Here is a 57,504-nt window from a genome sequence, read left to right on the forward strand (position 1 = left end):
TTTCTTCTTTCTAAGACGGGAAAGAGAGGGTGCGTGTTTGCGCTTAAGTAGTTTATCGCAATAACCCTAAATCCGCTAATTTTTCAGGCAGAGGGAGTGTCGCCGGGCATACGGTGAATTCGCCCTCCCCAGGGGCGAAGAGATTATCCCCTGGGAGGGGCGCCTGAGGTGAGAGAAACCGACACGGATGTCGGTTTCACAAGCAGGCAATCGGCGAACGCAGGGAGCCGCGGGACTCGCTTGGGCAGTTGTCACGAACGACAATCTGCACCCCCCGCCCAAGCGAGTTCCGGTGACACTCCCCGCTGAGGTGCGGATTTAGGATAACAAACGGACATTGACAAAACGAACCGGTCCTCGCAGACTTTCAACGATCAGTCTCTTGACCATCGGATCGGCTCGTCAGGACAATTTCACCTTTTCAAAAGGCAAAGCGGAGCTTCAGCGTGAAGAAATGCGCGAGCATCACGAACCCATGTGAAGGCGCACCCTTTGTAGGAGCAGATTTCGTAATGCCCCCTCCCCGGATTTCTATACTCCTTGAAGCTCTCCTCTATCGCCGCCATCGCCGTCCCCTGGTATGTCCCTGTTGCGCCACCACTATCGGTCTTTGTAGCCGAAGAGCACCGCGGAGGACGCACTCGTCCAGGTGGCATCGAACCATATATCTGATTCGGGGACCGAACATCCGACCACGAGGTAGCGGTATTTTTCGACAAGGCGGCTCCGGAGCCTGTCGCCGCATCCGGAATCGACGAGCACGACGCGGGGGCGGGGAACACCGAGCTTCGACAAGCAGATCCTCCCCCGAGATGTCCTCCTGCGGCATCGACGGCTCTTTCCTTCATCGGTCACGATCTATAGGCGGTACGAACACCTCGCCCCTCGGACTTATTACTGAATTTTACATCGAATGGATAAGAATGTTCAGCTTCTTCTATTTTTATGGTGCGCTGTAGAATTAACTGCCTGCGAGTAGAGATTCAAACTTTTCAGTCATAATGATCGCGCCTCCCAGGTGAAGGGCTGTGTGGTCGCAAACACTGCCTTGCCGCTGTTCTCCGAACAGCCCGGAGAGATTTTTCCGTCCACATCCGCGAAAAAGGCCGTGCCCTTTCGGTCAGTTCTCCCGGAGAGAGAGGAGAAATCTCCGTACAAGGTTTCCCGTCACCGTTTTTCTGAATTCTCCGGACGTCCTTGGGTTTATCTCCCGGGAGGCCCTGTCCGCAGCATCATCTGCCAGTTCGGCCGAAAGTCTTTTGCCGGAAAGAAGCTCCTCGGTCTCCTGAAGGCGGACAGGAAAGGCGGACATGCTTCCTGCTGCTATGCGCACATCCTTCAGAGTTCCTTTCTCCAGGACGGCGGAACAGGCAACAGATATCCTGGAAAGGGTCAGTGCCGCCCTTGAACCCCGCTTGTAAAACGCCTGCCGCAGAGAGGTCCGGGGAAGGGGGAGAGAGACGCCGCGCAGGATTTCATCTTTTTTCATGACCGTCTGCCTGTAGCCGGTAAAGAATTCCTCCATGGGAATCCGCCGTTCTCCCCTGACGCTCGCCAGGATGACCGACGCCCCGAGAACCAGCAGGGGAACAGGAAGGTCGGCGGCGCCCGAGGCGGAAGCCAGGTTTCCGCCCAGAGTGGCCCTGTTCTGCACCGCCCGGGCACCGCTCAGTTCCGCTGCCCGGGCAAGGGCGGGAAAGAGAGCAAGCACGTCGGGATGTTCCATGATCATGCTGTCGCCGGCGCAGGCCCCCGCGAAAAGATCATCGCTGCGGAGGACTATTGTTTTGAGCTCTTCCACTCTTGAGAGGTCGAGAACCTTCTTCACCTCAACTTTTCCGTTTTTCATGTCGGGATAGAAATCGGTCGTTCCCGCGAGAAAGGTTATTTCATCGCCGTATTCGGCCCGTATTTCAAGGGCTTCATCGAGGGACGAAGGCTGAAAAAAGGATTTTCTTTCCTCTTCGGTAAATTCCGGCGGATAACAGCACACCGGTCCGCCGAAAGGCGGGATTTCCTCTCCGTACCCCATGTCCGCCGCCTTCTCCACTGCCCTGATGATTTTCTCGTAGCCGGTGCACCGGCACAGGTTTCCGGCGAGGGCCGTTCTGATCGCGGGTCGGTCCGGATGAGGATTTCGGGCGAGAAGAGCCCTGGAGGCAATCACCATCCCCGGGATGCAGAAACCGCACTGCACGGCCCCTTCGTCAGCATACGCTTTCTGTAAGATATCCGGGGTGTCCGGCGAACCCAGCCCTTCCGTGGTGAGTACTGTCCGCCCATGGATCTGCATAGCAGGGATCATGCATGAATTGACAAGTTCTCCGTCGAGAAGGACGGCACAGGCGCCGCACTCCCCCTCCCCGCATCCTTCTTTCGTACCGGTGAGTCCAAGGCTCCGCAGCACGTCCAGAAGACGGTCCAAGGGACGGGTTTCCAACACCCGGAGCGTCCCGTTGATGACACAGGTTATTTTCATTGTTCTCCTGCCTTCCGTTCCTGCTTTTTTCCCCGAAGAAGGGAATGCAGATATTCTCCTGTCACAGGAATCCTCTCGGGAAAGATTCCCGTCGCCTGCCCGACAGCGGCGACAAGCGCCGGAGCGCCTGAGTCCATGGGAAGCTCACCCAGCCCCTTCGCTCCGTAGGGTCCCCCCGAGAAGGGTACTTCCTGAAGATCCACGGAAAAATCCGGCGTGTCGAGGGTCGTCGGGATCAGGTACTGGTTGAGGTGTGCCGCGGTGTAGCTTCCGTTTTTCATCTCCACGTCCTCGAGGTAAGCGTAGCCGAAAGCCTGGAGGGATCCTCCTTCAATCTGGCCTGCGGCAAGGACGGGAGAAACAGCCTTCCCTATCTCGGCTGAGACATGGGCTTTCCGGGGCGAAATTTCGAAGGTTTCCATGTCCACCTCGACCTCCACCACATTGGCGATCCAGGCGTAGGCCTTGTACGCGTCGCCGGTGTAGGATGCTTCATCCCAAGAAAATCCCGGATCCGGCCGATAACGCGCTGTCGCGGAGAGAACTCCGGGGAAAGAAGCAAGCCTCTTCGCCATGTCGAAGAAAGGAATCCGCTCATTTTCGCCTGCTGAGAAAGCTCCCTTTTCAAATGAGACAGGCGTACCGGCGAACTCTTCAAGTTCGGCTGCCTTTTCCGCCATCTGCTCTACAAGGGAAAGGCAGGCGTCCTGGACCGTTTTTCCCACGTACATGGTTGTCCTTGATGCGACCGTGGGGCCGCTGTTCGGGACCACTGACGTATCGGGAATATGGTGAACCACTTTCGTGAAGTCCAGTCCGAGGGTCTCCGCCGCAATCATGGGAAGGACGGTGGATGCACCCTGGCCCATTTCAACGCTGCTCACAAGCACCTCAACCTTCTCGCCCCCTGCAACCCGGACGGATGCGGAGCCGTTGATATTTTCTTCCCCGCTTCCGGTAAAACCGCCGCCGTGAAGCCCGAGGGAGAGACCTATGCCCTTCTTGAAAAAAGGATTCTTTCTGTTTTCTTCGTCGAACAGGCGCCGTTTCTCCCGGTAACCGGACATTTCCACCACTTTGTCCAGGACCAGCTCAGCCGACATGCCTTCTCCAAGGACCTGTCCGTAGGGAAAGGAAAACCCGTTTTTCAGGAGGTTTTTCTTCCGGAGGTCCAAGGGGTCCATTCCAAGAACCTCTGCAATCCTGTCCATGTGCCGCTCGACGGCGAAATTACTCTGGGGAACCCCGAATCCCCTGTAGGCGCCGTTTGGAGGTGTGTTCGTGGCCACCGCACGGGCCCTGACGGAGACGTCGGGAATGAAGTAGCACCCGGTGGCGTGGAGAATGGAGCGGGAGAGTACCACCTTGCTCATGGTGGTGAAGGCTCCTCCGTCAAGGATGATGTCGATTTCCGCAGCCACCAGGGTTCCGTCCTTTTTGACCCCGGTCCGGTGCCTGATGATCGAAGGGTGCCGTTTGGTTGTGCACAGAAGGTCTTCTTTTCTGTCGTAGACCATTTTCACCGGTCGTCCGCTCTTCAGGGCGAGAAGGGCCGCATGGAGTCCAAGAATGGACGGATAGTCCTCTTTCCCGCCGAAACCGCCCCCTGTCACGGTCTGGCGAACTCTGACCTTTTCGGGGAGAAAGCCCAGTCCCTTGACCAGGGCCGAGTGAACGTAATAGGGACACTGCATGGAACCGATGACCTCCATGGATCCGTCCTCTCCTGGAAGGGCTGCCATGCCCTGGGTTTCAAGATAGACGTGCTCCTGGTGTTTTGTCCTGTAGGTCCCTTCCACAATAAGGTCCGCCGAAGCAAATGCCCCGGCCGCGTTCCCCGAGGCAACTGTATATTCGTCCATGACGTTGTTGTCCCCCCAGATGACCTGGGTACAGGCTATGGAGTCCTCCACGGTGAGGACGGGGGGGAGCTCCTCCATGTCCACCGTAACTGCTGCAAGGGCCTCCATGAGGGTTTCCTGGTCCGGGGCAGCCACCAGGGCAACCGCCTGGGTCGGGAAGGAGATCAGGGAATCAGCCAGAGCAGGGTAATCGTCCCTGATCATGGAAACCGTGTTGACCCCGGGAATATCCCGCGCCGTCACCAGGACAGCCCGGCTCCAGTCAAAAGAGGGATCCTGCCGGATTCCCTTTATTCTTCCCCTGGGCACCTGGGCGCGCACCGTTCCGCCGACCCAGCATCCGTCGATGGTCAGGTCATCCAGAAATTTGGCACTTCCGCACGCTTTTGCCAGGCCGTCGGTTCTCGGAAGCCGAGAACCGACGAGGACCGTTTTCTCGTTCAAGCGCCGCTCCCCCTTCCTATTCCGCACCCGGTCGGGCGTTCCGGGCCATCACGTTTCTCATGTACAGGCCGCGGACGTCCTCAATGGAGGCATACCCCGACGAATCTAACCATTCTCCTATCTCCCGGGCCACTTTTCCGTATATTCCCGGCCCGTGCTGTATGGCTGCAGAACAGATCTGCACAAGGGACGCTCCGGCCATGAGGAACTGAAGGGCGTCCCTGCCGGTATAAACACCTCCCACGCCGATAACCGGCTTCGGCTGAACCGATGCTATCTGGTAGACAATGCGGAGGGCAATGGGGCGTATGGGAGGTCCGGAAAGCCATCCCTGGCCGTAGGTAGAGCCCAGCGGAGGCTTCGCCGTGTCAATGTCGAAATCCAGGGCCGGTCCGAAGGAGTTGATGGCGACAAAACCATCCACGATGTCCGCCGCCCGCACCGCCAGTTCCTCGATATCCGGGGTGTTGGGAGAAATTTTCATCCATACGGGAACGGATACGGCCTCCCGGAGCGCCCTGGCCACGTCGAGGAGAGGATCGATGGACTTTCCGGTATAGTGGGTGGAAAACTCTATGATGTCGGGCCCGACTTCTTTTTCCAGCAATCTGCCCAAGGTCCTTACATCGTCCGGCGTGTAGCCTACGGAGACGATGAGGGGAACCCCGGCACGCTTGATATCCCGGTAGGCTTCCAGGTACTCCTCCACCGGCGTCTCGGCCCAGGTTTCGCAGTTGAGAAGACCGCCGCACGAGGCCTTCCGTATGGTGGGTCTCGGGTCCTTGGCAGGAACCACGGAGACCGTTTTTGTCACGATTCCTCCGGCTCCGCCTGCCACGGCATCGTGCATCCTCGCCGCCGTTCCCACATTCGGCCCTGCGGCTGTCAGTACCGGATTTGAAAAAAAGACATCATGTACCCGTAAGGAAAGATCTGCCATGATTTTGCCTCCCTGAACTCACAAATTTCGAAAGCGGAGCGATAGGGCCGATGCCGCCCTTTTGGCCCGAAACCGGAGAGAGTCCATGTCGTGACCGGGGAATTCTCCCTTCCGCCAGAGGATTTTCCCGTTGACCACCGTGAGATGGGCTTTCCCTCCCTTTGCTCCGAACAGGAGGTGCCCGAGTAGGTTTGTCTCCGAAACGGGAGAAAGGGGGATGTAATCGAGAACCGCAATATCAGCCGCTGCTCCCGGCCGGAAACCGGTCCGGACCGGAAGGCGTCTCTGAAGAACTTTTTCCGGGAAACGGAACATCATGTCCGCCATTCTGGAATAGGGTTCCCCGCCCCCGGCCCCGAGGAGCATGTAAGAGCGAAGAGCGGCCACCATGTCTCCCGACATCCCGTCCGTCCCCAAGAGATGCCCGGGAAGCCTGTCCCTGTCCGGTTTTCCGACCCGGTTGTTGGCGTTGGATTCAGGATTCAGGACGACCACTGGCCTGATCTCCCCGAGAAGGGAATAGTCCGTCTCCGAGAGATGGACACAATGAATCAGGAAGCTGTCCCCGTCCAGGAGGCCGAAGGAGTTCAGTCGGTCCACCGGGCCCTGGTACCCCAGCTCCCGGCAGAATGCGAGATCCTCCGGAGCTTCCCCGCAATGAACATGAACGGCCATTTCCGCCGGCTTTTCCGTCGAGATGAAAGCCAGCGTCTCCTCCGAAAGGGTCAGGTTGGCGTGAAGCCCGAACATTCCTCCAAGGAAGGGATCGCCGCGGTGCTTCTCCCAGAAGGAAACATTCTCCGCCACCTGGCGTTTCATCGCCTCTTTCCCCTGCCTGTCGGATGTCTCCAGGCAGAGCACCGCCCTTATCCCCGCGAGAGAGACGGCTTCCGCAGCCACGTCGAGGCTCTCGCGGTCGAAATTCATGGAGGCATGATGGTCGAAAATCGAGGTCACCCCGAAGGAAAGGGAATCCAGGGCTCCCATGAGCACTGAAAAATAGAGCGACTCCTCGTCGATCATCCTGTCCAGCCGCCACCAGAGATTTTCGAGAATCTCGGGAAAGGTCTCCGTCGGACCTGCCGGGGAGATTCCCGGGGCAAAGAAGGAGTACAGGTGGTGGTGGAAATTCACGAGTCCCGGAAGAATCAGCCGTCCTTCCACGTCGTAGAAGGGGATGTCATCTCTCCGGACGGTCTCCCAAGGACCGATCTCCACGATCCGGCCCCCGGAGACGAACAGCGCCCCGTCTTCGAGAAAAAGCCCCGCCCCGTCTGCCACGACACCCCGTCCAATGACAAAGTCCTGGCTGTCGCCGTATTTTCCGGTCATTTGACACCCTTGATCGCCGCGAGCACCTTCTCGGGAGTCAGGGGAAGATCAAAGATCCTCCTGCCCGTGGCGTCGAAAATGGCATTGGCAATGGCGGGGGCCGGTCCGTTGATCCCTATCTCCGAAATGGATTTCGCACCGTAGGGGCCCGTGGGCTCGTTCGATTCCGCCAGGATGGTCTTCATTTCCGGCATGTCCAGGGTACCGAAAATCTTGTAGTCCCAGAAGGAGTTGTTCGTCATCTTCCCCCTCGGGTCGAAGAGATACTGTTCCGTGAGGGCGTAGCTTATGCCGTTCATGGTGGCCCCCTCGATCTGTCCCTCGGTAAGAACGGGGTTGATCGGCCTCCCGCAGTCTCCGGCAGAGACGAACTTCACCAGGCGGACCTTTCCCGTTTCCAGGTCCACGTCCACTTCGGCAAAGTGAGCCATAAAGGGTGCAGGAGATTCATCACCCGTGAAAGAGGCGCCTGCCTGGATCTGGAACTGGTCGTGGCTGTACAGGGCGAAGCAGGCGATTTTTGAAAAGGACGCTTCCTCTCCGGTCTGCCTGTTCACTACAATCCCTCCGTCGCCGAGGAAGAGCGATTCAGCAGGGGCGCCCATGAGGACAGCTGCCGCGGACAGGATTTGGTCCCTGATCTTCCCGGCGCAGCGGAGTACCGCCTGGCCCGAGACATAGGTGGTGGAGGAAGCGTAGGCCCCGGTGTCGAAAGGGGTAAGATCAGTGTCGGAAGAAAGGATGAGAATCATTTCCACGGGCACCTTCAGCGTTTCCGCGGCTATCTGGCTGAGGATGGTGTCCGACCCCGTGCCGATATCCGTGGCACCCACGTACAGGTTGAAGGAACCGTCGTCGTTCATCTTCATGGACGCGCTTCCCATGTCCACTTTCGGGATGCCCGAACCCTGCATGGAGACAGCGGCACCCACACCCTTGACCCACGAGCCGGAGGTGATCCTCTTTCCCCGGAGCCTGCTCCAGCCGATTTCTTCCGCTCCGCGGTCCAGGCACTCGGAGAGTTTGCACGACTTGATGATCTGGCTTACCCCCTCGGTTCCTTCCCCGATCGCCTTGAAAACTTCGGAGGTTTCCCCCTCACGAATATGCCATTTCTTTATGTAATCGACAAAATCCATTCCAATTTTTCTGCTTATGCCGTCCACATGCTGGTTGAAGGCGAAGTACCCCTGGGTGGCACCGTATCCCCGGTAGGCGCCCCCCACCGGAAGGGTGGTGTAGACTGCTCTACCGGTGAAGGAGACATTGGGTATCTTGTTGAACATGGGCAGAACCTTCGACCCCGCGTTGGAGAGCACCGTGAGCGCATGAGCCCCGTAGGCGCCTGTATTCATGATATTGTTCATTTCCAGGGCGGTTATGGTGCCGTCCCTTTTTACGCCGGTCTTTATGCGGACCCTCATGGGGTGCCTCGTCCTGGCGGTGGTGAAGACTTCACGGCGCGTAAGCTCTGCTTTTACGCTCCTCTTGTATTTCCACGCCGCCAAGGCCACGTAAGGCTCGAGAATGATCTCCTGCTTGCTGCCGAAGCCTCCGCCGATCCTCGGCTTCACGACCCTGATCTTGTGGGCGGGAATACCCGTCACCCTGCTGACTGTCCGACGGGCATGGAAGGGGACCTGGGTCGAGGAATAAATAACCAGCCTGCCCTTTTCGTCGAAGGTGGCAGTGGCCGCATGGGGTTCCATGGCACAGTGGTTCGTGTAGTGGGTCCTGTAGGTTTCCTCCTCGATGAAATCGGCTTCGGCGAAGCCCTTTTCCACGTCGCCGAAGGAAAAAAGCACTTCCCCCGCCACATTCTCTTCCGGGCGGTACGGCACGGGAAGGGGAGCGAAAGCTCCGTCATCGTGGAGACAGGGGGCACCCGGATCCATGGATTTTTCCGGGTCAAAGAGGGGTTCGAGCTGACGGTACTCCACCCGAACGGCCCCCGCCGCCGCCCGGGCTGCCGCAGTGGATTCCGCCAGAACTGCACCGACGATATCGCCCACGTACCTCACCTTCTTGTTGAAGAGGGCGGTGTCGTAGGGCGAGGGTTCGGGATATCCCTGCCCGGCCGTGGTGTACAGTTCCGAAGGGGTGTTGCCCGAATGGAAGACATCCACCACCCCCTCCATGCTCCGGGCAGGATTGTCGTCGATGGACAGTATCTCCGCATGGGCGTGGGGGGAATAAAAGAAGACCAGATGAAGAGGATCCTTTACCTCGAAGTCTGCTGTATACCTGGCAGTGCCGCAGGCGAGGGAAAGGGAATCCACCTTCAGGATCGGCTTTCCGACCACGGAAAGATCACTCATAACTGCTCATCCTCCTTGCGGCGAGACGGACCGCCTCAATGATCTTGACGTACCCGGTACAGCGGCACAAATTTCCGTCAAGAGCCCTGCGGATCTCGTCATCCGTCGGGTTCGGCGTCTTTTTCAGAAGGCAGTAAGCGGCCAGAATCATGGCCGGAGTGCAAAAACCGCATTGGACGGCCCCTGTCTCGACAAAGGCGGTCTGCAGCGGATGGGGAGCATGAATAGAACCTATCCCGGCCACCGTGAGAATCTCCTTCTCCCGGGCAGAGGCGGCGAAGACCTGGCAGGAATTTACCAAGGAACCATCGAGAACCACTGCACAGGTACCGCAGACTCCTTCCCCGCAGCCCCTGTGGACCTCGGTGCAGCCGTGCTCCCGGAGAACGTCCAGAAGGACGGCGTCAGGAGCGAAGGACCACTCCTCTTTCCGCCCGTTGATGAAAAATGTTCCATTCATCGGGTTCCCTCCTCCCTGAAAAGGGCTGACTTCACGCAGCGTTCCACTTGGACGGCGGCTATTTCCGAGAGATATTCTGGGGAGCCCGCAGGCTTTCTTCCGAACCGGACAGCGGCCATCTTCCGTATGTCAAGGGATGAAACTTTCGCGAGGTCCGCGCCCTTCAGCGCCTCCTCAAGTTCCGCCAGCCTGACGACCCTGTCTGTCCCTCCCGAAAGGGCGACCCGTATCCTTTCCACCCTTGACCCGTTCGTGCGGGCAAGAACGGAAACCGTAAAGGCCGGATAATCAAATCCTACCCTGACCTCCCGGTGATAGACCGATATCCAGTCGGACGGGTCGGGAAAAAGGAGTGAGGTGATCAGGGTTCCTTTCTGGAGTGAGCGGTCAGCCAGCCACGGAGCGAGATCATGGGTGCCTGCGTTCTGTCCTTCCGTACGGATTTTTCCCTCGAGGACAGCCATGGGCCCTATGAGGTCGGACCAGAGCGGAAAAAGGGACGCGCTGCCTCCCATGGTGATCCTGTTCCGCAGAGGCGTGGAGGCAGCCGCACCAAGGGCTGCGGCAAGAATGCAGCCAGGGTAAAGGTTCGAGAGATTATCGGCTGCGGACGCAAATGTCTGGTTCGCTCCGATTTCCAGAACGCCCCTGTCCGTTTTCAGGTAATTCAGCGGAACCCTGGAAAGATCCACCACTCCGGCGAAAGAACCGATACCGCTTTTCACAAGGTTCGTTCCGCCTCCGTGGGGAACGAACCTTTCCCTTCCGAGAAGCGCTGCCGCTTCGTCGATCGTCTCCGGGAAATACCATTGCACCATATCCCTATGTCTCCCCCTTTATCGAAACGCTCCAAGGTATATTCATTCATGCCGGCGGCCTGCAGGCCGGCCCTTTACACCCTTAACTTTACCTTATTCAATGTGAGCCGTCCAGAGTATGGTTCTCTTCTCCAAGAATATCTGCGATCTTTTTCCCTGCTTCCCTTTCGATCCAGCGGACAATTCGCCTCGCCCGGGCAAACCGTTTCCCGATGTTTGAGCGTGCATCGCGGTCGTCTCCGAATTTCTCCATGGCGAGCCTTTTTCTTTCGGCAAGGGGCACGACAAAACTTCCCCGGACCAGCTTGTCTGCCAGATAGAGAAGCTTCGCCTCCGGAGCTGCCCGGGGAGGAAGGTTCATGTGGCAGGAAGCAACGGCCGCCACGGCAGGAAAACCACAGACTTCGAGGAAAACCTTTCCTGCGGCGTCATGCTCGGGCAGTGCCTTGCAGATGTCGTGCAAAAGGCAGGCGCACTCAAGCAGATCCCTATCTGCCCCGGCTCGGCCCTTTAGAGCCCGGGCGAGCTTCAGGGCAACGGAGGCAACCTTTTCCGAGTGGGCCAGAACCTCTTCAGGAGTGCCGGCAATGGTGAAAAGAGACTGTCGCTCAGCCGGAGAAGGGATGTGAATTCTTTTCGCCCTCAGGCGCATCCTTTCGAAATCCTCCGGCTCGTCCATGTCGAGCAGAACTCCCTCGTCGGCTACGGCCAGGTCGATGGCGCTTTTTTCTCTCATCTCGAGGAAACGCCTGAACCCTCCTTCACCGGAGTAATTCAGGATATGGGGTATGAAGGAGGCTCCGATAAGGGGGGGATGCCCCCGTTCCCCACGAAAGAGAGGGTAGGTGATTCCCCGGAAAGACGCATATCTTGCGAGGAGCCGAACGGTTGCCGGCCGCACGGTGGGAATATCGGCAGGAAGAAGAAAAAAAGCTCTGGAAGAAGACGAAAGGGAAGCCGCTCCCGTCTGCACGGAAGAGAACATCCCTTCAGAAAATCTCGGATTGAAAACGGGACGGGCTCCCGCTCGCGCTGCACAGTTTTCCGTTTCCTCCCTCCGGAATCCCGTCACCACCACGACGTCTCCTATGCCGGCCTCGGACATGGAGCGGACCGCCCATTCAAGGGCAGTTAGTCCGTCCAGTGCGGAAAGCGGCTTGAAGAAGCCCATTCTGCTGGAATAACCTGCGGCGAGAATAACGGCGGAAATTTCTGAGGGCTTCATAAGAACTGCTTACGTCGTCGGCTGGAGCCGCCTGAATATCTGTGAGATGGCGATATAATGGCTGTGGATTGAGTTTCTGTAGGAAGCGAGGGATCTCCCCCTGTACCGGTCCAGCCCCAAGTCCACGTCTCCTTTGCATTTCTTTATGTTCTCGGCGAGGATGTGGGTTCCTATGCGCACATTGTTGGAGGGAATTATCAGATCGGCCTTCGAACGGACCGGGAAGGTCCTTATGATCCATGGCCTGTTGGCGTTCCAGTTGATCTGCATGAGACCGTAATTTCCTTTGCTGACCGCCTTTTCCTTTATGGTGGATTCCTTGACCATAACGGAAGCCACAAGGAAGGGATCAAGATTATACTGGGCCGAATAATCCTCGATGAGCCGGGCGTAATAAGAAACATTCTTCGGGGGAACCTTGGGATTTTTCCTCATGAAGTAGGTCTCGATGGCCTTTATCCTGTTGCGCTGGTCCTTTTTGGAGCGAAAGCGCTGCATTGTATGGAATTCCTGGCTTGTGGAAAATGGAGCCGAGAAAGCGTACCTCACGTCCACGGTAAAAAACAGGAGAGCGGTCAGCAATAAAATACAAGGTGCAAGACGTATTCTCATAATGATGCTCCTTTCTGCAGGCAGTTGCTCCTGCCGAAGAGGGTAAAAATTTTAGCCCATTATAGCAATTCTTCGATTTTTGGGCTATTGTTATCTGTGTCCCCATGGGACTCAAAACACAAAAGGAGGCGACTCGCCAAATGAACCCGGTGATGGAAACAATCAGGAACAGAAGGAGTGTCAGGAGGTTCCGGCAGGACCAGCTTCGACGGGAAGACCTCGATGTCATCCTTGAGGCTGCGATCTGGGCCCCCAGCGGCCACAACGCCCAGCCATGGCATTTCCTCGTGATCCAGGACAGGGAAAAAATCGACAAGATGAGCGAAAAGACCATCAGCCTCATGGCTGACTCCCCCATCGAATGGGTCAGGAAACTGGCGGGGAAAGAGGGGTACCATGTTTTCCACAGGGCCCCCACGGTAATCGTCGTCTCGGGGAAAGAGCCGGGCGAGAACCTTCTTTTCCCCCACGCCGACTGTTCCGCAGCCATACAAAACATGCTCCTCGCCGCAGAGTCCCTTGGCATCGGGAGCTGCTGGATCGGTCTTACCGTCTTTCTTTTCGGTATCCCCGAGGAAGTGAAATCCCTGGGGATTCCGGAAGACTACCGGCCTCTTTATTCCGTATGTTTCGGTTATAAGGACGATTCCTTCGTTCCGCCGGCTCCCCCCAGGAAAGAGGGGAAGGTTTCCTTCTACCAGGCGCAAAAATCATAATGGTGCGAGAGGGGGGACTCGAACCCCCACGCCCTGAGGCATCAGATCCTAAGTCTGACGTGTCTGCCGTTCCACCACTCTCGCTCCGGTGTTCCAATGCCGTGGCATAATAACATTATTGACCGTTTTTGGGAAGGCGTTTTCTTCCTCTCCCGAAAAGAGAAAGGCCCCGCATTTTTTCTTCCTGCTGCGGAACGAAAGAAGGGTGCGCTGCTCTGAAAAGATCAAAAGGAACAGGATTTCTTCTTTTATTTCTCTTCGGCTTCGCCACCGCATATTTTCTCTTTTCCAGGTGGGACGAGCTGACGGCGACGGGAAGGCTCTTCTTCAGCGACGGAGAATCCTTCGGCAGTGCATTCGGGTATTTTTTAAACAGACTTCCGGACCTGATCCGTGAATATTCTTCCGCCTTTCTGTGGGCCTACGCACTGTTTATAGCGGGAGTCATTTTCCTCGAGGAAAAAAACCCCGACAGGACCATAGCCTGGATTCTTGTGCTCATTCTTCTTCCCGTGCTCGGATTCGTACTCTATCTCTTTTTCGGCCCCGATATCCGGGGCCGGGGATATTTTCGCCGGCTGAAAAGAAAGAAGAGGCGCATCCGGCAGGAAGGAACGCCCCCTCCCGGCGGAAACAGAGGGAACGTCATCGGTACCCCGGAACGGAAAACGGCCCTGCTTCTTTCAAAGAGCGCCGGAGCCCTTCTTACAACGGGGAATTCCGTCAGAATGCTCCTCAACGGAGAGGAAACCTTCTCCGCCATAACGGACGCCCTCTCGCTGGCCGAAAAATACATCCACGTGGAGTATTACTCCATAGCCAACGACACTATCGGGAACACCATAAAGGACATCCTCATCAGGAAAGCCCGTGAGGGCGTCCGGGTCAACGTCATTTTCGACAGCGTTGGAAGCTGGGACCTCGGCGCCCGGTACATCGTTTCCCTGAAAAACGCGGGAGTCAGGGTCCACTCCTTTCTCCCCGTATCATTCCCAAGGCTCCGGAGAGAGCTCAACTTCAGAAACCACAGGAAAATCGTCGTGGTGGACGGCACCGTCGGATTCATGGGAGGTCTGAATATAGGAGACATGTACATTTCCGGCGATCCCGCCATCGGCTTCTGGAGAGACACCCACATCCGGCTGACCGGGCCGGCCGTTTCGTCCCTTGACGACATTTTTCGGGCAGACTGGGCTTTCTGTGACAAAAAACCCCTGGCGGAACTCACTCCCGCCGATTTTCCCCCTGCGGGAGAGGCCCCGGTACAGATTGTCGCAAGCGGCCCCGACAACAACTGGAAATCCATCCTGCAGGGCTATTTTTCCCTCATCACCAACGCCGGGAAATCCATATGGCTGTGCACTCCCTATTTCGTCCCCGGCGACTCTCTGGCGACAGCCCTCACCGTTGCCGCCATGAGCGGAGTCGACGTTCGGGTCATGATACCCCACAAAACGGACCATGCTCTCGTCTACTGGGCATCCCTCTCCCACGTAGAGGAACTCCTCAAGGCAGGAGTAAAAGTCTACCGGTACGAAAAGGGGTTCATTCACTCAAAAATCCTCATTGCTGATGGTTCCGCCGTCTCCGTGGGCACAGCGAACTTCGACGCCAGGAGTCTCGAGATCAATTTCGAAGTGCAGGCCTTCATTTATGACGCCTCCGTGGCCGGAGATTTTATCCGCGCCTATGAAAACGACCTGGAGGGAAGCTCCCAGTTCCGGCTCCATGAATGGCTCCGGCGCCCATTCAGGCAGAAAGTCCTGGAATCCGCAGGCCGCCTCTGGTCATCCCAGATCTGAAAGGAAACAGACAAAAAGGACCCGGAAAAAATCCGGGCCCTTCTCTCTATGGAAATCGTACTGCATATTTTCAATGGTGGACTGTGAGGGACACTCAACTGGATTGCATCTTGAGATAGAATATCACTGAATTATGGCTTTGACAAGAAAAATCCTTTGTACCAGTTTTGTACCAGTTTGTTCCATGAGAGGGAACGACACCAGTTAGAAGGAGACCATTAATCTAATCACATAGCCAAAAGAAAAGCCCCCTTCCAGGGGCCAAAGAAAAAATAAGGTCTAAGAAACAAATGTGCGGAAAAATATTGACACTACCTGAAAAAATGGAGATCCGCATTTTTTTGTGTTCTGTAAAAAAGAAAATGGGGCCTTTCGGCCCCAAATTACTATCCTCTTACGAGGAATGCCCAACACTCATGTCCGTAATCATGAGCATCCAGATAGCGCTGGGAGTTTTTTACCCTTCTGTAGCGGCAGAAAACCCATTTGAAACCACGTGGTGCTTTTTTACTAGAAGGCATGTGCAAGCCCCCTCTCTGGAGGGAGAGTGCTGCCTATCCGAAATTGGGGGGATGAGACGAAAACTGTGCAACTACGTAACATTACCGAGAACCAAAGGCCTGATTAATGTTATAATTCTTTTTCACGTAAGGTCCTTTGATTTTCAGTTCCCGCTTTTCGAACAGGACGGTAGCCCTTCCACTACCATCGCAGAGGCCTAAACAAGTTGCAGCTTGTTTAGACCTCTGCGCATTTTTTACTCAACGCTTTCAGTTGCGCTCTTGCGGCCGCAAAAGAAACGCCGAACTCTTCTTCAACCTCAAAGATTGTTTTTCTAGAAATCAAACGAATCGGTGCTAGTAATTCACCACCAAAAACATCGCTTTGCCATTCGGAATTCTCGTAGGTTTTTACAGATGTAGATTCAAATTGCTTTGCGAAAGAAACCGCAGGATGCATAAAGAGATGCCCCAGTTCGTGAGCTAACGTTGTTCGATCCATGCCGCATCCGGCAAGTGCACCTAAATATACGGATTCTTCTACCATGATGATGTGTTCGTTGGGAAAAGTTAGGGCACGAGCTTTCCCTTCCAGGCTACCATCCGGCTCTATATGGAGCTCGAAATCAGGTATCAATTCTTGAATGCGTTTTTCCAAAACATCCATGATAGGGAAGAACGGTTCAGTTTCGCTACAGAAGTATTTTCGTACCAAAGAGGCGATATACTCAATATCCCTTCGGCTCTTAGGTCGCACTCGATATCCCTTGTCCTTTGTCACTTCCGAGTTTCTCCTGATGCAAGCACGGAAATCAATCGTTTCTGTTCTTCACTGTTCATACTTGGAAAACGTTTTGCAAATGCTTCTACTAAATGGCGTTCTTGACTATTTTTCACACGTATACTTATTTCCCCGATTGAGTCGTGAGCCGCTTTTTCCAAATTTTTACTTTCCTCATTGTTGAGCTGATAGGCCTCACAGATTCGAACCACTAAGTTAGCCGGTGCCTTCTTTGACCCTGTTTCTACAGCAGACAAGAAGGCAGAACTCACCCCAATTTCTTCAGCCATATCTCTTAAATACAGATTCCGCTCAATCCGCAACATCCGGAGAGCTTTTCCCAGCGCCGTGAGCATGCTATCCCCTCCTTAACACAGGTTAAATGAAGGATAACAGAATGAATCTGTTTTGTCAACCTCCAATTAACCTGCGTGTTGCGAGGCTGTGGTAATGTCACCCTTGGAACGGGGCAGGGATCGCGCCCCCGGAGGGGGAATATCATTCGTAATTCTATACGGATGATGAGGCGCGATGTTTTCTTGAGCCTGAAAGAAGCGTCGAGGTCAGCGGTGTAGCAGCTGTAGAATCCCCTCCGATCGTTATTTTAAAAAAATAGGCTCCGACTTCATTTGTACTTAATGAACATCATCGTCGGAGTCCGCCACAGTCTCTGCTTCTTTCTGAGACACATTGCTGTCTACAGCTGAAGGAACAGGAGTTAGCTTGCTATTCATCCGAACGTCATCCGACGCGATCCCGAAGTGCAGCAGTCGCTCGTGGTGAAGGATCGAGAGCGCCTGGTCGAGGTCTTGTCTCAGGACTGCGTTTTCGCGGCGGATCGCTGTCATCTCGTTTTCATAGGACAGATCGGAAGCCGCGGCGAAGGAGTAGTAAATTAGGATGGCGGCCGTCACTCCGGCCAGGATGCTTTCGACAAGGAAAAGCCAAGCCCAGTATCGGACGAGGTACCTATGTGAAAAGAGGATAGCCTCCCCGATCCTTGTGTTTCTTGCCTGTTCGTCGTGCGTCATGAGCCATATAATCAAGAATGATTCCAGCAGGAGTATCGAGAAAAACAGAGTCACAGATAACAATAAAAAACCGGCCGCTCTGAAAAATGAGGCCTCGGGCATCTTCCCATAGATCCAGACGAGCCCGGAGAAGAGGAAACCGTATCCAAGGGTCAGGGAGAGGGTGTTTTGCCACGAGTACCTCTCGTTCTAATCCATTTTCTCACCTCCGGCGTCTGTCAACCGACTTGTCGCTTTTCCGGGGTTAAAGTTTCCCGTGCTCTTTCATCCTTCTCAGGATTGAGCCACACCACTTTCTCCTCCTCCAGGTTTCTCACCGGACGGGTATTCCATCGTTCCGGGAATTTTCGCTTCGCTTCTTCAAACACCTGCTTCCTCGCCGCCAGAATCGCCGCAGAATTTCCCTGTACTGCGTTGTCGTTGGATAACCTCCCTGATTCGAATTCGCACGCAATAATCCAGCATGCGTTCGAATTGTAGGGATAACGGCTCTCAGGGGGGAGAAGGGCCAGCTCTCTCCAGGGGGATTCGCCGGCTCTATTTCAGGACACAAGTGGCTCTGCTTTTGGAGACAGGCGGCCCTTTCACAGTGCAATAATCAGCTGTCTCTCTTCTTCTCCCGCCACCCCGACGCCCTGGACCACCCCAGGGAGCGGACCATGGAATTCCTGTCGGGATACGAGAATCCGTCATCCTACAATATCCGCTTCCAGAATCTCAAGGTGTTTTGGGACTGGACCGCGAGGGAAGGATATTTCCGGGGTGACCGCCATCCCCTGGACGGACTGAAGAAGCGCAGGCCGCGCGGAAGGATCGTCCAGCTAGAGGAAAAAGAAGTCCATGCCCTGCTCCAACAGCCGGACAAAAACACCTACGCCGGATTCCGTGATTACTGCCTCCTGCTTCTTCAGATTGGATATTACGGTCTCTGAGAGCCACTGTTCCGATTCTGACGGAGCCATCTCTCCGGCGGAATTGAGCCGGTATTCCGGAGAGGGGGCCACCCTCCCCGGAAAGAGAAGATTCGTTTCTACCCGGCAGCCGCCAGGCCCTTCTTCTTTCTCATCGACTCTTTGCCCTGGATCCGGATCATGTGCGCGTTGTGGACTATCCTGTCCAGGATGGCATCGGCGACGACTCCTTCACCGATCTTCGAGTGCCATCCTTCAGGAGTGAACTGGGAGCTGAAGATGGTGGACGATACCCCGAGCCTCCGCTCCACTATTTCCAGCAGGTCTCTCGCCTCCGTGGGGTTCAGGGGAAACAGAAGCCATTCGTCCAGGATCAGCAGGCGAATCCTTCTGTACCCTTCGAGGACGTCTTCAAACACTCCCATGCCGCGGGCTACGGCGAGTTCGTTCAGCAGCTCGGGGAGGCGGATGTACCGGACGGAGTAGAATCGTCTGCAGGCGGCCACTCCAAGGGCACAGGAGAGGAAGGACTTCCCGCACCCCGAGGCTCCGATGAGTATTACATTCTGGCCGCTGTCGATATAGGAGCACGACGCCAGCCGCGTTATCTGTCCCCTGTCCAGCCTGCGGTCGTCGTGGTATTCGATGTTCTCCACGCAGGCGCCGCTGTCGTGAAAATCCGCCTTGCGTATCAGGTTCTCGACACGGGTGCTCCGCCGCCGCGCCCACTCGGAATCCACCATCATACCGAACCGTTCCTCGAATCCGAGGGAGCCGAAGGAGGGGTCCTCCATCTGCCTTCTGTAGTTTTCCGCCATGGCGTGAAGGCGAAGTTCATGGAGCTTGTTCAGCGTCGTCATGTCCAGCATTATTTCTTTCCCCCGTAGTACTCGGCACCTCTGACCAGTCCGTAGCTTTCACTGTCTTTGTCCTGCCGTGCCGTTTCCGGGACGGCAGGGGATGTCTTCACTCTGTCCTGTCCGGTGGTCAGGATGGTCTTGACGTTCCTGTACCCCGGCCGGGGGGTGTAGAGCAGCGCCTTTTCACAGGCGGCTTCCAGTCTTTCGAAGGAGCAGGTGTCCCCGAGCCTGACGAGGCCGTAGCAGCTTCTGTAGCTTTGCTGCTCGACTGCGTGGGCGGAGAGGATTCCCCGCATGACGACCGCTGTGTGGGGTCCCACGTCTTCGGCCCACGAGACGAAGCGGCTGCCGTCCCAGAGACTGTACTTCCTGTGCTCCGGCGGCATGTGGGACGGTACGGTGGAGCACTGGCCGGGACGGCCCCTCAGCCGGGTGTGGGAGCATACCCTCTGGCCGTCGAAGAAGATTTCCACGACGTTCCGGGTCAGCCGGATCTCCATTTCGTGGCCGATGTATTCGTACGGGACGCTGTAGAGCATCTTTTCGACAGAGACATGGTACGACTTGTCCGCTACGGCCTTCTTCCACGAAGAGAGCTCGTAGGGGATTTCCGGCAGGGGCAGAAGAGCTACCTTCTCCTCTGCGAGAAAGGCGTCGAGCCTGCTGCCTTCCTTTTTCTGGAAGGGTTTGGCGTTGAACCGCTCGAGCTTCTCGGCTATTCCTTCGTTCAGTTCACGGATACTGAAGAACACCCGGTCCCGGAGCGCCGCCAGGATCCACGTGGTGACGATTCCGACCGTTCCTTCGGCATTCGGCTTGTCCCGGGGTTTCCTGACCCTTGCCGGAATGACCGCCGTGCCGTAGTGTTCCGCCAGTTCTCGGTAGACCCGGTTGATGACGGGGTCGTACCTGTCCGCCCTGGTGATTCCGGTCTTGAGGTTGTCGGGAACCAGGATGCGGGGCACGCCGCCGAAGTACCGGAACATGTTCACGTGCGCGGTCAGCCAGCTCTCCTGGTCCTGGTCGGAGAAGGCCTCCACGTACGCATACCGGCTGCTGGAGAGTACACTGACGAATACCGGCGCTTCCATTCGCTCTCCCGTATCCGGGTCAAGCCAGAGGGCCTTCTGCCCCGCCCAGTCCACTTCGGCGCTTTCTCCCGGTCTGCGGACCAGTCTCATGGTGGCTTCCGCGCTCTGCGCGTATTTCTGGTAGCACAGGCAGAACTGGGAGTACATGAGGGGAATGTCGCCGTTTGTTCGGCACTTCTCGCAGTACTCCTGCCACAGGAGCGTGAGCGTCACACCGCTTTTGCCCATTTCCCTGTGGATGTACTCGCAGTCAGGCCTGGTGCGGGAAAACGGCGCCGGAACACCGGGGAAAAAGAGGTCCCGGAGGTCTCCGTTGGTCTTTTCCTCGGCACTCTGCCACGTCATCCCGTGTTCCCGAGCCTTGCCGAGCACTCTCGCCACGGTGTTGCGCGAGCAGCCGCAGCTTTTCGCGGTGTCTCTGCCGCTTATTCCCTGATGGTTCAGCCGAAGTATCTCCCGATAGTCTGTCATGACTACCTCCTGTAGATGGATTCACGTCCAAGATGCAACGTGTTCATCCATCTTATGAGAAGGTTCTGAATATGGCTCTCCCGTCGGAACGCCGGCTCAGTTTGGTCGGAACACCGGCTCCACTTCATCGGAACGGTGGCTCAATTTACTCCGGTGTACCCATTCAGATTGATACAGGCATTCGTCCGGGGGAAGCCCTGCAGCTCGTGTCCGATGATTTCCACCGCGAGAAGGGGGAAGTGGTTGTGCGCGCCGAAGTCGCCAAGACCCGGACGCCGAGGATTCTTCCCCTTGCGGCTCCCACCGTGGCGGCAATAGGGAAACTGCTGACCCACCGGCCCGACTCCTGGACCGATGCCCCGATCTTCGCCACGGAGACAGGGACCAGGCTTCAAGTAATGTCCTGGACGCGGCGAGTATCGAAATACGGCAAGCGGTGCGGTCTGGACATAACCGCCTATTCCCTGCGCCACGCAGCCGCCCTGCTCCTTCTCCGCAAGGGAGCGGATGCCTTCACCGTACAGAACATCCTAGGGCACAGCACCATGACCATGACGCAGCGCGGGTGGCTCAATTTAGGCGCGTTTTGCATGTTAATTAATAATTTGTTTTCTGCTCCACTCCGCAGGTAAATTAAAGGCAGGTTCTAAAAATTTAGGGGAGGTGTGGTGCGTCAGAGATTAAGCGGTCATTTTTTTGCGCAAATATCTAAATCTTCGAAGACAGGGAGATTCCGCAATATGCAGTATCACTGCATAAATCATATGAAACAGACAAAAGGAGAAAATAATGAAGAAAATATATGATTATTTTAAAAGAGTGGCAGAAGATTATGATACTGAAAACGACGATTATGCTTATCCAGTATGTATGGAATGCGCTGGCGATGAGTCCGAATTGGTCCAGCTAATGGTTGTGCTCTTTCGTGAAGTATTAACCTATGAACGAGATTTTTCCGAGTGGTCAACAAAAGAGTTTTTTTTACCTCCGGACGTTGTTATTGCAAATGAGATCCAGTTTCGACTTGACCATGGTTTTTCAGGAGACGTCGACTATTCCGCATCGGGGGTATGGGAATCGCCTCTCATGGAATGGCGCAAGAATACAGACGACTTATTCACGGAACCATTTGGTGTTGAGGCCTACCTGAGAGACCACGGTCCGGATGGTCCGGTACTCACTGTAACGTTCTTCGTTTATAACAACTATCGCCCATGGGTTGAGTATATAGCAGAGGCGTTCCCTTCCCTTCGTATCGATTATTATGACTTTCTATATTTATCCAATTTATTCGCTCCAAAGGGTGAGCAAATGATGCTAAAAGAGTCGTATAGGCATGGTAAATTAGCAGAAAAGAAACTAATAGAAGAAGAATCCGAACTTGAAGAAATTAAAAAATGCATTCCCGCATTTAATGTTATCGAATATACGCCAGAGGAACGCAAAATATTTTTTGCCCAATTTATTGATTCCCTATCTTTGTAAAACATGCCGGGAGATTTGTCTCCCGGCATGTTTCTATTCCATTTTTCCACCAGACCGTATATATCGCCCTCTTTCCTTGCTTTCCCTGTCATCGCACAGCCTCCTGCAGTTTTCTATAGAATCTCTATATCCATAAGACCAGAAGATCTATTTTCCCTGTAGTTATCCCGTATTGACTGGATGTATTGTTTATACGTATCCGGATACTCCAGCTGAAAAAAAATTTCTGCCGCGTGGATCTTTTCATCGTCATACTCGTTCAGGAGCAGCCATACTATGGCCACCGATTCGTCCTCAGGGAATTTATCTGCCTCTGCGAAAGTGACCCTCAAAGGTTTTGTTTCCCCCTGTACCTCCAGGACAATTTCATTTCCGTCAGCATCCCTTGCCCCCATCAGCTCAACAGTCAGCAGATTCATAGGGAATCCCCTGATGTAACCAGGGTCATTTTCCAGAAAGGCCTGCAGTACCGGACAAGGGGGCTTATTGGGATCAAACTTCGCCACATAAGTAAGTATGTCAGTATCATATTTGTATGCATCAGGGAGGACCCTCTGCAAAAAAGCGGCGGAAATCAGGATGAAATTCGATTCTTCATCCTGATACGAATGCATCAGCCGCTCTTTCGTGAGCACTTCATCGAAAAAAACTTTCCCCAGGTGTTTGTTGCAATAAATGAGATAGCGCAGTATATTCGGATCTAAATCAATTAATTCACCTGCCTCCGGAGGAAATACCCCTGCCTCAGCCATCAGCAGTGCGACTGATTTTCCCCTACTTTCTTTCGCAAGCAGGATATCCCGAGAGAACAGATGGAAAGGAATTTCTTTTCTCTCATCTTCTTCCAAATAATTAGATTTACTTACCAGAAAATGCGCAAAGGTATCTCCGTAATCATCTTTGTCATCTGCTGATGCCTTTCTGTTCCAGGAGAGCATTTCCGGCGATATCTGCACGGATGTTTTGTTGGTGATGAATTCCGTTAAACTGCCATCCGCCCGCTCAAGACGAAAGCTGTTCACATCATCAGGCAGACAAAGGAATATACACTCCTCATCATCATAGTCGTCCACGACTGTCTGATTTAAAACAGTATTGCGGTCTCCTGTAAATACAGGAGAAGCATAGAAGGAATGCCCGTAATTATGACGAACCACCAGGCCATAGATTTTTTTCTCTCTCATTCTGTAGTCTCCTGCCTCCTAAAGTATGGAAGGTCCTGTAAAACCTGCCTGACCTGAGCATTTTTCTCTGTAGGCATCCCGTATTGACTGGATAATTCCCTCATACTGATCCGGATATTCCAGCTGGTAAAAAAGTTCCGCCGCGCGGACCTTTTCGTCGTCTTCACTGACGAAGGTGAGCCATAGTATCGCCTCCGGCTCATTCTCGGGAAATCTCCCCGCATCCACGAGAGCGTCTCTCAGGGATATAGTCCCGTATTCCCGCCTCGATTTTATGTACATATTGATTTCTGTCTTCAGCAGTTTGGGAATCATCGAGCAGGCCGGGAATCTCTTTGTATAATCCGGAATGTCGGACATAAGGATTCCCAATATTGATAATCCCTTCGTTACCATTAGAATATCCGGATCATACCGTAATCGCTCCGGGAGCCTTTTGTTTAGAGCCGCTATGACGGCAAGGTTGGCTCCCTGCAATACATCGTCAACATTGCAATTTATAAGTCGCTCCTTCGTCAGGATTCTATCCTCGAGATCACTGTAATCCCTGTAATAACTTTCATCATCACAATCATCAGTAATTCTGTCGTAAAAAAGAAGGTAATAAGGCACCATCGGATCGGTATCTATATTCTCGTCATTCAGCATCTCCGGCGGAAAGGTTTTGTTGGCTGCCATCACTACAGCAACCGAGCATCCGGCACTGCCCTTAAGTGCGAGAATCTCCGGGGAAAAAAGATGGAAAGGAATTTTTTTACGTTTTTTCTCACAGACGAAAAGAGCTGTTTCAGCGATGAAGTGGGCGAAGGTCTCCCCGTCTTTTGGACGGCAATCAAATTCACGGTGGGTAAAAAAGAACCCTTTACCCCCCTTCTGTCTCCAAAGAAGGTTCTCCCGGTTTATTTTTACCGATGTATCGTTGGTGATCAGCTTTTTCCAGTCACCTTCCACAGGTTCGAGCCGGAAGCCTTTTTTATCGTCCGGCAGACAAAGAAAGATTTCAGCTTCATCGTTTTTCTTGGCTTGCTCAATAACAGCGTCGTGGTTTCCGTCAAAAGAGGAAGAAGTATAAAAATGGCAGTGGCTCGGCCAGATTTTAACCACCAGGCCGTATATCTGACCGACGGCAGCCGCACCTTCTGCGGGATGGACAGATAGCACAACCGATGCTTTCCCGGTTGTTGTCAGTCGCCCGGAATCCTCATCAACCGATGAAGATTCTGTTTCCGCTGTCTTTCCCATCATCCCCAAACCTCCGGTTGGAACTTACAGTATGTCCCCAGGCTCCAGAAATAAACATTCGTTTTTAAAGTAATTCAAGTGAACTTCCCGTATTGCCTGAACATCCTCCCTGGACAGCTTAGGAAACTCGATTTCGTAATAAAGCTCCGCTACCCGTCGTTTTTGATCATCTTTTTTTTAAGCCAGAAGATCGCTGTTATCTCGTCTTTGGGATACTTGTCACTCGCTACGAGAACACCCTTGAGGGGTTCCTTGTTTCCGTTCCAGTTTATTTTCGTGTTCATCAGATCTTCCAGTTGTTCTTCCGTCATGGATTCCACCGGGAAGTTCCTTACAAAGTCGGGCTTGTTTGCTATAATAGCGTTCAGTAGCGTATCACCATGACTGCTGTATTTTCCCAGTATTTCCGGCTCATACGTATATTCTTCCGGAAGAGTCCCATCCGCGACGGTCCAATAAGCAAGATCGTCCCCCCATCCGTTGACGGAATTTATCAGCCGTTCCCTCGTGAGAAAATTTCTGACAATATATTCTTTATGATCCTCGTCACCATAGGTATAGGACAGTATCCGTCCGTCAGGGTCGATATCAATAGCTTTCTCATTTATCATCTCCAGAGAGAAGACGCCTTCCACTTTTCATCCCCATTGTTTTAATTCACTATTTTTGTTCGAGCTACCTTTCCCCTGGTGTTCATGAATGCCCGCATAGGAGACAGGGGATGAGGATTTTATTGCTTCCGATAAAACCTCCCGGCAATCCAATGGTGCCAAATACCATGTTGCCGACGATCGCTTTTTCCTGGGACATACTCTTTTGTGTTTGAAGTGAGTATGAGGTGTTTTCCCTTCCGCTCAGTTTTATAAGGGAAATTCAAGTTTAAGTCGGTAGAGAGCGATTTCATTCCAACCTATACGTTTTTCTTTGGCAAGTCGTCCCCAAACGATACCTGGATGAATTTGAATTTCCTCAGAAAAAGCTTCTACGGCTTGATAGGAAAAGTTGTTTTTCCGAAGGAAGGAATCGAAAGGAGCCGGAGGAATCAGGGCATCCCTAGCGTACTCGTCTGCTTCGTCTTCTAGCCTGCATTGACCAGGGGATTGAGAGTACGAAATAAAGGGTTCGCTTTTTTGATGTCCTTTGATGATATGCCCCAATTCGTGGAAGAAAGAGAACCAAAAAATATCCGCGTACGCATTTCGTAAAGATAACGAAACGAGAGCTTTCTTTGGAGAGAGCCACCTCACTGCTCCATTGATGGGGGCACCTTTTATGTGCGGGATGAAGGAGACCGCTATTCCGCATTTGGCACATATGGTAGTTATTTTTTCCCAAAATCCCTTGTGGCATAGGGAGAGCGCCCGAAGATCGGGGATGGCGGCGCGAAGTCTGTCAAGGGAGAAGGGTGCGGTTTTAATATCAACCGCCATCCGTTCACCCTGTCGCAGCCATGCCATGATCGCAAAGAAAGATGTTTTGGAGTATTCTTTGAGTCTAAAGTTTGCGGCATAAGGGAGGGACTGTATGTTCTCCAGGGATGCGACCCCAAAGAAGCTGCGCAGGGCTTCGACCTTTTTCCCCTTTTCGCGTGTCGGGACTACCCATCCGTGTCTGCTCATGTCGGCATAACAAAGGAATTCACTCGCGATACTGTGTTCAAGAGCTATCCTTTTCTGATTTTCCAGCCGGGCTAAATCCGTGCGATAATTCGCTTCCATGGTTGTCCAAAAGTTAGCGCTTATTCCAAGCACAGTGTCCAGTTTGATTGCCGTTTCTGCAGTGATGGGTGCTTTCCCCTTGATTATTTCATTGATGGTTTTAGGAGCCATGCCCATACGATCAGCAAATTCCTTTTGGGTCATGTCAAGATACTCTAGAGTTTCTTGCAATGTACTTCCCGGAGGGACAGCATAATCACTTTTCCCAGCGGGTACTTTTCTAATCGCCATGGTAATCTGTCACCTCCATAATGATGATTTTCGTTACGGCACTCCAGTCGAGTCCTCCTGTTGGAAGAAGTGAGATAGGTGTGTGATCCGGCACGAAAACAAGACGCATATTATCAGTCAGGTCCACAGCTAAACTTCCTTTCCTGTTACCTTTCAGTTCATGGCAACGTGCCGGCGGAAGTTTGCTAATGACTTGCAGAGAAGAAGCGGCTTCGAATTCTTTCAATCGCTGACGGATTTTCCCCGCCAATTTCGAGCCAAACGCCTTATTCCCCAACGATTCTTTATTACACTGCTTTTCTAGCTTCTTCGTTGAGTAGTATATAATCAACAGTCATCCTCCGTCAACGTTTGATTTACGTATTACGTTAATCAAATTTACTGTTATTCGCCGGGATTGATGTAAGGCGGAAAAATTCTTATCGAATCAACAAAACACCGGCAGAAAAAAATTTTTCATGCAGTTTTCTTCCATTGTCATTCATTCGGTGTCGACAAAAAGTCCCTCAGTTTTTTCGGCGGGGAATATTATCGATTGATTATTCGCCAATTTAACCGGGGGCAAAAAATGTTCTGAACGTTCGTTGTACCAAAATGATTTTGGCGCTTACTAATTACCTGTTGGTACACCTGGATCAAACAAGAAAAAACAGAACGCTGAGTTTTTTTGACCGTGGCTTCTTCTCTCGGAAAGGTCGGGGAACGGGACCTCGTTTACTGTTGCCGGTTCTCGAAATTAGGTGGGAGACTCTCTGCTCTCTTCGAAAAGTATAACTCAATATCAGAAAATTAGGAGGGTTAGCCTTAACAGGGTTAGTCTTTGGAATGTCCCATAAATCTGCATTTCCATTTGCACGTATCCCAAAAGAAATTTGGATTTTTTATGATTAGGGGCTTTTCTAGCTGTAAAACTAACGACTGATGTGCCAGCCTGTTTCGGTTTCATACTCTCCTTCTCCAGCCGATTTTTGAAGAACACACGCCTTTCGGTGTCTGTCAACCCACTTGTCGCTTTTCCGGGGTTAAAGTTTCCCGCGCTCTTTCATCCTTCTCAGGATTGAGCCAGACCACTTTCTCCTCCTCCAGGTTCCTCACCGGACCGGGGCTTTCGCCATTTTAAGCTCCCTGATTTTATTCCCGTGTTTTTGTTTTCATACCATGCACACCGCTATGGTAATTGCGTATACCAAAATTTCTCTTTGGAGGCGGTCAGCGTGGGCAGCAAAAAAGTCCGTATAGTAATCACCGGAGACAGCAAGATGAAGGCCCTGGAAGAAGCAAGGAAATGGGTTCTGCAGCTTGAAAAGGAAGTACTGGAGCAACGGCGCAACTGCAGGACACGGGGTCTGATCCTTCTCGGAACCGTTCTTCTCGGCGCTATTTCCGACGAGGATGTGAAGTTCCAGATTTACGAACAGTTCATTGAAATCGACGCCCTGCAGAAAAGCAAAAATTCAACGGTGGAGTCGAAAAAGGCGGCAAAGGAAAAGGCAGGAAAAACTGTCATTGGTCTGGCGAAAGCGCTTTCGGAAAAACTGAAAAAAGAGGCGGCGCCTGCCGGCCAGGATGCCTCTCAGGGCGGCACGGTTCCCCCGTCAGAGACAAATCAATCATAATCATGTGGAAACCCTACGTGAGGTTTTCGTCCTTCTGCTCCGGGATGCGGGCGGTACAGTCGGCACCCGCTCATGCTTCATACCTCACGAGGGAAAAGGAGTGCCTTCTCTGGAGTATGGAAAGCAGAAATAGAGAAATATCCGACCGCAGGGAAGCCGCCAGTCGATGGAAAGAAATAGCAAAAATGGAAACCGGGCTCTCCCCTCTCGACACTCCTGCGGGGAGAGCCCGGTCGGATGCGTGCGTCCAGGTGCGCCTGTTTCTGCCCCTGCCAAATCTGGTCTTCGACGGAATGACGAAAGCCGAAACTAGGGATGCACTCACTGCCCTCGTCCGGAAACTGGAGCTGGATTCCACGGATGTGATGTGGTCTCTCCACAAAGGAGTGCCGGGTGGTTCCGAAAAATATCAACGGGACCAGAATCTCCACCTTCATATTTCCTACCGTCCAAGAAACGATGAAGGACACAAACACAGGATTTCCATCCGCAGAGAGGTGATTTCCCTGCGGGAGGCCCTGGGAGGGTGGCTCCAGGAGAGAGGGTTCCCAATCGACTGGAAGTCCGTCACACAACCCGGAAAACGGCGGCATATTTCCCCGGAGAAAATCGCCATGGCCGAACGGGGGGAACTCCTCCACTCTCCGAAAGAGCAACTCCAGGCGGACCTGACCCTGGCAAAACGGTTTGTGGCGAAGCTGACCCGGGAAGAAGCGCGGCGAATTCTTCTTGAACTCCTTCGCTCGGAAGAAGCCGCCTTTTCCCGGCTTGAAGAAGAAATGGCGTCGCAGGGCTGGTCGATTTCAAGAACCCGGAGGGGAAAACGGGATACCTGGATTCTGAAGGACGAGTCCGGAAAAGAGCTCGCTCTTCGCAGAATCCTGAACTGCAAGGAAGATGAAGTTCATCGTCTTTTTATGGCCCTTCAAGCAAGAGACGCAGAGAAAGCCCCTTCAAAAGAGCCCTCCGGAATGCTTCAGCAGCAGTCAGAAGAAAGGGCTGAACCGGATAAGAACGGATCGGAAGAGACCACTCCAGAAATCTCACGAAATTAAACCGGCGGCCGTTTCCGTGGCAATTGCCGGCAAATAGAGAATGCCCGTTTCCCACCCCTGAAACAACCCCGCAAGCATTTCCGTTGTCTCTAAAATTCTCCCCCGCTCTTCCCCGAACCGCAAAGCGAAATGAAAGGCCTTGCAGGGAGTCCTGCCTGCGTTCCGATCACCTTTTTCGCCGCGCAGCTCGTGTGTTCCTTGAAGTCCACTGATCTTTTCCCGTGATTCGCTTTTCGTTGTTTGCCCCTGCAAGGCTCAAGGGTGCGTTGGCTGGCGCCAACACTCCCTTTCGGCAGGGGGCCTTCGCCCCCTTGCATCCCCCAAAAGCAAAGGCGGAAAGGTGGGTCAGTCTTTCTCTTCCGGGGTCGCTCCGTTGTCCAGAGCCCATTCAAGAAGCCAGCGGATCGCCTGCGCCCGGGATTGGAACCGATGTTCGAAACGGAAATCGTCGGGTCTTTCCAGAAATTCTTGGTCATAAACAAAATTTTCCAATGGCTTGTTCCCTGGCCCATTCAAAATTGCAAAACCTACCTTGTACAAGACAGGTTTTGCGGTTAGTGCGGTTGGTTTTATGGATGTTTATTTTGTGGTGAGGGTAAAAAGATAAAACCAGACTCTTTCATCATATTTTCAATTCGTTTCCTATGGGCATTTCGTATCAATAGGCACACTAAATATATAGAACGCCAAAATCAATCCGCTAAGGCAGTATTTCTCCGTAAATATTGGTGGTGATAATTTGTCCATAGTGATGCGAGTTTTTTATTCAGGATGGCACTGTTCTTTTTTTTCAGTTCGCACTCCCAAATACGCAACACCGTCCATCTCCTGGCTTTAAACATCTCGGTGACAGCTTTATCACGGGCAATATTTCGCTCTCGCTTCGCCATCCAAAATTCTTCGTTTTGTTTCGGACGTGTATTCCGGCAATCGTGCCCGTGCCAGAAACATCCGTCTACGAAGACAACTATTCGCTCTTTTAAGAATACAAAATCGGGATGTCCCTTCGCTGGGTAGTTGCGTCTCCAACCCTTTATGCCTTTCGAACGGAAGACTTCAATCAATTTCAGTTCCGTGGACTTATTGTATTTGGAGCGCACCTTGCTCATAATTGCCGACCGCGTACCCTTATCAAAAACGTCGGGCATACAAAACACCTCAATCGAATTAATCTATATCTTTATAATCATCCCCAAATCTGGGTTATAACGGTAATGCTCAATCTCTTTCTTTACAATAAGGCTAATCGCCTCCTCTAAAGCGGGCAGCGGTACGACAAACCACTCTCTCGGATAGTGCATTTTTCCCTGATCATCTATTATTTCGAAAAAAATATTACACTGTTCGAAAAATCGGTGGATGTTCGCCTCAAGGTAAGAAACATCCAAATTGAAACAACGAACGGAAAGGATTACTTCCACTCCACTCATTAGATACGTTGGATTATTTTCGGCATTTTTTATTCGGCTGGTAATATCCCCAGTACAGTAGCCTATTTTGTAGAGGTTGCGAATACCGCGGACTTCCTGTGAATGACTTAAGCTCCGCAACACATAAATGTATCCATTTTGGACATCATTCGGTTCGATTTTTGGAGTCCCGTCATCAATCATTTGAAGGTCACTGATACCAAAGCCATCGATACGCATCGCGTTAACGAGAGAACGGAACAGCATGGTGGACTCTGTGCCGTTGTCAAATATACAGCGCGTTCTTCCGTCTCTCCTGCGGTAGACTTCTCCTTGATAGGTTTTCTCGGTCAGCTCCGTTTTATCTGTTTCCAAGTAGAATGTCACTCCGCGCAACACGAAATATCGTCCCTCAATCAAGTCTTCTTGACCGTTGAATACAAGTAATTTTCGACGTCCGCTTGAAAGGTCTTTTTGTATACGCTTGAACGCGTCTTCGTACATATCGAAGTCTTTACAGACCTTACGCCTCGCGATATAGTCGGGGCGCAGTCTGTCGGATGGTTTGACGTGAGATAAATTGAAGATGCTGTTTCCTTCCTCTTCGGACGCAAGTAAATCGAGCGGGTCTTCCTTAATAAGGTCTTCCAGCGATATCGTCTTGGTTTCCTCTGACTGAAGCAGATTATACATATCGTACGACAATAAAACCTTGACCTTTTTGGGGTCGGATTTTATTGCTGATAGCCTTGAGGCAAGCATGAACTCTCTGATATCACTACCATCAGAATTAGGCAGACGCTGGTTATCCTCATAGAATTGGGATATTTCTTGAAACTGATCTATGAGTCGCCAATCTTCTTCTCGACGGTACTGTTTCGGAATCTCAGGGACGTTTAGCAGTCCAAGAGTATCGCTTTCTATTATCTCGTCCAGCTTCGATTGGCGTGCCTTTTCATCCATTTTGTTGAACTCGATTCAGTTGTCTGATATAGGCTAAAGCCTCAGCCAGGCGGCGCTCGAGTGGATCAAACGCATCCAGCGATGGTTCACGCCTCATTGACTTTACAAACTCGTTTATCTTCGGCCACAGGAAGAAGGCTTCATCGTCCGTCATACTCACCTTGAATGCGGTTATGCAATCCTGAATCGATTTCAACACCTTCGGAGTAATCGACTTGGAGAGCACTTCGAAAGCCTGTTGGAACGGATTTATCGAATCGATAAGATCAATGTTCAATTCTTCGATGTTGATAAACTTGCCACTCATATTGATGAAGCGGCGGTCTCCAACTTGGCTTAAGGACGTGTGGCGTATGACCATATCCGTTACCAAATGCTGACGGACTTCTTCGACCTCGTCACCCGAAAGATCTGGATATTTGGTCATAATGATTTTAGGTATCATAACTTTATTTACAACGCCCGGATCAATTTCTCCGCTGACAGATTTTATTACGTCTGGATCTTGGAGTATATTTGCCTTTAATTCAGTCAAGTCCGACTCGATGATATTCTTAACCTGTGGGGTAGACGGCTCGCGCAAACCGCCGACGCTTATAGTACGAGCGTCGTTACCACTTTTATCCTCATCCGGTTTCTTGGGTTTGAAATTAAAGTTAGGCGCAAGAACCTGCTCCATAAGCAATGACGCCGTTATCGCTTTCAGCATATTGTTGACCGATTCCACAACTTCCTCGTTGTCGGCGTCAGGCTCCGCTATAAGGTTGGTAAACTGCGAGTGGGTCTTGTTCGCGCTGTCCCTCGTGCAACGCCCGATTATTTGAATAATTTCTGTTAAAGAACCACGGTATCCGACAGTCAATGCATGTTCGCAAAAAGGCCAGTCGAAACCCTCCTTCGCCATACCAAGAGCGATAATTAAATCCACATCATCCAAGTTCTTAATACCGCGAAGGTACTCGACCACCTTTTCCCGCTCGGAACCGTCGTTAACCAAGTCCGCGACTTTAATTTTCTTTCCGTCTGACCGTCTCTTGACGTGGACAATGTTCGTTTTGGGGTCAACAAATTCTACATCACCAACGGCATCGATAATTGTATCGACTTCAATGTATTTATCCTTTGTCGATTCGCCGGAAGTTACACTCGGTATATGAAGAATAGTTTTCTGGTTTGTATCCAAAACTTCCATTATCGCCGAGGTGTATTTCCCTGCATAGAAGTGAAAACCAATGCCCAAAGATTTTAGAAACGTATATCCGTTAAGCTGTTCGTAGTAGTTATAGGTCACCTTGAAAAACTTCGCCTCGTCCACACCCGTAAGGACTGGTATGCCGTCACCGCGAAAATAAGAGCCGGTCATCGCCAGGATATGGACGTTCCCTTGAACCATGAAAGCTCGCACCAGTTCGCCCAACTTGCTTTCATAGTCTGCGGAGACGTGATGGAACTCGTCGACCGCTACCAAGCAATTCTTGAACTTTTCCTCACCCGCTCTATCAAAGGCAAACCGAAGCGTGGCATGGGTGCAGAGCAAGATGGTATCTTCCTCTGAATCGAGAAAACTTAAAAAGGTGTTCACCTTGCTATCGTTTGTTTCAGCACCGGGAACACAGAGGTTGTATTTGTCCGAAAGCGTCCAATCACTGTGGAAGCCATTTGTAGTCAAGTTTGTCGACAAAAACGACTTGCCGATCGCTCTTTCTGGTACGGCTACAATCACCTTTTTAACCTGACCAGTATTCAGCTTATCCAAAGCGATGAACATCAACGCCCTTGACTTTCCCGACGCCGGCGGGGCTTTTATAAGAAGATATTGGGCGTTACGAGCGGTGTATGCACGAGCTTGCATTTCACGCATGCCCAAAGCATCGACTTGTGTGCTTTTTCCCGTGGCCTCATAGTTGATTTTTACAATGTTCTCCATATCTATTAACCTCTCAGTTGAGTGTATAAATCAAACAAAACTTCTAATCGCTCCTTATCGGAAACAAAAGGTGCGTCACGATAACAGCTGTCTATGACCAAATCCAAGAGGTGATGCGCGAAACGCAGATCGGGGGGCATATCTCCAGGGTCATACAATTGAGCGAATGTAAGTCCGGGAAACTTCTCCCTCGCCTCAATCACGTCGAAAACTCTCCGCGTTATTTCGGTTTTCCGCGCTTCGCTAACGTCAGGGAAGGGGAAAGTGTTGTACCCTAACTCCGAGGAATATCTGATCCGCGTCTCTAAAGCTCCACATACAGTCCTAATCCAGACGTTATGCATCTTCGAAGCGATGACGCCAAATATCCACGGCTCGCAGTCATAAATCAAAAAAGCAAGGTTTGTGACCACGACGTTCTTATCGACGAAGCCAATGGGAATGTACTCTCGATTCTCCGAGGAAACCGACGGAATGACGAGAGAATTTTTTGTAGTTTCACGATTTTCACGGAACCTATGCGGATGAGCAGCGTGAGCGCGGGCAGAGTTGTCGGAACTGGCAAGCCGTCTCCGCCGCACACATTCTATTCGTTCCGTAATATACGGTATGTCCTTAGCCTCCTCTAAGTCTTCATCGTGTATCCAGAAACACCAACGCTCGATTCCGTTTATGAATTCGTCAGCCCCTACTATTTTCTTAAGAAACTTCCGTACTCCCGGTTCACGGGACACAAGATCTACCTTTTCTTCATGGTTTAGAAAATAATCGCTCCAATAGAGGGGCATATTACCCTTTACCATCTTCGGTATTTGACTTATCGGCAAACGTTTTCTTTCCACGATGGTCTCCCCTGCAGTCAGGTATGGGCTGATGTTATTTGGCGAGTATACGGTAGTCGGTGTATATAACTCGCAAGGTTTGTGAGTTGTTATAGGAGTGACGCCAATAATCACCACTGTTACCGCCGTTCGGTTTCGAGCGTCGTTCTTCCATTTGAAAGACGTATGGGCAAAACTAATGCGAACGCCTTTCTCAAAAAGCTTCGGCCATAGTAATTGCACCTGCTGGCCTTGCGTGAGGGAATTTGTGGTCACAAAAGCGAATCCCCCCCCGTGAGCGCAGATGTACTTTGTTGCGAGCATAAACCAACAGGCGACATAATCAAGGTCCGATATTTTGGTGTATCCTGCGAAAACGTGACGAAGGTCGCCTTTCTGCGCTTGGTTTTGTTTCCGCGCACCTATATAAGGTGGATTGCCGATCAGATATGTTTCGTCTTTTCCCCCGCATACCGTTTCCCAATCAATCCGAGTGGCGTTACCCGTCACTATGTTGTTCGAGAAAAGTGAATTTACAGCCTCGCCAAAAACGGATTTGATATCTGGACTCTTTCTTGCTTCCTGACATACAACAAACACGAATCCCAAACGAGCGATGGCGCAGGAAAAAGGGTCATCATCGATCCCGTAAAAGTTGCCTAATGGAATAAGCGAGAACGTACCTTGGGAGTGAAAATTATGGTCTGAAGGCAATGAGGATGACTGACACCCCAAAACTGCCGCCTTGTCGGTAGTTTTTATCGTATCGATAATTTTGCCCGCTAGTTTATTCAACTCCTTATATGCCGTGAGCAGAAAATTTCCGGCGCCACATGACGGGTCGAATACGGAAATGAGTCGAACGCGTTTTAGCAATGTGGCACACTCTTCGCGGCTCGCCTTCACACGGTCGAATGCACGGTACAAATCTTCCATAAACAAGGGGCCAATTACCTTTTGAATATTGGCGGTGGAAGTATAGTTGCCGCCTGAGCTTCTAGAATCGGGACGGATTATGGATTGGATTAGAGCACCAAGAATCTCGGCGGTAATTTCAGACCAGTCCAGACCCAATAAATCAAGCATAAGGTTTCTTGCTGCTTGGTTAAAATCCAATAGGGGGGAAGCATTACTGAACAAGCGGGCATCAATATATCTCACATTGGAGAAGTATCCGGGCAGACCAATAGGCGATTTTGATTTCATCGCCTCAAATAAATAACAAAAGAAAGTACTGGTGTCCGAACCCGACACATCCGTATAGTTCGCTAACAAAGGTCGCAGACCTCCGTTCGTCAGGACGCCAATGCTGTCTGCAAAGCAACAAAACAAAAAGCGACAAAGAAACTCGGCGATTTCATCACTGTGATTGTGATTTTCCAAACTCAGTGCGTTATATAGTTCAGCGAACTTCACGGCGGTTTTTATGTCCGCCGACCTCATCTCGTCATTCGCCGTTTCAGGCATAATACCCAATAACGGAAAAAAGAACTCGATGTATCTAAAGAGTTCGACCTTGCTTGTCTCCAGTACATCGCCGGAATCTCGTTCATAAGCAAGCAGATCGGTCTCGTTTACAATAATGATAAAAGCTTCCCTAATCTTTGATAGGTCGTTCTTTTTCAAGATATTGAATTCCGAGTTCAAATTTTCTGCAATCGAAGCCAGAAAAAAAATATTGCCGTTTCCTTGAATACGTACCCCTTGATTGACACTGTTTTTCGTTTCGACTTCCAGGCGGGCAAACGTAGCCTTCGGGAAATTAAACGCGGAAAGGAACCCCTCCAAGAAGGCGTTGTTGTCGGCAATATATCCTAATTCCTTAACATCGCTTTGGACTTTATCGTAATCTATCGTCATTCGCCCTTCTCGCTTTTCCGCTGCGAATACTCGACGATCTGCCGTGCCACAAACTCTGCCAACTTTACGGGCACGGCATTCCCGATAGCCTGCTCAACATCGGTTTTCTTTCCCTTAAGAATGAATTTCTCCGGAAAGGTCTGAATATAGCTGCGCTCCTTCGTAGTTAATTCACGAACTCCTCCATCGCCTACATCGGCTTTGTCACCATGATGTTTTTTGTAGTTTTGAGGGATCGGTCTATTTACGCCTCTAATTGTCGCGCTAGGTTCGTTGACGCTAAATACGGCTCTTCGATTGTAGCTACGTGGATGCATATAGTAAAAATCTGTTTGGAGCATGTCTCCCAAATAGTCTCGCACCGTCATCGGGTTCTTAGATTGTGCCGTGTCCAACATCACTCCAAGAAAATCATCTTTCGCACCCAACAAACCGATCATAAAGAACCGTCTGCGAGCTTGCGGCACTCCGCAGTGGCTTGCGTTCAATACTCGAATTGTGAGGCCGTACCCCGCCTCCTTAAAAATGATTTGTGCTTTCGGCAGTATTGGCATACGTTCTATATTGTACACGTTTTCCATAACAAACCATGTCGGTCTGATTTCTTTTACGATCTTCGCAAATCGGATGGTAAGATTGGCCCGTTCGCCCATATTCCTACTTGCAGCTATGGAAAAGTCCTGGCAAGGCGGACCGCCAATTATCAAATCCGGGTTGAACATTTTGATACGGTCAATCACGCTTTCTGAGTTTAAGTCATAATCATAAACAGGGTGTTTAAAGTTATCACTGTAGATATTGATTGCCGGTTTCCAATTATCAAACGCAGCGATAATGTCAAATCCCGCATTCATAAACCCCAGAGACATGCCTCCACAACCGCAAAACAAATCCACAGTCTTCATTAGACCTTCCTCATTCCCCCCGCGTCTTATCGTATGCGATGATGGCGAGGCCAATGTGTTCCGCCAGTTTCACGGGAACCGCGTTTCCAATCATCTGGTTTAAATTTGATTTTGTTCCTTCAAATACAAAGGTCTTTGGGAAAGTCTGGACGTAGCTTCTCTCAAGTATCGTTAATGCTCTAACCTTGGGGCCTATCTCGACGGGGTCTGATGGATGCCCCTTATATCCGCTCGGAATGGGTCTATCAACTCCTCTTATTGTCTGACAAGGTTCGTAAATACTGAAAACCCCTCGTCGGTTATAGCTTCTCGGAACGCGGAAGTAACACTCTACCCCAAGGCTGTCTCCCAAATAGTCAAACATCGTCATGGGTTTCTCGGCCAAATTTGCTTCCAGGTATTTCTGGAGGAATCCATCAGCGGCTCCAAGACAACCAACCAGTACATAGCGCTTACGAGATTGCGGAACTCCGCACAGGCTAGCGTCCAATATCATTGACGTCAATCCATACCCAGTTTTAGAAAACCTTTCGAGAATTTTGCCGAGGATTTCGCTTTTCGTGATTTCCGGCACATTCTCCATTACGAAATATTCCGGCATAACTCTTGTGATAATATCGCAGTAGGTAGCGGTCAAAACCGCTCGCCCCAAGTTCACATTGCGGTGACCAGCCGATGAGAAGTCTTGACAAGGGGGACCGCCAATGATGATATTTGGTGACAACCCTTTAATTTTGGCTTGTGTGGTTTCGTCAGTTAAGTCTTCCTGGTAGATTGGATGATTAAAGTTTTTTCGATACACATCCACGGCCGGTTTCCAATTATCAAACGCAGCGATAACGTCAAATCCCGCATTCATAAAACCCAGAGACATGCCTCCACAACCACTGAATAAGTCAACCGTCTTGAATCTCTTTATTGGTAGTTCGCTTTTCTTTCCATCGTACTCTCGATTATACGATTCTGATAGTGAGTTATTTCTTTGTTTCATTTTCCATCTCCATAATGTCACAAACATCACAATGCAAAGCTGAGCATATTTTTTGAAGCATCTTGGTATTTACGTTTTCATTGCGTCCCAACTTGGCTACCGAAGACGAACTTATTCCGGAAATCTTCTGAAGGTCCTTCTTTCTCATCTTCTTATCAATTAGTAACTTCCACAGCTTGTTGTAGTTAATGGTCATTTTGCTACCTCCAGTAACCTATATCTTCATGTAGAAGAGCAAGTATTGAGAGTTTATCAAATAAATAATTTGAGTTCAAATAATTAAATGCTTGAACTCCCGTTTTGTCCTTGAGCTTCGAATTTGCTAGATGCAAAACCAATTTATAACCGGATTATTCACGGCCTCAAATAGAGTATGACCTTCCCCGGAATTGGCGGACACTAATGAAAGCGCGTCAATTTCGGGGAAGACCAGTTCATCTTTTAAAAGAAGGTCACTTTTTTCAATACCGGAAGCATCATATCGGGGGGATAATCATCCGTAATGTAATGCCTCGCCATTACAGCAAGCGTTGATGATGGAATTCCCTGTACCTCAACTCTTCGCCCGCTGATGCGCGCCGCAATTCTTTTCTCGTGGTCGGATAGCGGGAGTAAGCTGACTTTAGTTTCCCAGGTGTGGCGTAAATCCGATAGAGCAAGTCCGCTAACCTTGATTTCCGGGAAACACGATTCGCGGAACCAGCGAGATACACTCTGTGCACAGCCGTTAACGGGATGCCAGCCAACATCAAAGAGCCGGTGAGGATGGTTGCAGCATTGTCCGGCAGACAAGCGTGATTTCCTGTCCATGCAATATTCCAGGAAACCCTGTTCTAACACAAATGGGTGGACAGGAATCAAACGTTTGGATTCCCGGTTTTTGACGCTTTTCTCGAACCCCTCCGTGATCGATATGCAGGGGATTTTTTCGTAAATAAGTATATCGTCATGATGCAGCTGTGCGGCTTCTCCGACACGGCAACCCTGGAAAAGGCACATCAGAAACATCCAGTATCGCCACCTCAGGTCACTGCCCTTCCAGCTATCATTGAATGCCTTAAACTGACTTATATGTTTTGTTACTGATCTGATTTGGTCAACAGAAAAGGATTTGCCCTGCTTTTTCGCCGAGGCTTTCTTTCCGGGGAAAATCGAAAATATCTTTTCCAGGTGCTGTGTATTGTATTCAAATGTATCCAGCCAGGAGAAAAACTGAGATACCCACATGATCTTGTTTCTCTTGGTCTTATCAGCGAGTTGCGATTGCTTCAGCCAATCGGCATAAACAGCAACATCAGTACGAGTTATTTCCTTCACCGGTCGTGAACCATGATTTCCCATGACGTTCAGAAACTCTCTGAGTATTCCTGCCATGTTTTTGAGCGCGCTCGGCCCCTTGTTCCCAGGAGGAGACTGAAGATACTCCTCGACGGTTTCCCCGAGTGTCTTCTGCCTTTCATTTTCTTTATTAAAAACTTTTGCAATGGCTTCCATTACGGCTTTTCTGGCAGGATTAATATTTTCCGGGGGGTCGCGATAAAGTGTACCGGCAAGGGTATCCCAAGATTCGGTGACCATGTGGACCAAAACTTCTTCATTTCTCTTTTGCCTGTCATTTCGGGTCTTCAAGGCAAAAGCCTCCTCCAAGGACATGATAGCCACGCGTTGAAGCTTCGGCAGCATTTGAGAAAATAAGTCTGCAGAGCAGAGCGAGAATTTAATCTCACGGCATTTGTAGCGATGGCGAAGCGACTGGGGAACCCCCCGGCGATAGTAGATTTTATTGTTGCGTCGGACGATATGAGGTAGAGAAATAAGCAAAAGGAACACTCCCTGGTGTACCAATTTTGTACCAGTAAGTGTCCCTTTATATTTTGAAGCAATCTCGTAAAGGCTTGCAATCACTAATCCTATACGGTTGCTAAAATTTCTGGTGGACTGTGAGGGACTCGAACCCACGACCCGCTGATTAAGAGTCAGCTGCTCTACCAACTGAGCTAACAGTCCATATTTTGTGTGCTGTCTATAGTGGCGCGCCCGGCAGGATTCGAACCCGCGACCAACAGATCCGAAGTCTGTGACTCTATCCACTGAGCTACGGGCGCTCATTATTAAATGGGGTGAGCGAGGGGACTCGAACCCCCAACATCTGGAGCCACAGTCCAGTGCTCTAACCGATTGAACTACGCTCACCATGCTATCACTGGCGCGCCCGGCAGGATTCGAACCCGCGACCCACGGCTTAGAAGGCCGTTGCTCTGTCCGGCTGAGCTACAGGCGCTTGAATAGTGGAGCGGGAAACGGGATTCGAACCCGCGACCTACGGCTTGGAAGGCCATCGCTCTAGCCAACTGAGCTATTCCCGCACCTTTGCGTCTTGGTCGGGGCGAAAGGATTCGAACCTTCGACCCCCTGCTCCCAAAGCAGGTGCGCTAACCAGACTGCGCTACGCCCCGATATTCTAACCAACTTTTACCGAAACCGCAACAGCAAAATCTGGTGGAGCTGGGGGGATTCGAACCCCCGGCCTCTTCCGTGCGAAGGAAGCGCGCTCCCTCTGCGCTACAGCCCCGGCAGACCAACGGCGATTATTGTAATGAGCGGAAGCCGACTTGTCAAGCGCCGTAAGGTGAGATAATCTAAGATTTTCAAATCAAAACAGTCGGGATAGGTGATGCACAGTGTCCTTCGGACCGGAACTTTTTACGGCCATGACGCGCTCCTTTGAAGAAACGGTCCTTCCGTGCCGGATCGGAAAAATAGAAACAGGGGATACATGGGCCGCGTTCCGGCTCTCCTCCGGAAAGGACCGGTGGCTTCTCTTCTCGTGGAATTCCGGGAGCTACGGCTGTGGGCTCGTTGGAGATGAAGGCGTCGCCTCCCTGAAAAAAACGAGGGGATCCCGGTCTTCCTTCGGCGAGGCCCTGAGAAGAAACTTCCAGAACGCCACGATTTTGTCGGTACACCAGTTGAACGGTGACCGTGTCCTCATATTCCGCGCAGAACGCATTGTGGGGGCAGGATTTCCAGTCCGGCTGTCCCTTGTCTTCGAAGGAACGGAGCGAAACAGCAACCTGATCATCCTGGACGAAAAGGATACCATCCTTGAACCGGCAAAGCATATTCACGGAGACATGAACCGGTACAGGATGATTCTTCCCGGCATTGTCTACACTCCCCCTCCGCCCCTGAAAGGAAAAAGCCTTGAGGAAAACGGGGAACTTAAGGGACCTGAAGATCTGAGGGGACTCAGGGGCATAGGGAAAGGACTTTCCGGACTCCTGGCCCGTTGCTGGGACAGCCGACCGGCGATCTGCTGGAACGGAATGCTGGCACGGCTTCTCAGCGGGGAGGAACGGGGTCTCCTTCTTCAGCGGCATGGAACTCTTCTTACCGTTTTTCCCGAACCGCTCCCTTCCTGCGAGGTGCTTTCAGGGCCTCTTCTGGAACGGTGCGGGGAGGAAGTGCTCTTTTCCTATTTTCTCGGACAGAGGGAACGGATTCTCTCGCAAGTGAAAAAGGCCCTTGAAAAGGAAATCAGGAGCCGAAAACGGCACAAGGAAGGGTTGGAGAACCAGATTCGCCTTTCCGAACGGGGAAGCGAATTCCTGAAGATGGGCAATCTACTTCTTGCAGCAGGCGACCTGGTGCCTCCTCGGGCTGCGGAAATTGAACTGCAGGACTGGGAAACGGGAGAACCCATCCTGGTTCCCCTCGATGAAAAGCTCACGGCCTCCCAGAACGCCGAGAGGTATTTCAGGAAATACAAGAAGGGGAAAGTTGACAGGGAAGCCGTGAAGAAGGCCATCGTGGCCATCGACGAGGGTATCCGCGAGCTTGAAGAACAGCTGGAGGCACTGGAATCCATCGATGATCCGGACCTTCTTTCGGTATCGGCCCGGGACATCCTCGAGTGGCTCGCCCCGAAAAGATCAACGGGAGGCAGGAAGCAAAAGACGCCCCCCCCGCCCCATATCCGGCTGGAAAACGGGGAAGATCTCATTTATATCGGCCTGAACGCACGGGGGAACCGGCACGTCACCTTCAAAATTGCCGCTCCGGCCGATCTCTGGTTCCACGTCCACGAAATACCGGGGGCCCACGTCATTCTCAAGACGGCTGGGAAGGAGACAGTACCGGCAGATTCCTCGGTGGAAATAGCCGCTTCCCTCGCAGCGTGGTTCAGCAGGGCGAAGAATTCGGGAAAAGTCCAGGTGGACTATACGGAAAAGAAAAACGTCCGGTCCATCCCTGGAAGCGCCATCGCCCACGTGACGTATGTCCACCCGAGGACGATCATGGTCAGTCCTGACAGGTGGAAAGAATTTCCCGAAGCTGCCCGGTCAAGGCAGCTGGAAGACAGGATCTGAAGTAGAGCCGATTCCCTGTCTTCGGATGAAGAAAAGAGAGCTTCCAGGAGTGAAGGAAAACCCTGCCTGCGGAAGCTGCCTGTTTTTTGTCGGCACCGTAAAGCGCATCACCTACGATGGGGTGCCCCATGGAACTCAGGTGGACCCGGATCTGGTGCGTTCTGCCCGTGGCGATGATACACTCCAGAAAGGAAAACCCGTTGTGGACCCACAGCCTTCGAAATTCGGTGAGTGCAGGCTTTCCGTCCTCTACCACAGCCATGCGGAGCCTGTTTGACGGGCTTCGTCCTATGGGGGCCTCAATTCGCCCCGACGGGGTTTTTACCCTGCCGTGCACGAGGGTAAGGTACTGTTTCCGGACTTCCCTCAGGCGAAACTGTGTTTGCAGGTTCTCGAGAATTTCCTGCTCCCTGGCGACCACCAGCAGTCCTGACGTGGATGCGTCAAGCCGGTGCACTATCCCCGGGCGGAGGACATTGTTGAAGGAACCGAAATGGCGGAAACGGTGAAGCAGCCCATGCACAAGGGTTCCGTGACGGTTTCCCGGGGCGGGATGGACCACCACCCCGCTCGGCTTGTCGATCACGATCAGCCATTGATCCTCGTAGACCACATCGAAAGGTACCTCCTCCGGCTCCAGATCGAGAGACTCCGGAGGCGGAAGCGTTACTTCCGCCGTTATCCCCGGGACCAATTTCATCCCCGGCTTGGCTTTCTTTTCCGGAAGAAGCCGGACATTTCCGTCTTCCACGAGCTTTCTGGCGAAATTCCTGGTAATCCCCAGTCTGGAGGAAAGAAAGACATCAAGACGAATACCCCGGTATTCCTCTCCGGCAGTAATGGTTTCCGTTACGTTTCCGGCACTTTCGGAAAATTCCCCGCCGTCTTCCGGTAAAGAAGAAGCGGCGGGAAAAAGATCCTCCATCATAAAGAACGACCGGCAGCCTCAGGCGGAAAGGACTGCCGCACACCTCGGACAAAGCCCGTTTTCGTCGCCTTCATCGGTATACTGCCAGCACCTGGGGCATTTTTCTCCTGCGGCTTTATCCACGCCGACACGGATACCTGTTTCTTCATCTTCACGGACCACCGCCATGTCACCGATCGTATCAACCCAGCGAAAGCCTGAGACTATGGAAAAGACCCGGAGATCTTCGTCGGAGAAAAGGGCGGCGGCATCGGGAGCTCCTTTCCGCTCAACCTCCACTCGTGCGTCCAGCGAATGGCCGATGATGCCCGCGCTTCTCGCCTGTTCCAGAATACGGCTCACGGCCGCCCGTACGGAGAGAACTTTCCTCCATTTTTCCTCGAGCTGTTTCCCTTCGGCCACGGCAAAAGTCGCCGGCCAATCGGAGAGGAAAATACTTTCAGGAAGCCCGGGGGCTATTTTCCGCATTTCCTGCCAGACTTCCTCGGCGGTAAAACTGAGGACCGGGGCCAGCATACGGATAACTGCGGAAAGGACAAGCCACATGGCCGTCTGGCCGCTTCTCCTCGATAGGGAATCGGTTCCGTCGGCATACATCCTGTCCTTGCTTGAATCCAGGTAAAAGGCGCTGAGCTCGTTTACGCAGAACTGGTGGATGGCGAAGGTCGGTACGTGGAATTCGTAGTCGTCGTAGGCCAGGCTTGCCTTCTCGATGATGCCGTTGAGCTTCTGCAAGATCCATCGGTCCATCTCCGTCATCTTTTCAAGGGGAACAGAGTGCCGCTCCGGGTCAAACCCCTTCAGGTTGGCGAGGAGGTACCGGGCAGTGTTCCGGATTCTCCGGTAGGATTCGCTCAAATTCTTGATGATTCCCTTGGAGATGCGGATATCGTTCCGGTAGTCCGTGGAGGCCACCCACAGCCTCAGGATGTCCGCCCCGTACTCGTTGATAACCTCCTGGGGGCTGACCACGTTCCCCACGGATTTCGACATTTTCTTTCCGTCTCCGTCCACAATGAATCCGTGGGTGAGCACCTGCTCGTAGGGCGGCCTGCCATACATCCCCACGGAAGTGAGAAGTGATGTCTGGAACCAGCCGCGGTGCTGGTCGCTTCCCTCAAGGTACATGTCGGCGGGCCATTTGAGTTCCGGCCTGACCTTGAGCACGGCAGCGTGGCTCGAGCCTGAATCGAACCACACGTCCATGATGTCCTTCTCCTTGGTAAGGTCCTTGCCGCCGCAATGAGGACAGAAGCAGAGGTCGCCGAGGAGCTCTTCCGGAGTCTTGCTCCACCAGGCGGAGCAGCCTTCCTTCTCCACGTGCTTCTGTACCGCAAGAATCCGGTCCTCAGTGAGGACGGGCTTCCCACAGCCGTTGCAGTAAAATGCAGGTATGGGAACGCCCCAGATCCTCTGTCGGCTGATGCACCAGTCCGACCGGTCGCGAACCATATTGTAGATTCTCTCCTTGCCCCATTCAGGAATCCAGCGCACGTCTTCCTCTATGCACCGGAGGGCTTCGGCGCGAAAATCCGACACGGACACGAACCACTGGTCGGTAGAACGGAAGATGACGGGCTTCTTGCACCTCCAGCAGTGCGGGTAGGAGTGGGAAATGGAGCCCCGGCCGAGAAGTCTTCCGCTCTCCGTCAGGATCTCAAAGATCTTTTCCGATCCCTCCTCGATCGAGAGGCCGTCCACCAGCCCTGTTCCCTGCTTGAAATACCCCTTGTCGTCCACGGGATTGTAGATTTCAATGCCGTATTTCACGCCGGATTCGTAGTCCTCCACGCCGTGGCCGGGAGCGGTGTGGACGCATCCCGTTCCCATGTCGAGAAGGACGTAATCAGCGAGAAGAATGAGTATTTCTCTTTCGGGATAGAAAGGGTGGACCGCTTTCTTCCCTTCGAGCTCCCGTCCCCTGAGCGTCAGGATTTCCTCCCCGAAGGAAAGCCCCGTCTCTTTTTCCACGCTCTCCCGAAGAGCTTTTGCGAAGAGGTATACTTTATCTCCTGAGCGAAAGAAGGAGTACTCATGTTCTCCGCCGACGGCCACCGCCATGCTTGCAGGAAGCGTCCAGGGCGTGGTGGTCCAGACAATGACATTCACGTCCAGCCCCGAGAGGGAGGGGTGAATCTCACCGGCCCCGGGGAGAGAATAGGCGACAAAGATGGACGGAGAGGTCTCGTCCCAGTATTCGATTTCCGCTGCGGCGAGGGCCGTCTGGCAGTCGATGCACCAGTATACGGGCTTCTGCCCCTTGTAGACGAACCCTTTCTTTACCAGTTCCGCGAAGGCCCCGAGCTGGGCCGCCTCGTACTGGGGCTTGAGGGTCATGTAGGGGTTTTCCCAGTCTCCAAGGACACCGAGGCGGATGAACTCCTCCCTTTGCACGTCCCGGAACTTGAGGGCGTATTCAGTGCACTTCTCCCTCAGGAAAACGGGGTCCACGGTATCCTTGTTCACATTCAGCGTCTTGAGAACGTGAAGCTCGATGGGAAGGCCGTGGGTATCCCAGCCGGGAACGTAGGGAGCATAATACCCCTTCATGGCCTTGAACTTGGGGATAAAATCCTTCAGTATCTTGTTGAAGGCGGTGCCGATATGAATATGGCCGTTGGCGTACGGGGGGCCGTCATGAAGCACAAAAGATGGAGCGCCTTCCCTGTTTTTCAGCACTTGTCCAAAAATATCCCGTTCTTTCCAGAATTCAAGGAACCCAGGTTCTCTTTTCGCGAGATTCGCCCTCATGGGAAAATCAGTCTCAGGAAGGTTCAGCGTCTTTTTGTAATCCGTATTCATGCAGCTACCCCCTTGTGTAATAGGCGAAACCGTCCCCTTGTGCCAAGAGGACGGCATAAAAGTCGAGGTTATTTTAGCATAATGGGGAAAAAATCCCCACAAAAGCATTGCCCAAGTTCTTTCCGTGGCAAAGCTCCGGCAAAGCATCGAGAAAGCCCCGTGCAGCGGAATCGGGAGACTCAGAAAAACCCGGACAGCAGCCTGCCGGCGATGCTCATCCTTTCAGCCCGAATCAGCAGAACCCTGCCTGGGAAAAGTCTGAATAATTCTAGCTCTTCGCCGTCTATGATGAGAATATTTCTGCCCGAGGAACTGTCCCCGACACGGTACCGTATAGAGAGAAAGAACGCTCCGCCGCCCTGAACCGTCATCCAGTCCTTGCCAGGAATAAAGCGGCCGTTCTCTGGTGCGGCAGCGGGCAGACCGGCGTTATGTGACCGGATGCGCTCTTCCCACTGGCGAATTCGTCCCCCCATCACCATGTACTCTCCTTCCACGGGAGTTTGCTCTACCGAGTGAATGAACCTGAGAATAAAGGGAAACCCGGGAGGGACGTCCTTGCAGAAGACATCTTCGCCTCTGTCCAGGGAAATCTTCAGAAGGTAGGAGGGAGCCGCCAGGAGGTACAGGAGAAACAACAAAAGAAAGACCACGAGAATCCTTTTGAAAAAGGTTTTCTTCATGGGCTTTCACTCCGTCTCCCTTTCATGATGAAGGGGGGAAAATGGCGAGCCTGGGCCGATTCGAACGGCCGACCTACAGCTTAGGAGGCTGTCGCTCTATCCTCTGAGCTACAGGCCCGCATTCATTCCTTCAGGGCAAAAAAGCCTGCCGCATGCCCCTGTTCCGTGAACAGGGGAAATAGTACCATCCCTCCGGCAAAAATTCAAGCCGAAGGGAAACCAATCCGCAAATTTTTCAGGCAGAGGGAGTGTCGCCGGGCATAAGGTGAATTCGCCCTCCCCGGGGGCGAAGAGATCTCGCTCCGCGCTCCTTGCGGATGAATCCCCTGGGGAAGGGCGCCTGAGGTGAGAGAAACCGACACGGATGTCGGTTTCACAGCCAGGCAACCGGTGAACGCAGGGAGCCGCGGGACTTGCCTGGGCAGTTGTCACGAACAACAATCCCTGCTGTTCTTTGCGGGCACCGCTCTTCCCGCGGTGTCTTTCTCAGCCTCGAAGAACCTTCCCAAGCTGCTCGTAAATATCGTTCCCTTCATGTGCAGCTTCACTGAAAAACCTTCCGGACAGGAGGACATCCTCTTTCATTCTGGTAACGAGCTGCTCCGGCGAATCAAACTTTTCCTCGTCCCGGAGAAACTCCTCGAAAAAAACAGCAATTTTTTTGCCGTACAGTGACCCGTTGTAGCCGATAATGTGCGTTTCCGCCCGTATTCCCCGGTCTTCATGGATGAAGGTGGGGTTCACTCCCACGTTGAGGGCCCCGGGCATCCATCTGGAGTCCACAAACACCGATACGCAGTACACCCCTCTCCTCGGCATCACTTTTTCAGGGGGATAATGAACGTTTGCCGTGGGGAACCCGAGTTTCGCCCCTCTCCCGTCTCCCGGCACCACCGTTCCTTCGAAGAAAAAAGGGTACCCCAGAAGACGCCTCGCCAAGGCAACGGATCCGTGGGCCACATGGCTCCGTATCGAGCTGCTTCCTACCTTCTCCCCGTCGATGAAGAGAGGTTCGGCTTCCTCGAAGAGCCATCCCCTCGTCCGCGACCTTTCCCGGAGGAAGGCTGTATCGCCTTCCCTGTTTCTACCGAAACGGAAGTCCTTCCCCACCACGATGCCCGTAACCGGAAGCAACTCTTCCAGATAGTCCAGAAAATCCGACGGGGGCATCCCGGCAATTTCAGGGGTAAAGGGTATTTTTACCGTTCTCGGTATATGGAGGAAGCGGGCAAGGACATCCCGCTCCGGCTCGGTGAAAAGAACCGGAATTTCCCTGTTTTTAATCACGGTTCTCGGGTGAGGGGAAAAGGTGACCACGCTCCAGTCATCGGCATTTCCCGGTGATATCCGCCCGGCCATGGCTGCCGCAATCTCGAGAAGGCGGCGATGACCAAGGTGAAAACCGTCAAAAGCGCCGAGGATCAGGATCATCGATTCCCCTCCAGCGGAATGTTCATCTTGGGTTCATACAGTCCGCCGGGCAGCAGGGTTCCCCAACTGAACACCCTCTCTCCCAGGACGATGGCCTTCCCCCCGGGGTCGCCGTCTCCCGGAGAAAGAGGTACAAGGCATGAAAGGGGAACGGTCTTCCCCGCAAGTAGGGCGATGTCCGTTCCGGAATCACATGAAAAAGAATAATACTGGACTGCCAGTTCGGAAAGGGACCTGATGTCCCTCGGGAAATCCGTTTCTCCCGACTCCAGCCTGCCAAAGGTAAGGGCATCTTCCTGCCGGAAGCGCCCTATGGAACGTCGTGTGAGGGAGAGGACATATGCCCCGCATTCCAGCGCCCTGCCGATATCCCGGACGATGCTCCGTACGTAGGTCCCCTTACGGCACCGTATGCGAAGGGCGAAGGTGCGGCCGTCGCCGTCTTCCCCGGTGAGGCGGATGGACGAGATGTGCACCGGCCTGGACGAAATAGCCGGGCTTTCACCGGAGCGGGCGATTCTGTGAGCCCTTTCCCCGTTGACCCGGACTGCTGAAATATCGGGAGGTGTCTGGAGGCGGGTTCCGAGAAAGGAAGGAAGAAGGGCGGTCAGCCTGTCGCCGGCATCCGGCGGAACGGGCCCCAAAAAAACAGTGTCCCCGGAAAAGTCGTCGGTGGTCCGTTCTTCTCCCAGCCGGAAACGAACATCGTAGACCTTCGGAAGCCCCATAACAAGGCTGCTTGTCCGGGTCGCCCCTCCAACAAGGAGGACCAGGAGACCTCCAGCCGTGGAATCCAGGGTTCCTCCGTGCCCGACCTTAATCCCTTTTCCAAGGCGCCTGCGAACCGACGCCACGCAGGCCGTGCTGCGGATTCCCTCCGGCTTATCGATCAGAAGCACTCCGCAGAGCGTCATTTTTTTCCTCCAAAAGGGTGGTGAGTGTTTTGACGGCTTCAGACAGGGGAAGAGGAAGCCTGCATCCCGCCGCCTGGGGATGCCCGCCGCCGCCGAAGGCGTGGGCTATTTCCGAGGCGGAAAGGGCACCCCTCGAACGGAGGCTCACCCTGACGCAATCGTCATCCTCCACAAAGAGAACGGCAAAGGAGACGGACCTGACGGTGAGAAGCTCGTTCACCAGGAATTCCGTCTCGGAGGAACTGCTGCCGGTATCCCGAAAATCGGTTTTTTCGATCCAGGTTAGCGCAGCGAAAGAATCGACGGACAGCACTCTTTCAAGGGCCCGTCCTCGAAGACGGAGCCCTCCCATGGTCCGGCTGCATCGAATCAGCTGGTCGATCTTTTCAGGAGCGACGCCGAGCGAAAGAAGGTCCGCAGCGACCTGGTGCGTCCTCGGCGTGGTGCAGGAGAACGCGAAGCTGCCGCAGTCGGTGACTATGGCCGTGTACAGGGCTTCCGCCGCTTCGGAAGGAATAGGAACCCCCCAGCTCCGGAGGAGCAGCCAGCACATTTCCCCCACGGAGGACGACGAAGGATCCACCCATACGGCAGTTCCGAAACCTTCGTTGTCCTGGTGATGGTCGATATTTACAACAGGAACGTCGCCGGAAAGGCCGGAAATGTCTGCGACCGAACGGGCAGCCGTGGACGTGTCAAGAACCACCACCGCGCTGTCCCGGTCGGGACACAGGTCACCCACCAACAGCCCGGGAATGAAACTGTCAGTCCCTGCAAGAAACATGTAACTCTCCGGCACCGGGTCCGGACCTCCCCAGACAACATCCTTTCCCAGGGAGCGGGCCACGGACCACAGGGCGCTCCCGCATCCGAGAGTATCGCCGTCGGGCTTGGTGTGCGAAAGCAGAATCCAGCGGGAAGCACCCGCAAGAAGCGGAATTATTTTTGACGTCTCTTCACACCGGTAAAGGGGAACAGTCCCTTCCATGGTCATTCCTCGCTTTCCGGATAGTCCTCTTTTTCGTCGTCCCTTTCCTCCGGTTCATCCGGCTCGTCGGTCTTCAGCGAGTCCAGCAGCCGGTCCATCATCCTGCCGTACTCCTCGCTGGTGTCCACGTGGAATGAAAGGGCGGGGGTCTGCCTCAGGCCGAGCTGCCTGCCCAGCATCGTCCGCAGAGCCCCTGCCGCGGAGTCCAGGGATTTTTTCACATCGTCCCGGATGGACGGATCCACCGTGGTGAAATACACCCTGGCGTTCTCCAGGTCACGGGAACAGTCCACTTCAGTAATAACGGCATGCTTTGCCGTTTCATTCTTCACCCGCAGTTCCAGAAGAAGCGAAATCTCTCTCTGCATCTGCTTGTTGATTCTTTGCATCCGAAAGCTCGTCATAGCAGGTTACCTCGCGCCAGTGATGAATTATGGAAAACTCCCCGGATTCCTCCTCGCCGCACAGAAAAGAGAAGACCGCTTCAAGCCGTTCTTCCGCCATGGAAGCACCCGATGCAACGGCGGAAACACCAAGAAAGACGTCGGACCTGCTGCCGTCAGGCCCGAGGTCCATGGCCGAAACGTTCCAGCGGCCCCGAATCCGGTCCAGAAGTGACTTCGTCACCCTTCTCCGGTCCTTGACGCTTCTGCTCCCAAGAACAACGAGCGAGACGAAGAGCACCCCCGTGAACAAAGCCGTTTTCTTCCGGCTACGAGAGATGGCGCTTCTCCTCCACGATTTCGTAGGCTTCGAGAATGTCTCCTTCCTCGAAATCCTGATAGTTGGACAGGCTGATCCCGCACTCGTAGCCCGCCGCCACTTCTTTTGCGTCGTCTTTGAACCGTCTGAGATTTGACAGGGAACCGTCCCAGAGGACGATGCCGCTCCGAATGAGCCGAACTTTTGCATTCCGCCGGATAACGCCTTCCAGCACGTAACTTCCCGCGATCTTTCCCGCCTTGGGGACCTTGATGACCTGCCGGATTTCCGCCTGGCCGATGGTGTTCTCCTTTATGGTGGGTTTGAGCATGCCCTCGAGAGCTGCCTTCACGTCGTCAATGGCATCGTAGATGATATTGTAAAGCCGTATCTGGACGCCCTCGGCCTCGGCAATTTTTTTCGCGTTCGCATCGGGACGGACGTTGAAGCCGATGATGACTGCATTGGAAGCTGAGGCGAGCATTACGTCAGATTCCGCGATGCGGCCGACGCCCCTGTGCACAATATTGATGCCGACCTCGTTGGTGGCCATTTTCTCCAGGGAAGCCGCAAGGGCTTCGCTCGATCCCTGGACGTCGCACTTGAGAACCAGATTGAGCTGGGGAATATCCCCTTCCTTGAGCTGGGAATAAAGGTCCTCCAGGCTGAGCTTCCTGGGCACCCCCTGCAGGGCATTTCTCAGTACCTGCTCCCTGGAGCTCAGGGCGTCCCGGGCTATCCTCTCGTTCTCCACGGAGGTGAAAAGCTCACCGGGCTGAGGTACCGTTGCGAGGCCGAGAATCTCCACGGGGGTGCTCGGTCCGGCGCAGTCGATCATTTTTCCTTCCGAGTCGATCATGGCACGAATTTTCCCGCAGGCAGTGTCAAAAAGGAGGATATCACCCTTGCAGAGGGTGCCTTCCTGTACAAGGACAGTCGCCACAGGCCCCTTGCCCTTGTCAAGCTTGGCTTCAACGACCACTCCCCGGGGCTTCACGGTGGGGTCGGCCTTGAGCTCTTCCATCTCCGCCACAAGGAGAATCATCTCGAGGAGCTGAGGTATTCCCTGACCGCTCTTTGCCGATACTTCCACCATGATGGTGTTTCCGCCCCATTCCTCGGGAACGAGACCGATGTCGGAGAGCTGCTGCCGGACCCTGTCCGGCTTGGCGGCAGGCTTATCGATCTTGTTGATGGCCACAATGATGGGAACTCCCGCCGCCTTCGCGTGGTTTATGGCCTCCCTCGTCTGGGGCATCACGCCGTCGTCCGCCGCCACCACAAGAATGGCAATGTCCGTCGCCTGGGCTCCCCTGGCCCGCATGGAGGTGAACGCCTCGTGGCCGGGAGTGTCAAGGAAGACGATTTCCTTTCCGTCGTGCATGACGGTGGAAGCTCCGATGTGCTGGGTGATGCCGCCGGCTTCCCTGGCGGTGATGTTCGTCTTCCGTATGAAGTCGAGCAGGGTGGTTTTGCCGTGGTCGACGTGTCCCATGACGGTGACTATGGGGGGGCGGGGTTCCAAGTGGTCCCCTTGAGACCGGGGTCTCTTGATGACGGTGCAGGTTCCGTCGGCGCCTTCTTTTTCAGTATTGTCTTCGCATGCCATGGTGAGAACCACGTTATAGGCGTCCTGCAGCACTTTCAGGCACTTTTCGTCCACCGGGCTGTCCGCCGGGACCATCAGGCCGGCGGAGATGAGACACTTCACCGCTTCCGCAGGGGAGATACCGATAAGCTGGGCAACCGCCTTGACGGTGGATCCCTTTGAAACCTCGCAAGATTCTGTTTTTATCACGCTGCGCTCCTCTTCCTTTTTTCCAGGCCCTTCCGTGCCGGGAGCTCCCCGGAGGGAATCCTCCACCAGCTGGGCGATATCGTTGTCAATGGAACTCATATGACTCTTTACGTCGACCCCAAGGTCGATCAGAATATTAAGCAGTTCCCTGTTACTTTTGCCGAGCAGTTTGGCCAGCTCATATACCCGGATTTTACTCATTTACGTCTCCCCCTTCCGCAAGCAGTTGCGAAATAGAACGTGCAAAGCCGCTGCGTAACGGTAAAGCAACAACCTTCACATTACCTGAACCGATAGCCGCAGAAAGTTCGCTTCCGGAAATATCCGGCAGAACAGTGATCGTGCTTTTTTCTGCAAACCTCCCATTCTGCAGGGATCGGTAGAAAGACGATTCTCCTTCCGCTGCGAAAAACACCATGAGCGTTTCTCCTCGGGCCAAGGAAGATTTTACTATATCCTGACCAATTTGCAGGACGTTCGCTCTTCGTGCCATGCCGAGAACCGAAAGCAGGGCTTCCTTGCGGTTTTTCACTGCTCCTTTTCCCCCTTGCTTTCAGCTCCGGCAGCCATTTCAAGAAGGGTGTCGTACACACCGGCATCTACTTTCACCCTGAGGGCTTTTGAGAGAGCATCCCTTTTCCTGGCGCTGAGAATGCATTCTTCCTTGAGGCACACGTAAGCTCCCCTCCCGGGAAGCCTGCCGGAAGGGTCTACGGAAACATCTCCCGCAGCGTTGCGGGCTATTCTCAGCATTTCCCTCTTGGGGGACTCCTGCCTGCACCCGACGCAGGTCCTTGGTCGCCGCCGCATCATGGGCGTCCCTCTATTCAGCGCCGCTGTCGTCGATGATGTCCTGGAAAATATCGTGGAGCGTCGGCATTCTCTCCGGTTCCAGGGCATTGATGTCAATTTTCCATCCCGTGAGCCTCGCGGCCAGGCGAACGTTCTGCCCCGCCTTCCCGATGGCGAGGGAAAGCTGGTCAGGCCGCGAAAAAACGGTGACGGCTTTTTCCTGTTCGAGAACGGGCTCGATCTTGACGATCTTCGCGGGGGAAAGGGAGTTCCGGATGTACTGGAGGGGATCGCTGCTCCAGATGATCACGTCCACCTTTTCGCCGCAGAGCTCCTTGCTGACGGACTTGATCCTGGCCCCGCCGTTCCCCACGCAGGCTCCCACGGGATCCACGTTCATGTCGAGAGTCTGGACCGCCACCTTGGCTCTCGCCCCGGCCTCGCGGACGATGTTCTTTATTTCGATAACCCCTTCCTGGATCTCGGGTACTTCCAGCTCAAGAAGCTTTCTCAGCAGGCCGGGATGGGTCCGGGAAACAACGATTCTCGGTCCGCGGGTGGTCTGCCGCACGTCAAGAAGGTAAAACTTGAGCCTTTCGCCTGGGATATACTTCTCGTTCACGATGCGCTCTTCCCTAGGAAGAATCGCTTCGGTGCGGTCGTTGAGGCGGATGAGCACCTGGTCGTTTTCCGATTTGAAGACGACACCGGTGACGAGGTCCCCCACCCGGTCGGAGAACTCCTCGAAAATGATCTGCCGCTCGGCATCCTTCAGCCTCTGCATGATAACCTGCCGGGCGGTCTGGGCCGCAATTCTGCCGAAATTCTCGGGGTTTTTCTCTATGCGGATAAAATCGCCCTCGGCCACGTCCACGAATCCCATGGCCTGGGCATCGGCAAGGGAGATTTCCGTATCCGGCGACACGACGTCCGCCACGATGTGCTTCACTTCACAGATGGAGATATCGCCGTTCTCCGTATCGATATGGACTTCCACATCCTGGTTTCCGCCCTGGTGTTTTTTATATGCCGATATAAGGGCCGCGGTCAGGCTGGAAGCGATAACCTCCTGGGACAGTCCCCTCTCCTTCGTGATCTGGGCCAAAGCGCGGACGAAATCACGCCCAAGCTGCATTTATGAACTCCTCCTTTTGTCCTGCTTCTCCTGTTCCTCAAATACAAGATTGCCTTTTGTTATTGTTTCAAAGGGGATACGGACCGCTTCATCCTCATCCGCCCCTCTGCCTGTCTCGAGCCGCAGAAGAACCGTCCCATCCTCCTCCGCGCCCAGGAGGATGCCGGTAAATCGCTTCTGTCCGCCGATTTCCTGCCTGGTCCTGACCCTGATTTTCTTTCCGGTGAATTTCCGGTAGTCCTCAAGGGTAAAGAGAGGCCGCTCGATCCCGGGGGAACTCACCTCCAGGTAGAACTGGCCCCGGACATAGTCCTCGTTTTCGTCCAGGAAGCGGTTGAGTGCCCTGGAGACCGTTTCGCAGTCCTTGACAAGAATGCCTCCGAGGGAATCAATGTAGACCCTCAGAATTGCCCGTTTCTCTTCATTTCCGAGGGTAACGCCCACACATTCGTAACCGAGCCCCTCGACTATTTTCCTCAGGGCACCGAATTTCTCTTTCCCTCTGTCTTCGTCCATGCCGATCTCTCCCTGCAGGCCTATTAAAAAACAAAGAGTGGGGGAACCCACTCTTTGAAAAGTCTCTCCGAAGAAACACCACATTGAAGTATAGCACATCATTGGGAACAAATACAAATTTCCGCTACAGGCAAAAATCAGAGATGAACTCAGGCCACCACTCATCAATGTTCGCTTTGAAATCCATGGGGTCGTAAGTCGAAAAAATATCCTCCGCGATCGTTTCTTCAACGAGCCCCTGAAGATCGAGCACTCCCATCCACGCATACTCGTCCTGGAAGGTGTTCCGTTCAAAAACCTTCGCTCCCCGCACGGAAGGACCCCTCCTTTCCGGCCGCGGGTCTACTCGACCCAGTAGTTCGGTGCTTCCTTGGTCACCACCACGTCATGGGGATGATTCTCCTTGACCGAGGCTGCGGATATCCGCACGAACTGTGCCTTTTCCTGAAGATCGGGAATATCTTTCGCACCCACGTAGCCCATTCCCGACCGCAGACCGCCGGCGAGCTGGAAGACTACCCCGGACAGGGCTCCCTTGTGGGGGGCAAGACCTTCTATTCCCTCCGGAACAAGTTTATCATTTCCTGCCCCTTCCTGAAAATATCTGTCCTTGCTGCAGCCGTCCTTCATTGCCCCGAGAGAGCCCATTCCCCTGTAGCTCTTGTAGGAGCGGCCCCTGTAAATGATCAGTTCTCCCGGGCTTTCCTCGGTACCGGCGAACAGCGATCCGATCATGACCGAATCAGCTCCCGCCGCGAGCGCTTTGACAATGTCGCCGGAAAAACGGATGCCGCCGTCGGCGATCACCGTCTTCCCTTTTCTGTGGGCCGCCTGGGCCACGTTGTAAATGGCCGCCAGTTGGGGAACGCCGGTACCGGCAATAATCCGGGTGGTACAGATGCTTCCCGGGCCCACACCCACCTTGACGGCGTCGACTCCCGACTCGATGAGGGCTTCCGCGGCCGATGCCGTGGCAATGTTTCCTCCGATGAGCACAAGATCGGGATACGACGCCCGGAGCATCCTGACGGAATCGAGAACTTTTTTCGAATGGCCGTGAGCCGTATCGACCACGATGACGTCCACCCCGCTCTTTACAAGGGCGGCCGCTCTTTCAGCAAGGTCTGTCCCCACACCAACGGCGGCTCCGACCCGAAGTCTTCCTCCTTCGTCTTTAGCCGCATTGGGGAAGTCCTTCGCCTTCTGGATGTCTTTGATGGTGATGAGACCTTTCAGCGTGCCGTTCCCGTCCACGATGGGGAGCTTCTCCACCTTGTATTTCATGAGGATGGACTGGGCATCCGCCATGGTGGTCCCTTCCGGGGCAGTGATGAGGTTTTCCCTGGTCATCACCCTGGAAATGGGCTGCTCAAAGTCGGTAACGAAACGAAGATCCCTGTTGGTGATGATGCCCACGAGTTTTTTGCCCTCGTCCACTATGGGGACGCCGGAAATATGGAAATGTTCCATCAAGCCGATGGCCTCGCTCACACTGTCTTCGGGATGAAGGAAGAAAGGATCTACGATGACGCCCGATTCCGATCGCTTCACCACGTCCACTTCCCTGGCCTGCTTCTCTATGGACATGTTCCGGTGAATGATCCCGATTCCGCCCTCCCGGGCGACGGCGATGGCCAGACGGGATTCAGTCACCGTGTCCATGGCGGAGCTGCAGAGAGGGATGTTGAGCACAATGCCTTCCGTGAGTCTGGTCCTGATGGAGACCTCGGAGGGAAGCACTTCGCTGTAACCGGGTTCAAGAAGGACATCATCAAACGTGAAGCCTTCATAGGAAACGAATTTTTTTTCAAATTTCATCGGGGAACCTCCTTGCCCTTCGGGGGGCGAAAAGACTTTGGGAAATTGTAGGCCGAAGTCGGGAAAGAAACAACCCCCAGAAAAACCAAAGGAAATTTCAGGCAGGAAGGGGTTCCGCTCCTCATATCCCGCCGCCGGAGCTTCTCTTTCCGTGCGGGAATCGCCTGTCAGGCCTTTTCCGGCAGGACATCCCTTTCCAACTCTCGGATCGAAAGAGTGGCGACGACGTGGCAGACCACAGAGCAGCAGTTTCCCACCGCTCCCTCGCCTTCGCCGGATTTCGCCTTCAGGTGAACCCTGTTCTTCCATCCCGAAGGCAGGGCATTCCCCATGGTCTTCACCATCTCCTGCAGACGGGAGGAAAGCCTGGGTTCCTGGGCAATCACCACGCAGTCGGCCCATTCGAGGGACCATCCCGCAGACAAAACTCTCCGGGCGGCATCCTCCAGCAAAAGTAGACTCTGAATGTTTTTGTACTTCCTGTCCGACGCGGGGTACAGAGTTCCAATATCACCCAGCCCCGCTCCGCCAAGGATGGCGTCACAGAAAGCGTGGACCAGGGGATCA

52 protein-coding genes, 9 tRNA genes and 1 pseudogene (1 of these 62 only partly in view) are annotated in these 57,504 nt (G+C 53.1%); 8 read left to right on the forward strand and 54 right to left on the reverse strand.

What is annotated here, in order from left to right:
- Positions 1-600: 600 nt before the first annotated feature.
- From JMJ95_RS05915 to JMJ95_RS05960, 10 genes are all read right to left on the reverse strand, one after another.
- A complete protein-coding gene (locus JMJ95_RS05915; RefSeq protein WP_290683583.1) occupies positions 601-795 on the reverse strand; it encodes a hypothetical protein in 195 nt (64 codons plus the stop codon).
- Positions 796-1,120: 325 nt separating this feature from the next.
- Entirely contained in the window at positions 1,121-2,479 is a 1,359-nt protein-coding gene (locus tag JMJ95_RS05920; RefSeq protein WP_290683585.1) for an FAD binding domain-containing protein, read from the reverse strand.
- Complete coding sequence (locus JMJ95_RS05925) at positions 2,476-4,785, reverse strand: xanthine dehydrogenase family protein molybdopterin-binding subunit (RefSeq protein ID WP_290683587.1); 2,310 nt, start codon at positions 4,783-4,785, stop codon at positions 2,476-2,478. The genes JMJ95_RS05920 and JMJ95_RS05925 overlap by 4 nt, the downstream gene beginning before the upstream one ends.
- Positions 4,786-4,801: 16 nt before the next feature.
- Positions 4,802-5,725: a diguanylate cyclase gene (locus tag JMJ95_RS05930; protein WP_290683589.1), complete on the reverse strand. Its 924-nt coding sequence runs from the start codon at positions 5,723-5,725 to the stop codon at positions 4,802-4,804.
- Between the two features lie 18 nt (positions 5,726-5,743).
- Positions 5,744-7,057: an amidohydrolase family protein gene (locus JMJ95_RS05935; protein WP_290683591.1), complete on the reverse strand. Its 1,314-nt coding sequence runs from the start codon at positions 7,055-7,057 to the stop codon at positions 5,744-5,746.
- Positions 7,054-9,375, reverse strand: coding sequence for a molybdopterin cofactor-binding domain-containing protein (locus JMJ95_RS05940; RefSeq protein ID WP_290683593.1), 2,322 nt, complete (start codon positions 9,373-9,375; stop codon positions 7,054-7,056). Before JMJ95_RS05940 ends, JMJ95_RS05935 begins: the two co-directional genes overlap by 4 nt.
- Positions 9,368-9,835, reverse strand: a complete 468-nt coding sequence (locus JMJ95_RS05945; RefSeq protein ID WP_290683595.1) for a (2Fe-2S)-binding protein — start codon at positions 9,833-9,835, stop codon at positions 9,368-9,370. Before JMJ95_RS05945 ends, JMJ95_RS05940 begins: the two co-directional genes overlap by 8 nt.
- Positions 9,832-10,653: an FAD binding domain-containing protein gene (locus tag JMJ95_RS05950; protein ID WP_290683597.1), complete on the reverse strand. Its 822-nt coding sequence runs from the start codon at positions 10,651-10,653 to the stop codon at positions 9,832-9,834. Before JMJ95_RS05950 ends, JMJ95_RS05945 begins: the two co-directional genes overlap by 4 nt.
- Before the next feature lie 97 nt (positions 10,654-10,750).
- Positions 10,751-11,878 carry a DVU_1551 family NTP transferase gene (locus tag JMJ95_RS05955; RefSeq protein WP_290683598.1) on the reverse strand — a complete coding sequence of 376 codons (1,128 nt, stop codon included), beginning with the start codon at positions 11,876-11,878 and terminating at the stop codon, positions 10,751-10,753.
- A 9-nt stretch (positions 11,879-11,887) separates the two neighbouring features.
- Complete coding sequence (locus JMJ95_RS05960) at positions 11,888-12,490, reverse strand: transglycosylase SLT domain-containing protein (RefSeq protein WP_290683600.1); 603 nt, start codon at positions 12,488-12,490, stop codon at positions 11,888-11,890.
- A gap of 140 nt (positions 12,491-12,630) precedes the next feature.
- On the opposite strand from JMJ95_RS05960, the gene JMJ95_RS05965 reads away from it, so the two are divergent.
- Entirely contained in the window at positions 12,631-13,206 is a 576-nt protein-coding gene (locus JMJ95_RS05965) for a nitroreductase family protein (protein WP_290683602.1), read from the forward strand.
- Here JMJ95_RS05965 and JMJ95_RS05970 read toward each other — a convergent pair.
- Positions 13,207-13,290 (reverse strand) — tRNA-Leu (locus JMJ95_RS05970).
- Between the two features lie 44 nt (positions 13,291-13,334).
- Between JMJ95_RS05970 and cls the strand changes: the two genes are divergently transcribed.
- Positions 13,335-15,008 (forward strand): cardiolipin synthase, encoded by a 1,674-nt coding sequence (gene cls / locus JMJ95_RS05975; protein WP_290683604.1) that lies wholly within the window; start codon positions 13,335-13,337, stop codon positions 15,006-15,008.
- 738 nt (positions 15,009-15,746) lie between these two features.
- Here cls and JMJ95_RS05980 read toward each other — a convergent pair.
- The 3 genes from JMJ95_RS05980 to JMJ95_RS05990 all read right to left on the reverse strand — a co-directional run bounded on the left by JMJ95_RS05980 (position 15,747) and on the right by JMJ95_RS05990 (position 17,422).
- Positions 15,747-16,289: an ImmA/IrrE family metallo-endopeptidase gene (locus JMJ95_RS05980; protein ID WP_290683606.1), complete on the reverse strand. Its 543-nt coding sequence runs from the start codon at positions 16,287-16,289 to the stop codon at positions 15,747-15,749.
- On the reverse strand, positions 16,286-16,645 hold the full coding sequence (locus JMJ95_RS05985; protein ID WP_290683608.1) for a helix-turn-helix transcriptional regulator: 360 nt from the start codon (positions 16,643-16,645) through the stop codon (positions 16,286-16,288). Before JMJ95_RS05985 ends, JMJ95_RS05980 begins: the two co-directional genes overlap by 4 nt.
- Before the next feature lie 279 nt (positions 16,646-16,924).
- Complete coding sequence (locus JMJ95_RS05990) at positions 16,925-17,422, reverse strand: hypothetical protein (RefSeq protein WP_290683610.1); 498 nt, start codon at positions 17,420-17,422, stop codon at positions 16,925-16,927.
- Between the two features lie 557 nt (positions 17,423-17,979).
- Here JMJ95_RS05990 and JMJ95_RS05995 point away from each other — a divergent pair.
- On the forward strand, positions 17,980-18,252 hold the full coding sequence (locus tag JMJ95_RS05995; RefSeq protein WP_290683612.1) for a hypothetical protein: 273 nt from the start codon (positions 17,980-17,982) through the stop codon (positions 18,250-18,252).
- A gap of 98 nt (positions 18,253-18,350) precedes the next feature.
- On the opposite strand, the gene istB is transcribed toward JMJ95_RS05995, so the two are convergent.
- Together istB and istA are read right to left on the reverse strand one after the other, a co-directional pair.
- Entirely contained in the window at positions 18,351-19,100 is a 750-nt protein-coding gene (gene istB, locus JMJ95_RS06000) for an IS21-like element helper ATPase IstB (RefSeq protein WP_290683614.1), read from the reverse strand.
- Positions 19,100-20,653: an IS21 family transposase gene (gene istA, locus JMJ95_RS06005; protein WP_290683616.1), complete on the reverse strand. Its 1,554-nt coding sequence runs from the start codon at positions 20,651-20,653 to the stop codon at positions 19,100-19,102. The genes istB and istA overlap by 1 nt, the downstream gene beginning before the upstream one ends.
- A gap of 71 nt (positions 20,654-20,724) precedes the next feature.
- Here istA and JMJ95_RS06010 point away from each other — a divergent pair, with 71 nt between their 5' ends.
- Both JMJ95_RS06010 and JMJ95_RS06015 read left to right on the forward strand, forming a co-directional pair.
- Positions 20,725-21,285, forward strand: coding sequence for a site-specific integrase (locus JMJ95_RS06010; RefSeq protein WP_290683618.1), 561 nt, complete (start codon positions 20,725-20,727; stop codon positions 21,283-21,285).
- Positions 21,286-21,442: 157 nt separating this feature from the next.
- Positions 21,443-22,138, forward strand: a complete 696-nt coding sequence (locus JMJ95_RS06015; protein ID WP_290683620.1) for a hypothetical protein — start codon at positions 21,443-21,445, stop codon at positions 22,136-22,138.
- 113 nt (positions 22,139-22,251) lie between these two features.
- Here the strand turns inward: JMJ95_RS06015 and JMJ95_RS06020 are convergent, their stop codons facing one another.
- The 5 genes from JMJ95_RS06020 to JMJ95_RS06040 form a co-directional block, all read right to left on the reverse strand.
- Positions 22,252-23,322, reverse strand: a complete 1,071-nt coding sequence (locus JMJ95_RS06020) for a hypothetical protein (RefSeq protein ID WP_290683622.1) — start codon at positions 23,320-23,322, stop codon at positions 22,252-22,254.
- 18 nt (positions 23,323-23,340) lie between these two features.
- Positions 23,341-24,567: a hypothetical protein gene (locus JMJ95_RS06025; RefSeq protein ID WP_290683624.1), complete on the reverse strand. Its 1,227-nt coding sequence runs from the start codon at positions 24,565-24,567 to the stop codon at positions 23,341-23,343.
- Between the two features lie 146 nt (positions 24,568-24,713).
- Positions 24,714-25,199 carry a hypothetical protein gene (locus JMJ95_RS06030; protein ID WP_290683626.1) on the reverse strand — a complete coding sequence of 162 codons (486 nt, stop codon included), beginning with the start codon at positions 25,197-25,199 and terminating at the stop codon, positions 24,714-24,716.
- Between the two features lie 225 nt (positions 25,200-25,424).
- Entirely contained in the window at positions 25,425-26,513 is a 1,089-nt protein-coding gene (locus tag JMJ95_RS06035) for a HigA family addiction module antitoxin (RefSeq protein WP_290683628.1), read from the reverse strand.
- Positions 26,503-26,844 carry a hypothetical protein gene (locus tag JMJ95_RS06040; protein WP_290683630.1) on the reverse strand — a complete coding sequence of 114 codons (342 nt, stop codon included), beginning with the start codon at positions 26,842-26,844 and terminating at the stop codon, positions 26,503-26,505. Before JMJ95_RS06040 ends, JMJ95_RS06035 begins: the two co-directional genes overlap by 11 nt.
- 883 nt (positions 26,845-27,727) lie before the next feature.
- On the opposite strand from JMJ95_RS06040, the gene JMJ95_RS06045 reads away from it, so the two are divergent.
- Together JMJ95_RS06045 and JMJ95_RS06050 are read left to right on the forward strand one after the other, a co-directional pair.
- A complete protein-coding gene (locus tag JMJ95_RS06045) occupies positions 27,728-28,129 on the forward strand; it encodes a hypothetical protein (RefSeq protein WP_290683632.1) in 402 nt (133 codons plus the stop codon).
- Positions 28,130-28,245: 116 nt separating this feature from the next.
- Positions 28,246-29,184, forward strand: a complete 939-nt coding sequence (locus tag JMJ95_RS06050; RefSeq protein ID WP_290683634.1) for a hypothetical protein — start codon at positions 28,246-28,248, stop codon at positions 29,182-29,184.
- A gap of 692 nt (positions 29,185-29,876) precedes the next feature.
- On the opposite strand, the gene JMJ95_RS06055 is transcribed toward JMJ95_RS06050, so the two are convergent.
- The 16 genes and pseudogenes from JMJ95_RS06055 to JMJ95_RS06125 form a co-directional block, all read right to left on the reverse strand.
- Positions 29,877-30,332 (reverse strand): very short patch repair endonuclease, encoded by a 456-nt coding sequence (locus JMJ95_RS06055; protein WP_290683636.1) that lies wholly within the window; start codon positions 30,330-30,332, stop codon positions 29,877-29,879.
- A 24-nt stretch (positions 30,333-30,356) separates the two neighbouring features.
- Complete coding sequence (locus tag JMJ95_RS06060; RefSeq protein WP_290683638.1) at positions 30,357-31,556, reverse strand: GIY-YIG nuclease family protein; 1,200 nt, start codon at positions 31,554-31,556, stop codon at positions 30,357-30,359.
- Complete coding sequence (locus JMJ95_RS06065; RefSeq protein WP_290683640.1) at positions 31,549-33,483, reverse strand: DEAD/DEAH box helicase; 1,935 nt, start codon at positions 33,481-33,483, stop codon at positions 31,549-31,551. Before JMJ95_RS06065 ends, JMJ95_RS06060 begins: the two co-directional genes overlap by 8 nt.
- Before the next feature lie 5 nt (positions 33,484-33,488).
- Positions 33,489-36,164, reverse strand: a complete 2,676-nt coding sequence (locus JMJ95_RS06070) for a type IIL restriction-modification enzyme MmeI (RefSeq protein ID WP_290683642.1) — start codon at positions 36,162-36,164, stop codon at positions 33,489-33,491.
- Positions 36,161-37,069: a DNA cytosine methyltransferase gene (locus JMJ95_RS06075; protein ID WP_290683644.1), complete on the reverse strand. Its 909-nt coding sequence runs from the start codon at positions 37,067-37,069 to the stop codon at positions 36,161-36,163. Before JMJ95_RS06075 ends, JMJ95_RS06070 begins: the two co-directional genes overlap by 4 nt.
- A 10-nt stretch (positions 37,070-37,079) precedes the next feature.
- Positions 37,080-38,060, reverse strand: coding sequence for a DNA cytosine methyltransferase (locus JMJ95_RS06080; protein WP_290683646.1), 981 nt, complete (start codon positions 38,058-38,060; stop codon positions 37,080-37,082).
- The gene (locus JMJ95_RS06085; RefSeq protein ID WP_290683648.1) at positions 38,044-38,256 is read right to left on the reverse strand and encodes a helix-turn-helix transcriptional regulator; all 213 of its coding nucleotides are present in this window, start codon (positions 38,254-38,256) and stop codon (positions 38,044-38,046) included. Before JMJ95_RS06085 ends, JMJ95_RS06080 begins: the two co-directional genes overlap by 17 nt.
- 245 nt (positions 38,257-38,501) lie before the next feature.
- Positions 38,502-39,689 carry a hypothetical protein gene (locus tag JMJ95_RS06090; RefSeq protein ID WP_290683650.1) on the reverse strand — a complete coding sequence of 396 codons (1,188 nt, stop codon included), beginning with the start codon at positions 39,687-39,689 and terminating at the stop codon, positions 38,502-38,504.
- Positions 39,690-39,779: 90 nt separating this feature from the next.
- Positions 39,780-40,019 (reverse strand): annotated as a pseudogene (locus JMJ95_RS13925) (hypothetical protein); the annotation flags it as partial.
- Positions 39,992-40,067, reverse strand: a tRNA-Lys gene (locus tag JMJ95_RS06095). The pseudogene JMJ95_RS13925 and the gene JMJ95_RS06095, both read right to left, overlap by 28 nt.
- A gap of 22 nt (positions 40,068-40,089) precedes the next feature.
- Positions 40,090-40,165, reverse strand: a tRNA-Arg gene (locus JMJ95_RS06100).
- A gap of 11 nt (positions 40,166-40,176) precedes the next feature.
- Positions 40,177-40,253 (reverse strand) — tRNA-His (locus JMJ95_RS06105).
- 11 nt (positions 40,254-40,264) lie between these two features.
- Positions 40,265-40,341 (reverse strand) — tRNA-Arg (locus JMJ95_RS06110).
- 8 nt (positions 40,342-40,349) lie between these two features.
- Positions 40,350-40,426, reverse strand: a tRNA-Gly gene (locus JMJ95_RS06115).
- 12 nt (positions 40,427-40,438) lie between these two features.
- Positions 40,439-40,516: transfer RNA gene (locus JMJ95_RS06120), tRNA-Pro, on the reverse strand.
- Positions 40,517-40,557: 41 nt separating this feature from the next.
- Positions 40,558-40,632: transfer RNA gene (locus JMJ95_RS06125), tRNA-Ala, on the reverse strand.
- A gap of 139 nt (positions 40,633-40,771) precedes the next feature.
- Here JMJ95_RS06125 and JMJ95_RS06130 point away from each other — a divergent pair.
- Positions 40,772-42,430 carry an NFACT family protein gene (locus JMJ95_RS06130; protein ID WP_290683652.1) on the forward strand — a complete coding sequence of 553 codons (1,659 nt, stop codon included), beginning with the start codon at positions 40,772-40,774 and terminating at the stop codon, positions 42,428-42,430.
- Here JMJ95_RS06130 and JMJ95_RS06135 read toward each other — a convergent pair.
- From JMJ95_RS06135 to ispF, 17 genes are all read right to left on the reverse strand, one after another.
- Positions 42,363-43,358 (reverse strand): RluA family pseudouridine synthase, encoded by a 996-nt coding sequence (locus JMJ95_RS06135; protein ID WP_290683654.1) that lies wholly within the window; start codon positions 43,356-43,358, stop codon positions 42,363-42,365. The two genes, JMJ95_RS06130 and JMJ95_RS06135, sit on opposite strands and share 68 nt — an antisense overlap.
- 18 nt (positions 43,359-43,376) lie before the next feature.
- Complete coding sequence (ileS, locus tag JMJ95_RS06140; RefSeq protein ID WP_290683655.1) at positions 43,377-46,160, reverse strand: isoleucine--tRNA ligase; 2,784 nt, start codon at positions 46,158-46,160, stop codon at positions 43,377-43,379.
- Positions 46,161-46,339: 179 nt separating this feature from the next.
- Positions 46,340-46,843: a DUF1850 domain-containing protein gene (locus tag JMJ95_RS06145; RefSeq protein ID WP_290683657.1), complete on the reverse strand. Its 504-nt coding sequence runs from the start codon at positions 46,841-46,843 to the stop codon at positions 46,340-46,342.
- 42 nt (positions 46,844-46,885) lie between these two features.
- Positions 46,886-46,961: transfer RNA gene (locus JMJ95_RS06150), tRNA-Arg, on the reverse strand.
- Between the two features lie 368 nt (positions 46,962-47,329).
- The gene (gene ribF, locus JMJ95_RS06155; protein WP_290683659.1) at positions 47,330-48,274 is read right to left on the reverse strand and encodes a riboflavin biosynthesis protein RibF; all 945 of its coding nucleotides are present in this window, start codon (positions 48,272-48,274) and stop codon (positions 47,330-47,332) included.
- Complete coding sequence (gene truB, locus JMJ95_RS06160) at positions 48,271-49,188, reverse strand: tRNA pseudouridine(55) synthase TruB (RefSeq protein ID WP_290683661.1); 918 nt, start codon at positions 49,186-49,188, stop codon at positions 48,271-48,273. Before truB ends, ribF begins: the two co-directional genes overlap by 4 nt.
- Entirely contained in the window at positions 49,157-50,182 is a 1,026-nt protein-coding gene (locus tag JMJ95_RS06165; RefSeq protein ID WP_290683664.1) for a bifunctional oligoribonuclease/PAP phosphatase NrnA, read from the reverse strand. Before JMJ95_RS06165 ends, truB begins: the two co-directional genes overlap by 32 nt.
- Positions 50,179-50,580 carry a 30S ribosome-binding factor RbfA gene (rbfA, locus tag JMJ95_RS06170; RefSeq protein WP_290683666.1) on the reverse strand — a complete coding sequence of 134 codons (402 nt, stop codon included), beginning with the start codon at positions 50,578-50,580 and terminating at the stop codon, positions 50,179-50,181. The genes JMJ95_RS06165 and rbfA overlap by 4 nt, the downstream gene beginning before the upstream one ends.
- The gene (locus JMJ95_RS06175) at positions 50,498-50,872 is read right to left on the reverse strand and encodes a DUF503 domain-containing protein (protein WP_290683668.1); all 375 of its coding nucleotides are present in this window, start codon (positions 50,870-50,872) and stop codon (positions 50,498-50,500) included. The genes rbfA and JMJ95_RS06175 overlap by 83 nt, the downstream gene beginning before the upstream one ends.
- Before the next feature lie 16 nt (positions 50,873-50,888).
- Positions 50,889-52,877, reverse strand: a complete 1,989-nt coding sequence (infB, locus tag JMJ95_RS06180; protein ID WP_290683670.1) for a translation initiation factor IF-2 — start codon at positions 52,875-52,877, stop codon at positions 50,889-50,891.
- Positions 52,870-53,208 (reverse strand): hypothetical protein, encoded by a 339-nt coding sequence (locus tag JMJ95_RS06185; protein WP_290683672.1) that lies wholly within the window; start codon positions 53,206-53,208, stop codon positions 52,870-52,872. Before JMJ95_RS06185 ends, infB begins: the two co-directional genes overlap by 8 nt.
- The gene (locus JMJ95_RS06190) at positions 53,205-53,576 is read right to left on the reverse strand and encodes a YlxR family protein (RefSeq protein ID WP_367153767.1); all 372 of its coding nucleotides are present in this window, start codon (positions 53,574-53,576) and stop codon (positions 53,205-53,207) included. Before JMJ95_RS06190 ends, JMJ95_RS06185 begins: the two co-directional genes overlap by 4 nt.
- On the reverse strand, positions 53,500-54,603 hold the full coding sequence (nusA, locus tag JMJ95_RS06195) for a transcription termination factor NusA (protein WP_290683674.1): 1,104 nt from the start codon (positions 54,601-54,603) through the stop codon (positions 53,500-53,502). The genes JMJ95_RS06190 and nusA overlap by 77 nt, the downstream gene beginning before the upstream one ends.
- Positions 54,604-55,119 carry a ribosome maturation factor RimP gene (gene rimP / locus JMJ95_RS06200; RefSeq protein ID WP_290683676.1) on the reverse strand — a complete coding sequence of 172 codons (516 nt, stop codon included), beginning with the start codon at positions 55,117-55,119 and terminating at the stop codon, positions 54,604-54,606.
- A 124-nt stretch (positions 55,120-55,243) separates the two neighbouring features.
- Positions 55,244-55,432 (reverse strand): hypothetical protein, encoded by a 189-nt coding sequence (locus tag JMJ95_RS06205; RefSeq protein ID WP_290683678.1) that lies wholly within the window; start codon positions 55,430-55,432, stop codon positions 55,244-55,246.
- A gap of 29 nt (positions 55,433-55,461) precedes the next feature.
- Positions 55,462-56,937, reverse strand: a complete 1,476-nt coding sequence (gene guaB, locus JMJ95_RS06210; RefSeq protein ID WP_290683680.1) for an IMP dehydrogenase — start codon at positions 56,935-56,937, stop codon at positions 55,462-55,464.
- 167 nt (positions 56,938-57,104) lie between these two features.
- On the reverse strand, positions 57,105-57,504 hold the 3' portion of the coding sequence (gene ispF, locus JMJ95_RS06215; protein ID WP_290683682.1) for a 2-C-methyl-D-erythritol 2,4-cyclodiphosphate synthase. The gene runs 779 nt beyond the window's last position; only the last 400 of its 1,179 coding nucleotides appear in the window; the start codon falls outside the window, past its right edge — the gene reads right to left on this strand; the stop codon is at positions 57,105-57,107.

This window comes from Aminivibrio sp. (assembly GCF_016756745.1).
Classification (GTDB): domain Bacteria; phylum Synergistota; class Synergistia; order Synergistales; family Aminobacteriaceae; genus Aminivibrio.

Coding starts and splice junctions, on each gene's coding strand:
- JMJ95_RS06085 (WP_290683648.1), bottom strand. CDS start 38,256: ATGACCATTAACTACAACAAGCTGTGGAAGTTACTAATTGATAAGAAG.
- infB (WP_290683670.1), bottom strand. CDS start 52,877: ATGAGTAAAATCCGGGTATATGAGCTGGCCAAACTGCTCGGCAAAAGT.
- JMJ95_RS06190 (WP_367153767.1), bottom strand. CDS start 53,576: ATGCCCTGGAACCGGAGAGAATGCCGACGCTCCACGATATTTTCCAGG.
- JMJ95_RS06050 (WP_290683634.1), top strand. CDS start 28,246: ATGGAAAGCAGAAATAGAGAAATATCCGACCGCAGGGAAGCCGCCAGT.
- ribF (WP_290683659.1), bottom strand. CDS start 48,274: ATGATCCTGATCCTCGGCGCTTTTGACGGTTTTCACCTTGGTCATCGC.
- istB (WP_290683614.1), bottom strand. CDS start 19,100: ATGCTGGACATGACGACGCTGAACAAGCTCCATGAACTTCGCCTTCAC.
- truB (WP_290683661.1), bottom strand. CDS start 49,188: ATGACGCTCTGCGGAGTGCTTCTGATCGATAAGCCGGAGGGAATCCGC.
- JMJ95_RS06080 (WP_290683646.1), bottom strand. CDS start 38,060: ATGAAACAAAGAAATAACTCACTATCAGAATCGTATAATCGAGAGTAC.
- JMJ95_RS06060 (WP_290683638.1), bottom strand. CDS start 31,556: ATGGATGAAAAGGCACGCCAATCGAAGCTGGACGAGATAATAGAAAGC.
- JMJ95_RS05995 (WP_290683612.1), top strand. CDS start 17,980: ATGGAATTCCTGTCGGGATACGAGAATCCGTCATCCTACAATATCCGC.
- JMJ95_RS06075 (WP_290683644.1), bottom strand. CDS start 37,069: ATGAAGACTGTGGATTTGTTTTGCGGTTGTGGAGGCATGTCTCTGGGG.
- JMJ95_RS06020 (WP_290683622.1), bottom strand. CDS start 23,322: ATGAGAGAGAAAAAAATCTATGGCCTGGTGGTTCGTCATAATTACGGG.
- ileS (WP_290683655.1), bottom strand. CDS start 46,160: ATGAATACGGATTACAAAAAGACGCTGAACCTTCCTGAGACTGATTTT.
- JMJ95_RS05965 (WP_290683602.1), top strand. CDS start 12,631: ATGAACCCGGTGATGGAAACAATCAGGAACAGAAGGAGTGTCAGGAGG.
- JMJ95_RS06015 (WP_290683620.1), top strand. CDS start 21,443: ATGAAGAAAATATATGATTATTTTAAAAGAGTGGCAGAAGATTATGAT.
- rbfA (WP_290683666.1), bottom strand. CDS start 50,580: ATGACGAGCTTTCGGATGCAAAGAATCAACAAGCAGATGCAGAGAGAG.
- JMJ95_RS06055 (WP_290683636.1), bottom strand. CDS start 30,332: ATGCCCGACGTTTTTGATAAGGGTACGCGGTCGGCAATTATGAGCAAG.
- JMJ95_RS06145 (WP_290683657.1), bottom strand. CDS start 46,843: ATGAAGAAAACCTTTTTCAAAAGGATTCTCGTGGTCTTTCTTTTGTTG.
- JMJ95_RS05985 (WP_290683608.1), bottom strand. CDS start 16,645: ATGCTCACGGCGCTGGGAAAAGCTCTCCGGATGTTGCGGATTGAGCGG.
- guaB (WP_290683680.1), bottom strand. CDS start 56,937: ATGAAATTTGAAAAAAAATTCGTTTCCTATGAAGGCTTCACGTTTGAT.
- JMJ95_RS05935 (WP_290683591.1), bottom strand. CDS start 7,057: ATGACCGGAAAATACGGCGACAGCCAGGACTTTGTCATTGGACGGGGT.
- JMJ95_RS06025 (WP_290683624.1), bottom strand. CDS start 24,567: ATGATGGGAAAGACAGCGGAAACAGAATCTTCATCGGTTGATGAGGAT.
- JMJ95_RS05920 (WP_290683585.1), bottom strand. CDS start 2,479: ATGAAAATAACCTGTGTCATCAACGGGACGCTCCGGGTGTTGGAAACC.
- JMJ95_RS06070 (WP_290683642.1), bottom strand. CDS start 36,164: ATGACGATAGATTACGATAAAGTCCAAAGCGATGTTAAGGAATTAGGA.
- JMJ95_RS05950 (WP_290683597.1), bottom strand. CDS start 10,653: ATGGTGCAATGGTATTTCCCGGAGACGATCGACGAAGCGGCAGCGCTT.
- JMJ95_RS05945 (WP_290683595.1), bottom strand. CDS start 9,835: ATGAATGGAACATTTTTCATCAACGGGCGGAAAGAGGAGTGGTCCTTC.
- JMJ95_RS06135 (WP_290683654.1), bottom strand. CDS start 43,358: ATGATGGAGGATCTTTTTCCCGCCGCTTCTTCTTTACCGGAAGACGGC.
- JMJ95_RS05960 (WP_290683600.1), bottom strand. CDS start 12,490: ATGAGAATACGTCTTGCACCTTGTATTTTATTGCTGACCGCTCTCCTG.
- nusA (WP_290683674.1), bottom strand. CDS start 54,603: ATGCAGCTTGGGCGTGATTTCGTCCGCGCTTTGGCCCAGATCACGAAG.
- istA (WP_290683616.1), bottom strand. CDS start 20,653: ATGACAGACTATCGGGAGATACTTCGGCTGAACCATCAGGGAATAAGC.
- JMJ95_RS05955 (WP_290683598.1), bottom strand. CDS start 11,878: ATGAAGCCCTCAGAAATTTCCGCCGTTATTCTCGCCGCAGGTTATTCC.
- JMJ95_RS06165 (WP_290683664.1), bottom strand. CDS start 50,182: ATGACCATGGAAGGGACTGTTCCCCTTTACCGGTGTGAAGAGACGTCA.
- JMJ95_RS05990 (WP_290683610.1), bottom strand. CDS start 17,422: ATGCCCGAGGCCTCATTTTTCAGAGCGGCCGGTTTTTTATTGTTATCT.
- JMJ95_RS05940 (WP_290683593.1), bottom strand. CDS start 9,375: ATGAGTGATCTTTCCGTGGTCGGAAAGCCGATCCTGAAGGTGGATTCC.
- JMJ95_RS05930 (WP_290683589.1), bottom strand. CDS start 5,725: ATGGCAGATCTTTCCTTACGGGTACATGATGTCTTTTTTTCAAATCCG.
- JMJ95_RS06130 (WP_290683652.1), top strand. CDS start 40,772: ATGACGCGCTCCTTTGAAGAAACGGTCCTTCCGTGCCGGATCGGAAAA.
- rimP (WP_290683676.1), bottom strand. CDS start 55,119: ATGGACGAAGACAGAGGGAAAGAGAAATTCGGTGCCCTGAGGAAAATA.
- JMJ95_RS06035 (WP_290683628.1), bottom strand. CDS start 26,513: ATGGCGATTAGAAAAGTACCCGCTGGGAAAAGTGATTATGCTGTCCCT.
- JMJ95_RS06010 (WP_290683618.1), top strand. CDS start 20,725: ATGGCTCTCCCGTCGGAACGCCGGCTCAGTTTGGTCGGAACACCGGCT.
- JMJ95_RS06065 (WP_290683640.1), bottom strand. CDS start 33,483: ATGGAGAACATTGTAAAAATCAACTATGAGGCCACGGGAAAAAGCACA.